The following is a 57671-nucleotide window of genomic DNA, read 5'->3' on the forward strand; positions in this document are numbered from 1 at the left end:
AACTCAGAAGTGAAACGTATTAGCGGCGATGGTAGTGTGGGGTTTCCCCATGTGAGAGTAGCACACCGCCAGACTCCTATTTAAGTAAAAAGCCACCTTCATCGGGTGGCTTTTTGCGTTTGGGAGCGGGAAACATCAACAATACATTTTACTACTGGAAGGTGGCTTGATACTTAATGAACAGCAAGCTGTTCTACCTCGCGGTCAACCTTCCCGAAGGGGGTTCCCAGCCCCTCGCAGAGCTCGGGTCGTTCCGTCGGGCAAAGCGTCGCTTCGCTGTTAACCGGCTCCACCCCCATGTGAGAGGAGCACACCGCCAGACTCCTAATTAGAGAAAGGGCTATCCGTCAGGGTAGCCCTTTTTTATTGGGTCAAACTCAACAACAGCGTCACATTTTAAGCATCACCACCTGGTAGCCCTTTTCCTGAAGCGCAATACCAAGCTCATGGGAAACACAACCCATAGTGTTGTCATCAGGCCAAGCGATACGCGACGAAATCATCTGTCACCCGTCCATGGGGCTATCTCCAGCCCGGCATCCTTGCCGGTCGTTCAGTCAACCACGCTGCTGCGCAGCTAAAAGCGGTCTCCTTCACCCCCATGTGAGAGTAGCACACCGCCAGACTCCCAATTAAAGCAAAAGCCCCAACCGGAAAACGGTTGGGGCTTTTTGCGTTAAGCGCTGCCGCGCAGTACCAATCCCAATCCCATGGGAAACCCTCCCCATCGTGCTGTCATCAGGCCAAGCGATATGCGACGAAATCATCTGTCACACATCCATGTGGCAACCTCCAGCCGTTCATCCATGAACGTCGTTCAGGCGGCAGGAACGGTGTTCCTGAAAGCCCCGCCTTCACCCCATGTGAGTCGATTAGTCTTCTTATTGGCATAAAAAAGCCCACTGGACGTGGGCTAATTATTTGTGTGAAAAATAGCTACATATCCAGCTCTTTGAGTTTTCGAGTTAGGGTATTTCTGCCCCAGCCGAGCCGTTTTGCGGCTTCTTGTTTATGTCCGCGGGTAAAGTGTAACGCCCTTTCCAACAATACTTTTTCAAAGATTTCCTGTGCTTCATCAAGAATATTTTTTTGACCGCTTGATAGTTGTTTATCCGCCCATACTGACAGCAAATCAAACCAAGTAGCATCACTACTTAAGGGCTCTTTGACCGCTATTTGTTGTTGATGTAATTCAGGTGGCAGATCGTCGGGTAATATTTCCTGTCCGCTCGCCATAACAGTTAGCCAGCGACACATGTTTTCCAGTTGGCGAACATTACCTGGCCAGGGGAGCTTTGTTAGTATGTCGATTGTTTTAGCGTGTAATGTTTTACAGTCTACGCTAAGTTCCTGACTGGCTTGATGTAAGAACCGGTTCGCTAATGCCGGAATATCTTCACGTCTTTCTGACAGCTGCGGCATGTGGATACGAATGACGTTTAGGCGGTGAAATAAATCTTCACGAAACTTACCTTCGCTAACCCGTTGTTCAAGATTTTGGTGAGTTGCCGCAATAATACGCACATCAACGGTAACCGAATTATGACCACCTACACGATAAAACTGCCCATCTGCCAGTACCCGCAGTAACCGAGTTTGGACATCTAAAGGCATATCGCCAATCTCATCCAAAAATAATGTACCGCCATTGGCTTGTTCAAAACGTCCTTGGCGAGTTGTTTGTGCCCCAGTAAACGCGCCTTTTTCGTGACCAAACAGCTCTGATTCTATTAAGTCCGCCGGTATCGCAGCCATATTAAGCGCAATAAAGGCTTCTTTGGCTCTGGGGCTATGGCGGTGCAACGCATTGGCAACTAATTCTTTACCGGTACCGGATTGACCGTTTATCAGCACGCTGATACTGGAACGTGATAAACGTCCAATTGCCCTAAATACTTCCTGCATAGCAGGGGCTTCACCGATTATGTCAGCAGTAGGTTGGCTTTCATTTTGTTGCTGGCGAGCATTTTCTCTGGCTTGATTGAGAGCCCGTTGAATTAAACTGATTGCTTCATCGATATCAAAAGGTTTGGGCAGATATTCAAAAGCCCCACCTTTAAAGGCGTTAACCGCGGAATCCAAATCGGAATGAGCCGTCATAATGATAATGGGTAAGTCCGGAAAGCGACTCTGTACTTCACTAAGCAGTTGCATACCGTCCATATGAGGCATACGAATATCCGAAATGATCACTTCCGGTTGTTGTGACGTTTCCAATTGTAATAATACATCTCTGGGATCGGCAAAACTGAAGCAATCAATGTTTTCTGCTTGTAGGGCTTTTTGCAAAACCCAACGTATCGAGTTGTCGTCATCAACGATCCAAACGGGTGCGTAATCCATTAACTGGTTTCCTTTTGCTCAATAATAGGTAAATAAATGCTAAATTCGGTATGGCCTGGCCAGCTTTCTACGTCTATTTTGCCTTTGTGGTGGTCAACAATATTTTGTGCAATTGATAAACCTAAACCGGTGCCATCTTTTTTGCCGGTAACCATCGGATAAAATAAGGTGTCTCTTAATTTAATTGGAATGCCAGGGCCGTTATCGATTATTTGTATCTTTGCGCATAATGGAAAGCGTTGACCATGGATAGTAAGTTGCCTTTCAATGCGGGTAATAAACTGTATTTCACCTTTGCCTTGTAAGGCTTGTACGCTATTGCGGGCAATGTTCAGAACAGCTTGTTGTATTTGGTCAGGATCAAGCCACAAGTCAGGAATACTGGGATCGTAATCTCGACTAATTTTAATCTGACTAATATCGTCAAGGTTAAGCAGATTACGGATTTTTTCTAGTACAGCATGAACATTATAAACTTGGAAACTGGATAACTTATTGGGTCCTAGTAAGCGATCAACCAGATTGGTTAATCTGTCTGCCTGTTCGATAATAATTTCGGTGAATTCCAGTAATTCTGGATTATCTAACTGTTTTCCCAGCAGTTGTGCAGCACCACGTAATCCGCCTAAAGGATTTTTAATTTCATGAGCAAGTCCTCTTACTAACTCTTTAGCCGCTTGTTGTTGCGCCCATTGTAAATTTTCTTTGCTAATGCGCTTTTGCTGATCAATGGGCTTTATTTCAAGAACAAGATGGGCTTTACCTTTTAATTCAATATGACTGATAGTGACATCCACTAAACTGTGGCGGCCATCTTGGAAAATAATCTGTACTTCACTATCGGAAAAACTGTTGGCTTGTTTTAGGGTTCGGTATAAACGGCCAATATGCAGGGTGCTGCTACTAAATAACTCTGGAAGAGGTAAACCCAGTAACCGGTTTATACTAATTTCCATTAGTGTTTCAGTCGCTGGATTGGCAGACAGAATAGTCAGTTCATCATCAACTAAGATAATGGCGCTGGTTAGATATTGGGTTAAATCAACTCGTTGAGATTTTTCTAGCATCTGAATACTATATCCTGCGCACTAAATTGGTGCATCAGTTATTTGATGATTATGCCAACAGCTCGAAAATCCTAATTAGGTCTAGTTAGAACTGATGCCTTATGTAGGTAAAATACCCTATCCTGACTAGATGCAATAAGCTTGCCTGATTGGCTAACTAATTTAATCGAAATGACATGTTCACCGCGGTCAATATTGTGCAGTGTAAAATTCAGACTGGCTTGCTGAATAAGCATTTTTCCGTCTAAAAAAAGCTGGGCTATTCCACTTGCTTTGGGTTCAATAGAGGCTACTACAGATAACTCTCCATTATTGTTACGAATGGTTTGCTGCTCGGTGGGGGAACTGATAATAAGTTGATGACTTACAGATGTTTTTTCCACTTTCTGGTTGCGAGTCGTGGTCGGTATTTTGCCTTGATAGGCTGGCATAACAGCGCTATTCGCAGAAGACAAATCAACGGGTTGTGCATTCCCGGTTGGTATGTCGGTATAAACAACACTGCCATCTTGCTGGATTACTTTATACAGCTGGCCTGCGTAAGTTACAGTACAAAGTAAGTAAAAACATAGTGTTAGGGCTTTCATGATTGCCACCTTCGTGTGGAGCTGGTCTTCAGTTTAGTGTGTCCTGAGCAAATAAAAAAGCCCGCAGTAACGCGGGCTTTTTACAATAGTATTAGAACTTATAAGCTGTAGTACATCTCAAACTCAACTGGGTGAGTAGTCATGTTTAGCTTTTCAACGTCGGCACGTTTTAGTTGAATATAAGCATCAATCATATCATCAGTGAATACACCGCCAGCGGTCAAAAATTCACGATCGCTATCCAATGCTTCCAAAGCCATTTCCAACGAGCTTGATACAGTCGGGATTTCTGCCGCTTCTTCTGCAGGCAAGTCATACAAGTCTTTATCCATAGCATCACCAGGGTGGATCTTGTTTTTGATACCGTCAAGACCGGCCATTAGCATTGCCGAGAAGCTTAGGTAAGGGTTACCTGTTGGATCAGGGAAACGTACTTCAATACGACGGGCTTTATCGCTGGTCACATGTGGAATACGAATAGAGGCAGAGCGGTTGCACGCAGAATAAGCTAGCATAACCGGTGCTTCAAAGTGCGGTACTAAACGCTTGTACGAGTTAGTTGAAGGGTTGGTAAAGGCGTTAATCGCGCGTGCGTGCTTAATGATACCGCCAATGTAGTACAACGCTTCTTCAGACAAGTTACCGTATTTGTCACCCGCAAAAATGTTCTTGCCACCTTTACTGATTGACTGATGCACGTGCATACCTGAACCATTGTCACCTACTAGTGGTTTAGGCATAAAAGTAGCCGTTTGACCGTAAGCGTGTGCAACGTTGTGGACAACATATTTATAAATTTGAACTTCGTCAGCTTTGTTAACTAACGTGTTGAATTGACAAGCAATTTCGTTTTGTCCTGCAGTGGCAACTTCATGGTGATGTGCTTCAACAACCAAGCCCATTTCTTCCATAACCAAACACATAGCAGCACGAATATCATGTGCAGAATCAACAGGAGGAACCGGGAAATATCCGCCTTTAACACCAGGACGGTGACCCATGTTGCCACCTTCGTACTCAGTACCTGAATTCCATTTCGCTTCAGTAGAGTCAATTTTGTAGAAACAACCAGACATGTCTGCGTTGAATTTTACGTCATCAAACAAGAAAAACTCTGGTTCAGGACCAAAAAATGCAGTATCACCGATACCGGTGGTTTTAAGATAATTTTCGGCACGACGAGCAACAGAGCGTGGATCACGTTCGTAACCTTGCATAGTGCTAGGCTCTAAAATATCACAGCGAACATTGACTTGAGTTTCTTCTGAGAAAGGGTCAATAACAACGCTTGCAGAATCTGGCATTAACACCATGTCTGATTCGTTGATACCTTTCCAACCGGAAATCGAAGAACCATCGAACATTTTTCCTTCTTCGAAGAACTCTTCATCAACTTGATGTGCAGGAATTGATACGTGCTGCTCTTTTCCTTTTGTATCAGTGAAACGCAAATCAACAAATTTCGCTTCACTTTCTTTAATTAATTCTAAAGCCTTTTCTACTGACATTATGTCCTCCGGTAAAAGTACAAAGACGTTAAAGATATTTCTGAAATATATTTTCAAAATTACTAACGTGAATCTATAGCTATAATCATGCCAATTAAGCGTATCTGATTTTATCCAGATAATATAGGCTCTAGGCTGGTGCGATGTTATGTCGCCTTATGGATTTGTCGCACCATAATGATCCAGAGTGGATCATTATGGTGCATAATGGTGCATTTGTAATAAAAAAACGTTTAATAATGACATTTGAATGGAAAAAGTTATAACCGGTCAATATGGCGTGCAGATTAAATAATCTAAAAAATAGCTTATCTTGATAAAGTATCGTCGCTAATTTGCTCATTACCCTGTACAATCCGCCGCCAGCATTATAGGGGTCGCTAATTCTAGCTGATATTTGAAGAATTAAAGCCATACTGGCTAAACCCCGGTAAGAATATTTTTTATTTAATTAATCGAGAAAAACATGACATCACAACTTCCTTCAGTCGAGCAGCTTCGCAATATTGCAATTATTGCTCACGTTGACCACGGTAAAACAACCTTGGTTGATAAGTTATTACAGCAATCAGGCACCCTCGAAGGTCGCGGTGAAGCCGAAGAGCGTGTGATGGATTCCAACGATATAGAAAAAGAGCGTGGGATTACTATCCTGGCCAAAAATACTGCCATTAAGTGGAACGAATACCGCATTAATATTGTGGACACTCCGGGACACGCTGACTTTGGTGGTGAAGTAGAACGTGTTATGTCGATGGTTGACTCGGTATTACTGCTGGTTGATGCGCAAGAAGGTCCAATGCCACAAACCCGCTTTGTAACCCAAAAAGCCTTTGCTCAAGGTCTTAAACCCATCGTAGTAATTAACAAAATTGATAAACCAGGCGCACGTCCTGACTGGGTTATGGATCAGGTATTTGATTTGTTTGATAACTTGGGAGCGACTGATGAGCAGCTTGATTTCCAAGTGGTTTACGCCTCTGCATTAAATGGTTGGGCATCTTTAGAATCGGATCAAGCCGGCACTGATATGACGCCGTTATTTGAAACTATTGTTGAACACGTGGCTCCTCCTGCTGCGGATATTGACGGCGCATTCCAAATGCAAATTTCCCAGCTGGATTACAACTCCTATGTAGGCGTTATCGGTGTGGGGCGTGTTACTCGTGGTTCAGTTAAAACCAATCAACAAGTTACCATTGTTGGTGCTGATGGCACTAAGCGCAATGGTAAAGTAGGTCAAGTATTAGGTTACTTGGGACTAGAGCGTCACGAAGTGGATAAAGCGAATGCGGGCGATATTATTGCGATTACTGGTTTAGGTGAGCTTAAAATTTCTGACACCATCTGCGATCAAAATAACGTTGAAGCCTTGCCTGCATTAACGGTTGATGAGCCTACCGTTACAATGACCTTCCAGGTAAATACTTCTCCATTTGCGGGTAAAGAAGGTAAGTACGTTACGTCACGTAATATTCTGGACCGTCTGAAAGCTGAATTAGTGCATAACGTGGCGTTGCGTGTTGAAGAAACACCGGATCCGGATAAATTCAAAGTGTCGGGACGTGGTGAATTACACTTGGGTATTCTGATTGAAAACATGCGTCGTGAAGGCTACGAATTAGCGGTATCTCGTCCTGAAGTAATTGTAAGAACGGTTGATGGTAAGCTGGAAGAACCCTTTGAAACGGTCACCATTGACTGTGAAGAAGAACATCAGGGCTCCATTATGGAACAGTTAGGTACCCGCAAAGCGGAATTAACCGACATGTCCCCAGATGGTAAAGGCCGTATCCGTATGGATTTCGTGATGCCAAGCCGTGGCTTGATTGGTTTCCAAACTGATTTTATGACCTTAACGTCAGGTTCCGGTTTGATGTACCACACTTTTGATCATTATGGTCCCCATAAAGGCGGCACTATCGGTCAACGTAAGAACGGTGTATTGATTGCCAACGCCACAGGTAAAGCGTTGACGAATGCCTTGTTTAACATGCAAGAGCGTGGACGTTTATTTATCGGTCACGGTGTCGAAGTATACGAAGGCATGATCATTGGTATTCATAGCCGTGATAATGACTTAACTGTTAATGCCCTTAAAGGTAAACAGTTAACCAACGTACGTGCATCGGGTACTGACGAAGCACAAACTTTGGTACCACCGATTAAATTATCGTTAGAACAAGCGATGGAATTTATTGATAACGATGAACTGGTCGAAGTTACTCCGGAAAGTATCCGTATCCGTAAAAAGCTATTGACTGAAACCTTGCGTAAGCAAGCTGGACGTGCACCACGTTCTTAATGGTGGATTAACAGCCGTCTAATCAGCTAGTTTGCTCGGTTAGCAACCATTTTGTAATAAATCCGATAAACCAATGTTTATCGGATTTTTTTATATGCATGGTTAACATTGATCAAACTCAAAGTTAATAACATGTTTCATTTATGTTGTCCTCTTGTGTTTTTCGATGCCAACTTTGCTTTTTTAACTGTATTAAAGTGTTTTATTCCTGGTTTTTGCCTTTATTAGTTTTGTTTTTGGTGAGGCTTTAATTTTAAAAATTATTTATAAAACAATATATTAAAATTATTTATTTTAATATTTATTGATTTATATGTGGTCAAGCTGATTAATCCAGTTAATAGCTCTTTATCCCTGTCTTTATGGTTGGTATTATAGTTGCTCAAATTTATCGTTTTTTGCCACTTGTTTATATTAAATCGACGATGTTAGCCATTAAGGTAGTTAAATTTTAATGCAGTTTTCTACGCCATTTTCCAAATTAATCTGTTCCAAACTGGAGCGGGTGGCTTGTTATGGTGTGCTGCTAGTATTATTTTTTTGTCTCGAAGTACTACTTGATATATGTGGTATCACCGACAACGCGTCTGAATTTATTGGCCAGTTTAATCAACTGCCGATTATCGAGTTTTTAACCGCAGTCTGTATTAGTGCATTAATTGTGGTGGCACAATTAACTCGCCCAGTCCTGTTTTTATTGTGTTTGTTACTCCTTGATTTACTCCACTTTTTGCGCCTGTTCGGCGCGATAGTTAATCGCAAGATCGTCACATTTGTCGATACCTCTGTCCGCAACCTGTTGCAATACGCTCATGGATGTCGGGCACCTCCATTTAGCCAGTAATGATTGTTGTTTGATTCGCTTAACTTCCTGCGGGAGTTAGTGTTTCAAGGTGCTGGTTTCATTTTCCTTTTTTCGGTCCTTGTGATCGGCCCCTGCAGTCATTTGGCTTAATACTTCCGACCGTTGTCGGAGTTCACATATCGTTCTTCGCGGACGATGACGTTGTCAATCTCTGGGTTAAAGGAAACATTGTTTTGTTTATTCGAAACCTTTGCAAACTCGCTTTATTAGCAATAGGGCTGATGCTCTGTGGCTGCTCTGGCGGCATACTTGATCCTAAAGGTCAGGTCGGCGTAGATGAGAAAAATCTGATCATCATTTCGACCATATTAATGTTGTTAGTGGTGATACCGGTCATCGTCTTGACCTTGTATTTCGCCTGGAAATATCGCGCCAGTCGTGATGTTGAAATTTACGCTCCCAAATGGGCTCATTCGACCAAGATAGAGGCAGTGGTGTGGTTAATTCCTATCATCATCGTGGTGGTGCTTGGGGTCATTACCTGGCAGTCCACACAGGAACTCGATCCCTACAAACCTCTGGAAGGCCAGGGCAAACACATGACAGTGCAAGTGGTGTCACTGGACTGGAAATGGCTGTTTATTTATCCCGATCTGGGCATTGCATCAGTGAATGAGTTGGCATTTCCTGCCGGCGTGCCAGTGGAATACAAAATTACCTCTGAAAGTGTGATGAATTCGTTTTTTATTCCACAACTGGGAAGTCAAATCTATTCCATGGCAGGGATGGAAACGCAAGTTCATTTGATTGCTGATCACCCTGGTACTTACGATGGCTACTCGGCTAATTACAGCGGTGCAGGTTTTACCGATATGCAGTTCAAAGCTATCGCTACTCAATCTCAGGCTGATTTTGATAGCTGGGTAGAAAAGGTACGTCAGCATGGTGGCAATTTAACTCAAGCTACGTACCAGAAATTGGCTGCGCCGAGTGAGAACGATCCAGTCAGCTATTTTGGTCATGTGCAACAAGGCTTGTTTCACTCCATTGTTATGCATTACATGCAGGACTACGGCGAAATGGATTATTACAGCAAACCGAAAGATTCCGCCCATATGGGGCATATGCAAATGGGGGCAGGGGAATAGTTATGTCATTGTTCGGAAAATTAACCTGGGACGCGGTGCCCTTTGATGTACCTATCGTGATGGGAACATTGGCGGTGGTGGCCATTATTGGTGTTGTCATCGCGGTGATGATGACCAAATACAATAAATGGGGAGTGTTCTGGCACGATTGGGTCACCTCTATTGATCACAAAAAACTGGGTATTATGTATATCGTGCTGGCCTTGGTCATGCTGTTACGCGGTTTTGCCGATGCGATTATGATGCGTACCCAGTTAGCGGTCGCAACGGGGGGGGCAGAAGGTTATCTCCCCCCAGAGCACTACGACCAAATCTTTACTGCTCATGGCGTGATTATGATCATCTTTATGGCGATGCCATTTATGATTGGTTTGATGAACATTGTGTTGCCACTGCAAATTGGCGCGCGCGATGTGGCCTTCCCGTTTATGAATAACCTGAGCTTCTGGTTGACCACCGGTGGCGCCATTTTGGTTAACTTGTCACTAGGTGTAGGTGAATTTGCCAAGACCGGTTGGGTGGCTTATCCCCCCTTATCTGAGCTGGGTTACAGTCCAGGGGTGGGGATGGATTACTATATTTGGGCCTTGCAAATATCGGGGCTAGGAACGCTTCTCACCGGAATTAACTTTTTGGTAACCGTATTCAAGATGCGTGCACCTGGTATGAAGTTGATGGATATGCCGGTGTTCACCTGGGCGTGTACCTGGGCCAATATTCTCATTGCTGCGTCTTTCCCAATTCTGACTGCGGTATTAGCGATGTTAACTTTGGATCGTTATTTGGGGTTCCACTTCTTCACCAATGAAGCGGGCGGAAACGCGATGATGTATATCAATCTGTTTTGGGCGTGGGGACATCCCGAGGTCTATATATTGATTTTGCCTGCATTCGGTATTTTCTCTGAGGTGATCTCCACCTTTACCGGTAAGCGTCTATTCGGCTATAAATCAATGGTATATGCCAGCGGTGCCATCTCTATTCTGGGCTTTATCGTGTGGCTACATCACTTTTTCACTATGGGATCCAGTGCCAATGTGAATGCCTTTTTTGGGGTGATGACCATGGTTATTGCGGTTCCCACAGGAGTGAAGTTGTTTAACTGGTTATTCACCATCTACCGCGGCCGATTACATTTTACTCCTCCAGTACTGTGGACGTTGGGCTTTATGGTAACCTTTACCATTGGCGGTATGACTGGCGTTCTGTTGGCGATCCCCGGTGCCGATTTTGTATTACATAACAGCCTGTTTTTAATCGCCCACTTCCATAACACCATTATCGGTGGTGCGGTATTCGGCTATATGGCCGGCTTTGCTTACTGGTTTCCCAAAGCGATTGGATTCAAACTCGATGAGCGTTGGGGGAAAATCTCTTTCTGGTGCTGGTTTATCGGTTTCTTTGTCGCTTTTATGCCGCTATATGTTCTGGGCTTTTTGGGGATGACTCGCCGTTTGAACCATACCGATAATCCTGACTGGAATATCTGGTTATATATCGCTTGTGGTGGTGCGGTCATCGTGATGTTCGGTATTTTGGCGCAAATCATTCAGTTGATTGTTAGTTACAAAAATCGTGATGCCCTGAAGGATACCACTGGCGATCCCTGGAATGGGCACACTTTGGAATGGTCAACGGCGTCCCCACCGCAATATTACAATTTTGCGGACATTCCAACCGTAAGTGATATTGATGCCTGGACGGATATGAAAGAAAAAGGCAAGGCTTATCAACCACCAGAAGTCTACCTACCTATCCACATGCCAAAAAATACATCGGCAGGTGTATTAATGAGTGCCGGCTTTACTACTTTCTGCTTTGCCATGATTTGGCATATATGGTGGCTTGCCGTTGTGGGTTTGGTATTTGGTATCGGGGTATTTTTCAAACGTTGTTATAGCACCGATGTGGATTATTACGTGATGCCGGAAGAAGTGGCAGAAATCGAGCAAGTCCACCTTCGAAACAATCATGGAGGAGCTAACGCATGACTGCTATTCCACAAAGTCTAAATCCACAAGTCACCCATGCGGTGGCTGATGGTCATGATCATGAACATCATGCTCACCCAAGTAACAATGTGTTTGGTTTTTGGCTTTACCTGATGACCGATTGCTTGTTGTTTGCTTCTTTTTTTGCCACCTATGCCGTGTTGTTTATGAATACGGCTGGCGGTGTGTCGGGTAAAGAAATCTTTGATCTGAATTATGTGGCGATTGAAACCGCCGCACTGTTGCTAAGTAGTATTACCTTTGGTTTTGCAATGATCTCGGCGCATGCCAAGAACAAACAAGCCACACTGGCCTGGTTAGCGGTGACCTTTGTCTTTGGTGCGGTGTTTATTGGTATGGAAATTAATGAATTTCATCATCTGATTGCCGAAGGAAATGGTCCGCAACGCAGTGCGTTTCTCACCGGCTTTTTCTCACTGGTCGGTCTGCACGGTATGCACGTGACTGCAGGGCTTATCTGGATGGCAACCATGATGATTGAAGTTGTACGTCATGGCTTGGGTCATAAAACGGTCACCCGCCTAAGCTGCCTGAGTTTATTCTGGCACTTTCTGGATGTGGTCTGGATCTGTGTTTTCACTGTTGTTTATCTGATGGGGGCGATGTAATGAGTCTGAGTGATATTCAAGTATTAGAACAAGCCAATGTGAGCCATGAACAGTCTCACGATGCATCCCATGGTGATATTAAATCCTATCTGATTGGGTTTGTCCTTTCGGTACTATTAACTGTGGTGCCATTCGCGATGGTGATGCAGGGGGGGTATTCTCATGCGGTGGTGCTGTGGAGTGTGGTGACTATGGCGGTTGTACAGATTTGGGTGCATCTTAAGTATTTTTTGCATCTGAATTTTGTCACCGAAGAAGGCAAAGCCAGTTCCATTGCGTTTATTTTTAGCGCGTCAATTATTGTAATGGTGGTTGGCTTGTCGGTGTGGATCATATACGAATCTAACGCGATGATGATGTACTGACCTTAGTCAGTGCCCCGTTTTTACAGGATATAGTTTATGTTTCGCCGTTATTTACAAGTCACTAAACCGGGGATTATTTTCGGCAATTTGATCTCGGTCGCAGGAGGCTTTTTTCTGGCCTCTCGTGGCCAGATTGACTGGGAATTAATGCTCACCACTGTCATTGGGTTATCTCTGGTCGTTGCCTCGGGGTGCGCGATTAATAACTGCATTGACCGTGATATTGATGCCAGAATGCAACGTACCCGAACTCGTGTAATGGTGACGGGAGAAATATCATTATTGGCTGCGTTGAGTCATGGGGTTTTGCTCGGGATTGGTGGTTTTGCGTTGTTGGCCATTTACACCACTGGCATGGCGGTATTTTTTGCGGCTTTGGGATATGTGGTATATGTGGGCATTTACAGCTTATATATGAAACGCCATTCGGTTTACGGGACGCTGGTAGGCAGTTTGTCCGGTGCGGTGCCTCCAGTGGTGGGGTACTGTGCAGTCACTGGTCAATTTGATACCGGATCAGCCATATTGCTGTTGATGTTCAGCTTGTGGCAAATGCCCCATTCCTATGCGATTACGATTTTCCGTTTTGATGATTATAACGCTGCCAATATACCGGTTCTGCCGGTGGCAGAGGGTATCGATAAAGCCAAGTTGCATATTCTGTTGTATATCGCCGTCTATGCACTGGTAACAATGTTGCTACCCATCAGTGGCTATACTGGATTGGTTTTTATGGTGGTTGCCTGTACCAGTAGCTTTTGGTGGTTACTGATGGCATTGCGGGGGTATCGACGTGATATTAATGTGGTGGGGTGGGCCCGACAAATTTTTGCTTATTCTATTCTGAATATTACGGCACTTAGCCTAACTATGGCACTGGATTACCAAAATATTGCACCGCAACTGGTTGCGTTAAGTTAGCCCCGGGTTAACCGGGGTTAGGATCGATGCGTCCATCATCACTAATACGTTGATAGGCGCGTAATTCAAATAATGGCAACATCGCCAGAAAGTGGTCAAATAAATCTGATTGTATCCCCTCGTACTCAATCCAGTTTTTATTGCTACTGAAGCAATAGATCTCCAGGGGAACTCCCAGTTCCGTCGGTGCCAATTGGCGTACCATTAGGGTCATATCCTGATTAATCTGCGGATGTTGGCGCAGGTAGTGCTCCATATAGGCACGAAACGTCCCGATATTGGTTAAACGGCGACTGTTGAGCAAGTCTTCTTCGGTGATGTCGTTGTCTTTGTTATAGGCTGACAGCTGTTCAATTTTGTCCTGAATATACTGCTTGATATAGCGAACTTTCTTAAATTTTTCGAGGCGTTCAGCGTCACAAAACCGGATAGATTTAATATCAATGTATATGGAGCGTTTGATGCGTCTACCTTGTGATTCTTGCATCCCCCGCCAGTTGCGAATTGATTCAGAAATCAAGGCATAGGTTGGGATGGTCGTGATGGTGTTGTCCCAGTTTTGTACTTTTACGGTGGTGAGCCCCACTTCCAATACATTGCCATCCGCACCGTATTTACTCATTTCTATCCAGTCACCATTGGTGACCATGCGGTTGGCGGCAATCTGGATCCCGGCGACAAAACCTAAAATGGCATCACGGAATACCAACAGCAGGACTGCAGTGACGGCACCCAAGCCTGACAGTAATAATAAAGGTGACTTATCCAGTAAATTGGCGACTACCAGCAAAATGGCAATAATCGCCAATAGCAGTTTAACCACTTGGACAAAACCGGTAATGGGCGCTTTACGGGCTAATGCCGACGCATTGTAAACATCCGACACCGTATCCAGAATGGCATTAGCCGCTAAAATTGCAGCTAACAATATATAAATCAGCGAGACTTTGGTTAGGATCGCCAGCAATAATGGCTTGTCGACAATCAATAACGGGGCGCACAAATATACGATAATTGCTGGCACCATGTGGGAAAAACGCCGGAAAAATCCATGTTTATGTAATTCGTCGTCCCAGTCATTTTTGCTATGATCAACCCATCGGGAAACGATATTACGGAGCACAAAGGATGCGATGGCGTAGCCAATCCAGGCTGCAAAAACTAAGCACACGATTGCCGCTATCAGATAATTAGTGGAGCCAGTTTCTCCAGACACTCCCACATAATCCAACAGGTTAACTATCCACTGACTAATGCCTTTAATCGGTTCCATTTATGACCTCAATTGGTTTGGCTTACGATGTCTGATTAATTTCGTCGCTTAATTTATCTTTATCATGCCATAGCTGATTAAGCCATGCCTGAAAGCGATAGCGAAATATCGAATCATTAAAATAGTCACCGATAATCGTGTCATCAATTGGTAGTACACGAGTCCGGATAACCACTTTGGTGAGTCGGCCACAGAGCATTTCATACATGACATTGGATTTGTTGTGGGGGAAAACAATAGTGATATCAACCAAATTAGAAAATAACTCCCCCATCGCTGCTAGCGTAAAAGCCACACCACCAGCCTTGGGAGGAAGCAAATTAGCGTAAGGGCTTTGTAAACGCTGGTGCTTATATGGGGTAAATCGGGTTCCTTCGACAAAGTTAACGATAGTGGTCGGGGTGAGTCTGAACTTCTTACACGCTTTATGTGTTGCTTCAATATCTTTACCTTTCAAGTGAGGATACTTAGCCACAAATTCACGGCTATAGCGTTTCATAAAGGGCATATCCAAGGCCCATGCCCCCATCCCAATAAAAGGTACCCAAAGTAATTCCTGTTTAATAAAAAATTTAGTGGCTGGCATTTTATAGGCTGCAAAACGAGCCAGTAGCATTATGTCCAGCCAACTTACATGGTTCGCCATCATTAAATACCAGCCTTTGCGGTCGAACACACCCTCAGATTGTTCATCCCATTCTATTTTATTGGTGAGCTTGATAAACGCCACACTCACGATACCAAAACCGTGCATGCAGCAATTTAATAACCAGGTTAGTAACTTACGTACAGGTGGTAATGGAATAATGAGTTTAATCAGTCCGAGTACAATAATCAGTGTTGCCCACCAGACCAAGTTGGCAATTTGCAACAACACATTGAGGGGAAACAGGATAAAAACCGGTAAAAAACTAAGCATGCTGTGTCTCTATCCTTGAGTTGTCAATTGCTTCAGGGTACGGTCTTTTTCTAACCATAATTGATTTAACCAAGCCTGGAATTTTTCACGCTGTTCGGCACAATCAAAGTAATCACCTAATAACTGAGGATTAATGGGTAACACATTCACATTAACATTGATTTGTTTAACTTTGCCGCAAACAAAATCCCAAAAACTAGGTACACCACCAGGGTAATGGATGGTTACGTCTAGTAATTTATGGAGTTGATCGCCCATACTATTGAGCACAAAAGCGACGCCGCCAGCACGAGGTTTTAATAAATGCTGGAAATTGGATTGTTGATATTTGTGTTTAGCTGCGGTCCAGCGTGTGCCTTCGACAAAGTTCATAATACTGACTGGTTTAAAACGGAACTTCTCGCAGGCCTTGCGCGTGGTTTCCAAATCTTTGCCCTTAAGGTGCGGGTTTTTAAGTAAAAATTCTTTTTTATAGCGTTTCATAAAAGGGAAATCTAATGCCCACCAAGCTAATCCGAGCACTGGTACCCAGATTAATTCTTTTTTCAGGAAAAACTTTAAAAATGGGATTTTTCGGTTAAAAATGCGTTGAAGTACCAGAATATCCACCCAGGACTGGTGATTGGCAATAACCAAATACCAGTCTTTTGAAGACAGTTTCTGCAACCCATTGACTTCCCATTGGGTGTTACTGGTAATACGTTGAATGACACTATTCACACTGACCCATGCGGTTGCACAAGCATCTAGTATATGCGTGACGCCAGTTTGCCAGAGCTTAATAGGGATTAATTTAAGTAACGAACCTAAGATAATGGGGATAGCCCAAAAAATGGTATTGGTGATGTAAAAAAGCATTGAAATGACACCAATAAAATTATTCAACATATTTATATTGCCTTGTTATCGCTAAGCATCGTATTTTATACCCAAATCACGTGGAAATGCGAGTTTCAGACATTACTTGAAACACCGCCATCAAGTCACTCGGATACTCGATTTTATCTGCCATTTAGCCTATTGAGGGCGAATAATGCGGTGGTCGTTAATAATTACCGGAACAAGCAAATGACAACACAGGAATTTAACTGGCAACGTGCCGTTATTAAAGTCGGCAGTGCGCTTATCGCCCCGCAGGGGGACGGCTGCAAAACAGAGTATTTATTGGCTTTGGCGCGTTTTATTATTCAAAGTCGTGCAAATGGTAAAGAAGTCGTGCTGGTTTCATCCGGTAGTGTCGCTGCAGGGCGTAATGCAATCGGTTTTAATGGGCATACCTCGATTGCTGAAAAGCAGGCGATGGCAGCCGTAGGACAAACCCGAATGATGGCCAATTGGGCCAGACTGTTTGATTTCCCCTGTGCGCAAATTTTACTTACCCATGATGATATTGGTCATCGTCAGCGCTTTTTGAATATCAAAAATACCCTGCGTGAATTGTTAAAAAATGACGTGTTACCCATTATCAACGAAAACGACAGTGTGGTAACCGATGAGCTGAAATTTGGTGACAACGATAACCTGGCGTCGTTAGTCGCGATGGTTGCTGATGCTGAAACCTTGATTATTTGTACTGATGTAGATGGGTTGTATGACGCGGATCCTAAAGTTAATCCACAGGCCAAGTTGATTAAAAAAGTCGAACGGATTGAACCAGCCATTCTGCAGTTGGCGGGAAGCACCCGTTCACTGGTCGGTACTGGCGGTATGCAAAGTAAGCTACAAGCTGCTAATAAAGCCTGTCAGCAGGGGATTCAGACTCTAATTGTTAATGGTCGTAATAGTGATGTTTTCACACAGCTCGGTTTAGGACAAAATCCAGGCACCTTGTTTATGCCGGTCCAATCATTCCGTAAAGCCAAAAAACACTGGTTAAAAAACAGTTTAAAGGCCAAAGGTAAAATAACCGTAGATAGAGGCGCTTATCAGGCCATTACTGGCCGTGGGGCGTCTTTATTGCCCGCTGGTATTAGCGCAGTCGAAGGACGTTTTGATGCAGGAGATGCGGTTGAAATTCGGTTTGAAGACAATCTCTTTGCTATTGGGTTGGCTCTGTATTCTGCGACCGAGTTAAAAAAAATCCGTGGTGAAAAAAGTACCGCAATCGAAACCCTTTTAGGCTATCACAGCCAGGATGTGGCCATTCACCGTGATGATTTAGTGGTGCTCTAATTGCTAGATAAATCGCGCTAATTCAAGGCTATAGCTCAATCTGGTCTGATCTGATAAGGTGGAATGAATTAATCTGAATCGGCCCGTTTTATGTCTGAAAATCGCGTTACCCTAACCATTGAGCAAGGCATAGCCCGCGTTATCCTGAATCGTCCTGAAAAACATAACGCGCTGGATTTGGCGATGTTTACCGCCATTGATAACACCATTAACCAGATTAAAGCGAATCGCACAGTACGTGTGGTGATTGTTGCTGGTGCGGGTAGCAGTTTTTGCTCCGGACTGGATACTAAGTCGGTACTAACTAATAAAACTGGTGCACTAAAATTGTTGTTTAAATGGTTACCGGGTAATGCCAATCTGGCTCAACGAGTGTGTATCGGCTGGCGTCGTTTAAATGTGCCGGTGATTATGGCCTTGCACGGAAAATGTTGGGGAGGGGGGATGCAAATCGCCTTGGGTGGCGATTTTCGTATTACTACTCCAGACTGTTCGCTATCGATCATGGAATCCCGCTGGGGCTTAATTCCGGATATGGGGGGGACGGTAGCACTGCGGGAATGCGTTGCTGCTGATCAGGCCATTAAACTGGCGATGACCAGTGAAATCATCGATCCTAACCAAGCGTTATCCATCGGACTCATTACTCAAGTCGCCACTGATCCGCAGCAAGTAGCGATAGAATTAGCCAAACAACTAGTTGAACGCTCACCGGATACCAATCGGTTAATTAAGCGGGTTTATCATCAAATCTGGTGTCCCCATGAACGGCGTATTCTGGCTAAAGAAACCTTAAATCAAATTAAAATTATTGTCGGTAAAAATCAGCGAATAGCAGTAAAAAGAGCGCAAGGTAATCATGATATTGAATTTAAACTTTGAGGCCAGTTGAGCCCATGAAAGATTGCCCCTGCGTAAATTAATCGTCATTATGCTATTCCTAGTGTGAGCCCGTAGTTTATTGTTTTTTAGCAATAAGTTATCTTGCAAAGAACAAAAAGTGAGCAAACTCCCAATTTATTGCGTACTCTGAATTAAATATAAAATAAAAAGAGTCTAAAAAACCGTGCAACGATTTCTGAGTGAGTTAAAACGGCGCAAAGTCGTGAATTCTTTAGTGGCCTATGTGGGCATTTCCTGGTTAATCCTTCAAGTTGTCGGTGTCGTTAGCAGCATGATTGAAATTAACCCACTAGTGGGGCCGGCTATTTTATTGCTGCTAAGCTGTGGTTTACCGGTGGCGATGTATCTTTCATGGCATTTTGACATTAGCCTGCAAGGCATCAAGCGTACTCCCAGCCTCGATCTGGAACAAAACCCGACAATTAAACCTTTTGGCATATGGAGCTGGATGGGCTTGATGTTTGTCGTACTGGTCAGTGGTTTTATTGGTGTACAGTATTTTAGCTCGATCAAAGATGAGCAGCTAGCCAAACAAGAAGGCTTAAGTCAGATTAAACATGCCGATTCCATTGCCGTGTTGCCCTTTATCGATCAAAGTCCGGAACAAGATCAAGCTTATTTAGCGGTGGGACTGGCAGAAGAACTCACCAGTTTGCTTGGTCGCTCGACCGGGTTCACCGTAACTGCCTCACGCTCCAGCCAAGTGTTAGCAGAAAAAGGTCTGACGCCGGTGGATATAGGTCGTCGATTAAAGGTCCAAACCGTACTTTCCGGCAGTGTGCGTGCCAGCGGAAACCGCCTAAAAATCCAGGTAGAACTGTTGGATACCGAAAACGGTCACACGCTATGGACAGAAAGTTTTTTGCGTGAACTTAAAGATGTTTTTGAATTGCAAAGTGAAATTGGCCGTGCCGTCGTCAATTTATTGCAAGACAAATACCTCGAAGCTGGCACTTTTAAAACCTTTTCATCCACTAACAGTACCGATGCCTATGTCATGTACCTTAAAGGTCGTGAGGAATACCGTAAACAAACTACCGAATCAATGAAAGCCGCTCGCAAACTGTTTGAACAGGCAGTGGCTCTGGATCCGGAATATGCTATGGGCTATGTGGGGCTGGCGGATACGTTAGTGTTGCTGGCTGAAGGAGAAACTCGATTTGGCGTATTAAAAACTGATATCGCCGCGACCTTAGCCCAACAAAATATCGATAAAGCGTTAGTACGGCAGCCGCAAATGGCTGAAGCCTATGCAGTGAATGGCTATATCGGATATATGCAGGATGATTTTGACAGAGCAATAGCTAACTATGATAAAGCCATTCAACTCAACCCCAGTTTAGCCATTGCTTATATGTGGAAGTTTCTTGCACTTAAAGATTTACGGCGTTTTGATGAATCCTTGGTAGTACTCCAGAAAGCGCAATCATTAGACCCACTTTTTTTCACTAGTACTTATAATTTAGGTCTTGCATTGTCACATCGAGGACGTTTTAAAGAGGCGGAAAAGATTTTTAAACAATTACGCTTGGATTATCCTGATTCGCCATTCTCGTATCAGGGACTGGCTGATATTTATTACAGTCAAGGAGATTACGCTGGCGCGATTCGAGAAGGTAAAAAGGCCGTTAGGCTTTCTCCTGATAATGTCGAACTTACAGACAAGTTAATAGGACCCTTATTGGCGCTAGGCTTACCGGAAATTGCTAAAACAATCACCGAGGATCCTAAGTGGGATGTAAATATTTTGATTGCGGAAAAAAAGTATGACGAGTTGTTTAAGAAAATGAATTTTGATGTGGCAGCTAATCCGGATGATTATTGGTTAGCCTTTGAAGCTGGTTGGTATTATGCCATGTTTGGCGATAAGCAAAGGGCCCTAACGCTCATAACTGAAAAAGAAAATCTTCTCCAAGAGTCAGACAAGTTTGCCATGCCGTGGTGTTCACCAGCGATTGAAATAGCGTGGGCGTATAAAGAATTGAGTCATATTAAAGATTATTTAAATTTAGAGTCTAAATGTGATGCGTTATTAGAAGAACAGCGACAGGCGTCGATAAGCTTTTTTGAGGTTGATTATTTAGCAGCGCGTATCTATGCCTTGGAAGGAAAATCTAGCCAAGCGATACAAGCGTTATCAACGTCAATTGATAAAGGTTGGCGAGAGTGGTGGACTAAATATGATCCATTACTTGAAAGTCTTAAAGATCAACCTGAATTTCAAAAACTGATCCAGTTTATTGACGACGATCTGGCACGACAAAGACAAGAAGTAAGAGTCTTATTTACCGATTAGTAATCGTTTATCAACGCTAAAAAAGAGGCGAAATAGTCGCCTCTTACGTGTTTTATATTTAAATATCTTATTTTCTAGTGGCCGCACGTCTTCTTAACATTAACGCTCCCAATCCTAACAAAAAAGTGCCTAATGATGCGGGTGCATTGACTGCATTTGAATCAGGTTCGGAACTGACGGGAAGAATACGTAGTATTTCGGGATCAGAATAAAAGAAAGTGGGTGGGTTACTGCGCTCATCATATTGGTTAATGCCGACCGTGCCACAAATTTCCATAACGGGTTCATTAGGTTGAATGGGCTCTGGGCCAATTTGGCCACCATCAAACCAGATATCCACTGCTTTTTCCCACAAAGTATATGCTCCATTAGGGCCAAAGAACGCATCCCATTCTGGATTAATTTCACAGATATTTTGTAATGTCACAGGATCTCTTGAATCGTCATTTTCCCAAAAGAAAGAACCTTTGGCAGAAGACATACCCACCTTTACGCTGATGCTATAATCACCAGCAAACAAATCAGCTGGACTCGCGGTATCCAGAAATACAGAGCCATTATTCACAGTGCCGGCAAGATTCCATAATCCGCCATTGTCGTTACTTATTTGCCAAGTTACATCGTAGTTTACATCAGGAGTGTCAAAATCCAGACTAAAGAAACCAAAAGTAAACAGGTCTTCACCCTGATTAAATTCCCAGGCACAAGGCTCACCTACGGTAAGGGCTGTTAGCTGTTGGTCAAAGTCGTTTTCTATGGCTGCTATAGCTGCATCATACTCGGCGTCAGATAAATTTTTTGTACTAGGATCGTTTTCAAAAAAAGATAACGCAGAATTTCTTTGTACTTCTAAGTCATCCAGTTGATCTTGTGTGTAGCCAACGACACATTCACTGGGCACCGAACCCAAGCCCCTGCCACCACCACCTACTCCTCTGAAGATGCTGTTAGCACTAAAATTAGCATAGGCCTCGTCGGTTATGCCTACGCTGTTAATGAGGCTATTGTCTACATAATAAAAGGCCTGATCAAAGTTGCTACTATAATCACCTCGTCCAGAGCCTCGACTAAGTACCGCGTTCACGGCTTGGATATATAACAGACTGCTTAAAAATAGTAACGTGGACAGTTTTATTTTATGTGGCATAGCGGTACCTTGGTATTCAATAAAATCAATGGGAGGCACTTGCCATTTGTATAACAAAACGACGGTAAGTGGCGGGAAACACAAGGCAATGATATGCCAAGGTAGCCAATGGAAGTATGCATAAATCAGGCTAAGTATTTTTATTGTTAAAATACAGTTTGTTAGATTGATATACGCTGGTTAGATTTTAGAGTATGTAAAAGAAACTGACAGTTTTATGCGGGTTATCTGCATAGTTTTGTTTAGTGTTATTCGCTTGGGACTATTAATTTGTAAGCCATTATTTTTATTTTGGACTCACACTGACGCCATTTTTTATTGATGCCATTGGGAAGCTCAGTGACGATGGTATTACATTGCTCATCGGTTAAATTCAGTTTCTAAAATTGTCATCCCTCCAACGCAAAAAATGAACGGAACAATTGTTTGAAAAGTGAACATTGTTCTAGTCCTTTTCTATTTAATTGTGTAATTATTGTACTGACATTTAATGGTTGTCGGTTTTCCTGAATGCCATTCGACAATAATAAAAAATGGAATGAAGTGTGAATAATAAAAGTGAATTATTGCAGCAGTTACAGATAGATCGAAGTGAAGCACCAGCCGCATCCGGAATTAAAATTTGGCAGGCCATTTTGCTGGCGCTGGTTTGTTCTGCCTTGGCGGTGTGGTTAACCCTAACCTTTGCGTCTGAGCCAGACAACGCGGCTGCGCAAACCGCTAAGGTCAGTGCTTCTAACTCGTCAGCTAATCATATCGCGACAGTAAGTAATCAACCCACATCGGCTACCGCAGTTAAAACCAATGACAATAACGCCATTTTAAATTCATCCGGTTATATCACTGCGCGGCGCATGGCAACAGTGTCGGCTGAGATTATGGGGCTGATTAAAGAGGTCGATGTCGAAGAAGGCATGGCGGTGGGCGAAGGCCAAATTCTGGCAAAACTAGACGATACACTGGCCAAAGCCAATCTGGATTTTGCCAGTGCACAAATAGGCGTGTTACAGGCGCGTCGTGAAGCGACTGAGGCAAATTTACGAGAAGCCAAACGTAACCAAACCCGCATGACCACTAATACATTTTCCAGCGAAGCGGATATCACCCGTTCACAAACTGAAGTACAAAGCCTGACCGCCAATCTGAAGAGTATCGAAGCGGATATTAAAGTGGCCCAGATTGAAGTGCGTCGCCAGCAAGAAAGACTGGATGATCACACCATTCGTGCCCCTTTTGCCGGTGTAGTAACGGTTAAAAATGCCCAGCCAGGCGAGATTGTCGCACCTGCTTCGGCGGGCGGTGGATTTACCCGAACCGGTATTTGCACCATTGTGGATATGCAGTCACTGGAAATCGAAGTGGATGTGAATGAGTCCTTTATTGGGCGAGTAAAACCCGGTCAGAAGGTGGAAGCCAATCTGGAAGCTTATCCGGACTGGACTATTCCGGCATCAGTGATTGCGATTATCCCTACTGCCGATCGTGCCAAGGCCACCGTTCAGGTCAGAATAAAAATAGAACTACAGGATGAGCGGATCCTGCCTGATATGGGCGTAAAAGTCGCCTTTCTAAAATAGTGAATCAACAGGAAAATAACATGAGTGATGAGAGTTTATTTGTACTTAAAAATGTTGCCAAGCGCTTCAATAAAGGCAAAGAGACCATCAGTATTTTTGATGATTTAAATATGACCATCAAAAAAGGCGACTTTTTGGCCATTATGGGGCCTTCTGGATCCGGTAAAACCACCTTATTAAATCTGCTTGGCGGCGTGGACCAACCTACTTCCGGTGAAATTACTTTTGACAATAGTCGGGTGGATAAACTTAAAGAAGGGCAACTGGCAAAGTGGCGTGCCAACAATATTGGCTTTATCTTCCAGTTTTACAATCTGATGCCCATGCTCAATGCGGCTCGAAATGTCGAATTGCCATTATTGTTAACCAATTTGAGCAGCAAAGATCGTAAACAGCGAGTCGAGACTGCCTTGCAGCTGGTGGGATTGGGAGACAGGGCTAAACATATGCCTGGCGAGATGTCCGGTGGCCAACAGCAGCGGGTGGCAATTGCCCGTGCGGTGGTATCCGATCCGAAGTTATTGTTGTGTGATGAACCTACCGGGGATCTGGATCGTAAAACTGCCGACGAAATTCTGGAAATGCTGCAATTGCTTAACCGTGAGTTTGGCAAAACCATCGTGATGGTCACGCACGATCCATCAGCAGCTAAATTTGCTACACATACTCTGCATTTGGATAAAGGTCAGTTTGTGCAGGAAGGGGAGCAACATGAATGATCTTTATCTTATTTTAAAAAATTTGACCCGAAAAAAAATGCGGCTGTTTTTAACCAGCTTTGCCATTTTTATCGCTTTTCTTATCTTCGGTGCGATTATGGCATTGCGTGGCGCGCTGAATTCCGGCGTTGAAATGTCAGCTGATAACCGACTGGTTGTGGTGAATAAGATCAACTTTACCCAGCCGTTGCCCTATGCCTATGTGAATAAAGTAAAAAATATCGAAGGGGTGAAAGATGTTACCCATGCCAACTGGTTTGGTGGCTATTATCAGGAGCCGGCTAATCAGGTCGTCACTATGGCGGTAGATCCTGAGACTTACTTTGATGTGTACAGTGAGCTAATCGTCGATCCGGTTCAAAAACAAGCTTGGTTAAATGACCGTAGTGGAATGCTGGTGGGAGAACGCACAGCCAAGTCAAACAACTGGAAAGTAGGCGACCGCATTCCAATCTCGTCGAATATCTTTTCTAAAAAGGATGGTGGTCACACTTGGGAGATGGTAGTGGATGGTATTTTTACCGGCGCTGATGCTCAAACCGATACCGGGTATATTTTGTTTCATTACAAATACTTCATGGAAACCCAATCCTGGGGGGGAGACTATTTGGGGTGGCTAGTGTTAACCACTACCGATCCAGCACTGAATGAGCAAGTGGCCAAAGCCATTGACGAGCGATTTGCCAACTCATCTGCTGAAACCGATACCAGTACCGAAAAGGCGTTTAACAAAGCGTTTATCGAGCAAATTGGTAATATAGGACTGATTATTTTCGGGGTGGTGTTTATGGCCTTTTTCACCATATTGATTGTGGTAGGCAACACCATGGTACTGGCCATCCGCGAGCGTACCGGCGAAATTGCGGTATTGAAAACATTGGGATTTTCGTCAATGCGTATTTTTAAAATGGTATTGCTGGAGTCCTGTTTATTATCCTTTTTAGGTGGATTATTGGGCGTGGCGGCTGCATATATCTTGATTCAATATGCCTCTGATTATGTTGCCCGCTTCCTGCCAAATCTGGTACTGGATCAGGGCATTTTTATTCAGGCATTATTTTATATGCTGTTGCTAGGGTTGGTTACCGGCATTATTCCGGCCGTTAACGCACTACGTCTGAATATTGTTACTGCGTTTAACAGGGGGTCATGATGAGTACATTAATTTCTCAAAGTGTGGCGGTGGTAGCAATGAACATTCGCAGTTTGCCACGCAGGCTATGGATGTCATTGGCAATGGTGTTAGCCAGCGCGGTCGTTGTGGCAATTTTACTTGCTTTTTTGGCCATGGCGAAAGGCTTTGAAGCGACGATGGACAGCGCGGGCTCCCCTGATGTGGCCTTTTTTATGCGGGCAGGTTCGGCAGCAGAACTCAACAGTTCTGTAATGCGAGATCAGGTAAGCTTGATTGAAACCGCTCCGGGGATTGCCAAAGACGAACAGGGGGTAATCGTATCTCCAGAGCTTTACGTTATTGTTGACGGGGTGAAAAAAAGTTCTGGCACTGAAGCTAATATTCCGTTGCGAGGGTTGGATAGTCGTGGTGTCAGTATGCGCAAAAACTTCAGTTTAGTTGAGGGCAGAATGTTTACCCCAGGCACCAACGAATTGGTGGTAGGCGAAGGTGTTTTACGGCAATTTTCAGGTTTTGAACTGGGGCAGGAAATAAACTCTGGTAAAAATAGCTGGAAAGTCGTGGGCGTATTTTCAACCGGCGGCAATGTATTCGAAAGTGAATTATGGGCAGATGCCAAGGTGATCCAAAATTTGTATAACCGTGGCAGCAGTTATCAGACCGTGCGAGCGAAAATGGATTCAAATTCTAGTCTGGAGCAGATTAAGGCTTATGTCGAAAATGATCCACGTCTTAATTTGGATGTACAAACTGAAGCAGAATATTTCTCTGCGCAGGGCTCCAGCTTAAGTTATATGGCCATTTTCGGGCGGGTGATCAGCACTATCATGGCATTAGGAGCATTGGCCGGTGCGTTAAATACCATGTATACCTCAGTGTCAGATCGTTCTAAAGAAATTGCCACATTGCGGGCTATTGGCTTTAGCCATGTGTCAGCATTTGTCGGCACCATGGTTGAGGCCATGGTATTGGCCGCTGTAGGAGGATTGGTAGGCTCATTGGCCGCGTACTTTTTCTTTGATGGACTAAATGCCTCAACTTTGGGAGGCAGCTTTACTCAAGTGGTCTTTAGCTTTCGCCTTACTGCAGAGTTGCTCTGGCAAGGTGCCATATTGGCGTTAATTATTGGTTTTATCAGTGGCGTATTTCCGGCTTGGCGAGCTGCACGAACACCGGTGATTGTGGCGTTTCAATCGGGTCATTGAAAACAATATAACGCAGTAAGTCAGGGAGCTTCGGCTCCCTTTTTAGTCATGCAGGATTACTTCAGTTACGAATACAGGTAAACTCCCGCCCCATCGTATGCGCAATTGGAGACGGAACTTGAAAAATTGGATTAACTGGAAAGGTGTTTTGCTCGGCGTTGTGGTGACCATTGCGATGTTAGTGGCGATTAATGCAACGGCACTCATGCGTTTTTATTCTGTTGTCACCTTGTACGACAAAGATAAAATTGTCGAAAACTTTCAGCATATGCCAGCACTGTTTAATGCGACCGAAGTACACCCCTCAACTCAGCCAAATCCTTTACCCAAAGCGATTAAACCCTTGCCGCAGAGTTTTGAATTTGAAGGTGAGTCGATCAATACCGCTGAGTTTTTAGCTTCCAATAACACCACCGGTTTATTGGTGTTAAAAGATGGTGTGATTGTGAGTGAGAACTATTATCTGGGGCATAGTGAAAATGGCCAGCATATTTCTTTTTCGGTTGCTAAATCTTTTATCTCAGCCTTATTGGGTATAGCCATTGATGAAGGGTATATCGATAGTATTGAACAAACGGTTACGGATTATGTTCCAGAGTTAAAAGGTTCCGGATATGACGGTGTGCGGATTAAAGATGTGCTGCAAATGTCTTCTGGCGTGCGTTTTAATGAAGACTATGGGGATTTTGATTCCGATATTAATCGTTTTTCCCGTACGGTCGCGTTAGGTCAATCGTTTGATGACTTCACCGCAACGCTGGAGCGTGAAAGAGAGCCCGGGACTTATCATCATTATGTGAGTATCGATACCCAAGTACTCGGCATGATTATCACCCGGGCTACTGGTCAGTCATTAACGCATTATTTGCAGGAAAAAATCTGGCAACCGCTGGGAATGGAGCATGCAGCGTATTGGTTGGCCGATGACACCGGCATGGAACTGGCGTTGGGCGGCTTGAACGTGTCGTTGCGCGATTATGCCCGCTTTGGTCAGTTGTATTTACATCAGGGCCAGCATCAGGGTAAACAAATTGTACCGCAGCATTGGGTGGTGGACTCAGTTACGCCGGATGCCCCCCATTTAATGCCGGGTAAAAATAATCCAGCCTCGGATACCGAGTCGGGTTATGGCTATCAATGGTGGATCCCGAATGACGGAAATGGTGAGTTTCAGGCTCAGGGCATTTATGGGCAGTATATTTTTGTCGATCCGAATAATAATACTGTGATCGTGAAAAACTCGGCCAATCATTTATATAATGATCAGTCGTACCAATGGTCAGCCAAACATCAGGCGATGTTTCGACAAATCAGTCAACACTATAGTCAATCGTTTTAATTTCCCCCTCGGTTGAGGGGAGTGCTCAGGAGTTTCAGTGATAGGTGAAATTGCCGCGTTAAGTACGGCGCTTTGTTGGGCAATCGCTGCCCGTATGTTTAGGTTATTAGGGGCGAGCTTTTCGCCATTGTCCTTAAATTTGTGGAAGGGACTAGTGGCGTTGGTCATCCTGATCCCGGTTACCACTTATATCTATCCGGATGTGAGTTTGTCGCAAACTCACATTATCTGGTTATTGGTCAGTGGTGCTATTGGTATCGGGCTGGGGGACACATTTTTCTTTCAATCGTTAAACAAGATTGGTGATAGTCAGTCTATTTTGGTGGTAGAAACCTTAGCCCCCGTATTTACCGCACTATTAGCCATGGCTTGGATTGCCGAGTGGTTAACCTGGCAGCAATGGGTTGGTATCGCGGTGGTCATTTTAGCGGTGGATATGGTGGTTAAAATACAAAAGCGTCAGCAAATCGAAGCCTTTGAATTAACCGCGTATGGTTATGCGGCATTAGCTGCGTTATGTCAGGCGTTAGGGGCGGTGATCAGTCGTGACATTTTAACCCAAACCCACGCCGATCCGGCTAATACCAGTCAGGTCAGGCTGGCAGGTGGGTTGGCTATTATTGTTTTACTGATGCTAGTTAAACGTACTCGCTGGCTACCCAAAATGGAACGGCCCAAACAAACATTAATGTTATTCGCCGGTGCCACACTAATTGGTACCTTTGCCGCGTTATACCTGCAAATGCTGGCTTTTACCTACACCAAAGCGGCTATTGTGCAAACCCTATTTGCCACCAGTGTGATTTTATCTTTGGTGGTGGCTAAAGTACTGGGCGAAAAAGTGAATGGTAAAACCGCTATCTGGTCAGTGGTGGCCTTGTTTGGTGTTGCAGTAATGGTGATCAGTTAATAGCCGCGAGCGTCGAGCAACGAGTTGCGAGCTAAAAAATTAAAAACATTCACCCTTCACCGGCTTTTAAGTCGGTATGGATTAATCTTATCTGTATTTAGCTCGCGGCTCGAAGCTCGCCACTCGACGCTTTATTTTATTTTTTTTTTGCGGTTGAACTATTTGCCGGTTTTATCGACATTATTCTTGTATCCAGTCGATATTTTATATAAACTTCGCGCCCTTAATTCAGCCTACACCCTTTTTTAGTTCCTTGTCTCAAACAGTGATGGCTGAGCTGTACGAGGCTACAACCGTAAGGAGCAACGATGCGTCATTACGAAATCGTGTTCATGGTTCACCCTGATCAGAGTGAACAAGTTCCAGGTATGATCGAGCGTTATACTGAAATCCTCAAAAAAGATGATGGAAAAATTCATCGTCTGGAAGATTGGGGCCGTCGTCAATTGGCTTACCCAATCGATAAAATTCATAAAGCGCATTACGTGCTAATCAATGCTGAAGCGACTGCTGAAGCCGTTGAAGAGCTAGAAACTGCGTTCCGTTTTAACGATGTAATCCTGCGTAATCTAGTTATGCGTACCAAAGGTGCGGTAACTGAAGCTTCTCCAATGGCTAAAGAAAACGCACGTGAAGATCGTCGTGAAAAGCGTGAAGAGAAGCCTGTAGCTGAAGAAGCTGAAGCTTCATCTGACGAATAATTTAGAGGAGAATCATAATGTCTCGTTTTTTCAGACGTCGTAAATTCTGCCGCTTCACTGCTGAAGACGTGCAAGAAATTGATTATAAAGATACTGCGGTACTTAAAAATTACATCACTGAAAGTGGTAAAATTGTACCTAGCCGTATTACTGGCACCCGTGCTAAATATCAGCGTCAGTTGTCAACTGCTATTAAGCGTGCGCGCTTCTTGGCTTTGTTGCCTTACACTGATTCACATAAATAATTGTTGGCGAATAGAGAAGAGGTAGCAAGATGAATATCATTCTACTAGACAAAGTCGCCAACTTAGGCGGTTTGGGTGATCAAGTCACTGTAAAATCTGGTTACGCACGTAACTTCCTTTTCCCACAAGGAAAAGCGGTTCCTGCAACCAAAGATAATGTTGAAAAATTTGAACAACGTCGCGCTGAATTAGAAGCAAAAATTGCTGATAAATTAGCTGCCGCTGAAGCTCGTGCTGCTAAAATTGCAGAATTGGCTGAAGTGACCATCGCTGCCCCTGCGGGTGACGAAGGTAAATTGTTCGGTTCAATCGGTACTCGCGATGTGGCTGATGCCATTAGTGCTGCCGGTGTTGAAATTGCTAAATCAGAAGTGAAAATGCCTAACGGAACTATCCGTGAAACGGGTACTCACGCTCTGGATTTACAATTGCATTCAGACGTTATCGCAACAATCAATGTTGTGGTTATCGCTGAAGCCTAATTCGACTTATCGAATCTGATTGCTAAAACCTCCTTCGGGAGGTTTTTTTATGTCTCCGGTAAATAGCGTCCTACTAATAAGGCTGATGCGCTGGTTATGGCAAAGCCGATAAAGACAGCCACAAGAGAGAAATGCGCAATAAGCGCCCCCCCTAATCCTACCAATAACAACATGACACCTATAACGGTATTGCTCACCGACACATAATCGGTGCGTTTGTTGCCTTGTGCTAAATCAACCAGATAGGTCTTGCGTCCCAGCCTGACACCTTGATGAGTAACTGAAATTAGAAAAAATAATCCCATTAAAATCCAGAGGCTATATTGGGGTTCAAAATAACGGGTGAGCGCTGCGACAAGACACAGGGCGGTGGTAAGCGCAGCGGTTAATAATAATACTCGTCGGCTGGACTGATCTGCTAACTTACCCCAGATCCCCCCGCTGATAAAACTGGCAAAGCCAGCAATACTCATAAATATTCCAAGATTTATTATGGAATTATCATGGCTAAGTTGTTGGGCCAAAATAATAAAATATGGAGTGGTGAGTCCCGAACTCATCAGTAAACAGCGCACTAATACAAAGCGCCTGAATGGGATATCATCCTTAAGTAGCGTTAAACTTTTTAGTGCATGCAAAAACGCATTGCTACCGCCATCGGTTGCTCCGGGATACTCATCTAGCCGCCAGTAGTGTGCAGCGGCAATGACCCAGCATAATGCTCCTCCAAGCAATAAAAGATGGTTACTTTGTTGCAGGTTAATATCCCACATCAACATGATACCCACAGCGATACTAATTAATCCGGCTGCACTGGCGCTGTAGCCAGTTAAACGCCCTCGCCGTTGTTTAGGGATGGTTTTACCCAATACATCTTTGGATGCAACAGAACAGACTCCACGGGCCAGACTAAAAATAATAAGCAACGCCAAGATCGATAATCCTGCCTCCATCTTGGATAAACTTAAGGTCACCCAAGCCATGCCGGCTACGCTTAGACCCTGAACAATACAGCCAAACACAAAAAAGGTTTTACGAATGGCAAATCGGCGTATGACTCCCCCCACAATTAATTGCGGGATCAGTGAGCCAGATTCGCGCACAGGAACGAGTAATCCGCTTAAAAATACTGGTGCGCCAACACTGTTCATCACCCAGGGCAACACGACTTTGGTACTCGTTAAGGCATCGCCTAATTTGGTAAAAAACTGGGTGATCAGGATCAAGAAAAAATTACCCGGTACTACATTGCATGCATCATGACTAATTTCTTTACAAATACGGGCATCTTCTTCATCGGCTAAATACTGATAGAGATGGTCAACTTTTTCGGACATAGACAGCTTGTTAAGTTCTGTTTAGAGTACCTCATTGTGCAAATTTATGCGGGAGATTGGAATGCAAAACAATAAAACCGGGGCATTTATCTTAGCGATAGGCATTTTTCTAGGATTATCGACAATGGGCTATTTACTTGCTAATGCCGCAATTGATTACAAGCTGTTTGAGCGTAGCGTGACAGTTAAAGGATTATCGGAGCGCGAATACCCGGCAGATATTGTGATTTGGCCGATTCAATTTACTGCTGCCGATAATCAGCTTTCCACGTTATATGCCACAATTGACCAGCAAACCCGTCTAATTAAAACTTTCCTGCAAGATAAAGGGATTAACAGCAGCGATATCAGTTTTTCATCCCCGGCGATTACCGATAAATCGGCACAATCTTATGGCAACAATGCCGGTATTGAATATCGTTATTCAGCGATTCAATCGGTTACCGTGTATTCCAGCGATATTGAGACCGTACGCAGTGTTATGAGTGAATTATCGGATTTGGGTAAGCAGGGCATTGTGTTTACCGGTGATAATTATCAGGCTCAAACGGAATACCTGTTTACCCGTTTGAATGATGTCAAACCGGCCATGATAGAAGAAGCCACCCGCCAAGCAAGAGAGGTGGCCGAAAAATTTGCTGCTGATTCACAAAGCAAATTGGGTAAAATTAAACGCGCCTCACAGGGGCAATTTAGTATCAGTGCGCGGGATAAGAACAACCCCCATATTAAGAAAATACGCGTGGTATCAACGGTGGAATATTACTTATCTGATTGATGAATAAGCCGTTATGCCATGTACTTGGAGCATTATTTGAATAAATCGCGAGCACTGCTAGTCAGTTGCATCGCGATTTTAAACCGTTGTAAAGCCTGTGTTTACAACGCTGCTTTAATAATCAGCTCTGCATCTTTTGGGGTCATATCACCCCGCTCACCGAGCTTCATGACACCATTTTCCATCAGTTTTCTGGGCACCAGACGAATCGCCGAGTCGTCGATATTATGTTCGTGCAAATAGGTTTTCATGCCCATTTGCTGGAAGAACGCTTCGGTTTTTGCAATGGCTTGATCAATGGCCTTATCGGCATCGCTGGTATCCAAATGCCAGACCCGCTCAGCAAACTGGATCAGTTTGTCTCGCTTGGCGTTGCGCTGATGGCGGATTAATTGGGGGAATACAATCGCCAACGTCACGGCATGATCCAGTCCATATAGCGCGGTCAGTTCATGGCCTATCTGGTGGGTGGCCCAATCCTGCGGCACCCCGGCACCAATTAACCCGCTAAGTGCCTGGGTGGCGTTCCACATTAAATTGGCGCGGACTTCATAATTTTCAGGCTCGAACACTTTGGGGCCCAATTCGATCAGGTTTTGTAAAATCCCTTCTGCAAAACGGTCTTGAACGGTGGCATTGATCGGATAGGTTAAATACTGTTCCATCACATGCACAAAGGCATCCACGACACCATTTGCTAACTGACGGTCAGGCAACGAGTAAGTTACTTGTGGATCGAGTACGGCAAATTGAGGGCGGACATGATCGGACAAAAAAGCCAGCTTTTTGCCCATTTCGCTGCGATTCACCACTGACGCGGTATTGGTTTCGCTGCCAGTGGCAGGCAAAGTCAACACACATCCCATCGGCACGGCTTGGTTAACTGGTGCACCTTTAGCCAGAATATCCCAGGGATCGCCGTCAAACTTTGCGGCAGCAGCGATAAATTTGGCACCATCAACTACCGAACCACCACCGACTGCCAGTAAGTAATCGATATTCTGTTGTTTAACAATTTCAACGGCTTTCATCAGGGTAGTGAATTCGGGATTGGCTTCGATACCGGAAAATTCACTCCATTGATGTTCGTTTAGTTGTTCGGTGACTTGTTGATAAACACCATTACTTTTGATGCTACCGCCACCATACAGCAGCAGAATATTGCTGTTGGCGGGTAACAAGGTATTTAATTGCTGGATACTATCTTTACCAAAAGCGACTTTGGTTGGATTGTGAAAAATAAAGTTCTGCATAACAACACCTGATTGTTGGAAAGTGAAAGCGCTAATTACGTTAGATGTTAACTTTTACATCATTATTCTTATGGTGAATATTCGGCATAAGTTGGAACAAACTGTGTTGAAAATAAATTATGTTAGGCTTGGAAGATAAAAAACTAATCTAATTCATTTTCAGGAGCAGATTGATGTCATTCCATTCTTTTATTCCGCCACATCGTACTTTAATGGGACCGGGTCCCTCAGATATCAACCCTCGAGTCTTATCTGCATTGGCACGGCCTACCATTGGTCACCTTGATCCGTTGTTTGTCGCCATGATGGATGAACTCAAACAATTATTACAGTATGCCTTTCAAACTGAAAACACCTTTACCATTGCGGTTTCGGCGCCCGGCTCGGCCGGTATGGAAGCCTGTTTTGTCAATCTGCTAGAACCGGGTGATAAAGTCATTGTGTGCATTAATGGCGTGTTTGGCACCCGCATGCGTGAAAATGTCGTGCGTTGTGGTGCCGAGGCGATTGTCGTCGAAGATGACTGGGGCAGGGCTGTCACTCCTGAAAAACTGGAAACCGCACTAAAAGCTCACCCCGATGCCAAGTTTGTTGCTTTTGTGCATGCCGAAACGTCTACTGGCGCCTTGTCCGACGCCAAAACATTATGTGCACTCGCCAAGCAACACGGCTGTTTAACGATTGTAGATGCAGTTACATCATTAGGGGGCGTGGAACTGCGGGTTGATGACTGGGGGATTGATGCCATTTATTCAGGTAGTCAGAAATGTTTGTCTTGCGTACCGGGACTATCACCGGTCAGTTTTAGTCCATCCGCTGTTAATATCATTCAAAATCGTAAAACGCCTATTCAAAGCTGGTTTCTCGATCAATCACTGGTGATGGGGTATTGGTCTGGTGAAGGTAAACGCAGTTATCACCATACCGCGCCGGTTAATTCGCTGTATGCCTTACATGAATCATTAGTTATTTTGCACAACGAAGGGCTGGAAAATAGTTGGGCCAGGCATCAACAACAGCACCAGCAACTGGCTAACGGTTTTGCCGAATTAGAGCTGGACTTTATTGTGCCTAAAGCCGAACGGCTGCCGCAATTAAACGCTGTTAAAATCCCACAGGGTATTGATGATGCCAAGGTACGTCGCTATTTACTCAATCATTACAATCTGGAAATCGGAGCAGGTCTAGGGGATTTTGCTGGAAAAACCTGGCGAGTGGGGTTGATGGGATATGCTGCGCGCAATGAAAATGTCGCATTATGTTTGGCGGCTCTTAAAGATGCGCTATACCGAAATTAGTATTACAACCATGATATTAAAAAGCCGCCATTAGGCGGCTTTACAGTTATTAAATTCAACAAGTTTTATCTATTAGTGTAAATATTTGTCTAAAAAATCGGTCAGTTTTTTGTAATAAATTTGTTGGCTTTGGGGATTATCGAAAAAATGGGTACCATTTTTAATTTCGACATACTCTATATCTTTTCTATGCTTTGCTTTGTCATATAAGTTTTCTGATTGACTGTAATGCACGCGAGTATCATTTGTTCCATGAAACAATAACATTGGGCTTTGTATTTTATCTGTGTAATTGATGGCGGAAACCTGCGCTAATGCTTTTACTTCATCGGGATTGCTTAGATTAACAATATGTCCGGTGTACATGCCGTGATAGTCTTCATTTAGCACCATATCTTCTAAATCTGATATACCTGCCACACTGACTATACAATCAAACCTTTCCGGTTGCTGAAAACTGGCGGTCATGGCGACATAACCACCATAACTTTTACCTAATATACAGGCTTTGTTTTTTGATACTTTACCGGTCTGGATCGCCCAGTCCATCGCATCGTAGACATCTTGTTGCATAGCCTTACCCCATTGGAAATAGCCGGCATTTTCAAATGCGCTACCAAAACCTGATGACCCGCGAAAGTTGACTTGTAAAACCGCATAGCCATTTGCCACTAAATACTGCAATTCCGGATTAAAATACTTATAGTCTCGACTATGAGGGCCTCCATGGGGTACAACAATTAGAGGGGGACTTTGTACTTCGTCAGGTAAGGTTAAATAGCCACTAATCGTTTTACCATCTGATGCTTTAAAGCTGTAATTTTGTACATGAGGAAAAGCTATTCTAGTTAGGCTTGGATATTCTGAAATCCAGAGTCCGCCTTTTTTGTTTGCTAAATCAAAATAGAAATATGTTGAGGGGTGATTATCTTCTTGTTTGATTACCAAAATTTTGGTTTTATCTTCACTGCGGCTGACAATCGACACATGTTCACTTTTTAACAGTTGAGCGAGCGACGTTTCCTGTGCGCTGTCTTTTGGGTCGAAATAGTATTTGCGAGAGAAGTCATCACTGTAATAAACACCAATAATTTCTCCCTGACTGTTGACTAATCCACCGCCAACATCATAATCTGGATTATTGTATAGTAACTTCTCAAATTCACCACTAACAATATCAAACAACCATAAAGACTCTTTTCCGGTTTCGCGGTCTGATAGAATATATGCTTTGTCGCCCGCTTCAGTTATACCAATAACATTAAACGTGACCCCTTTACCCAAGGTACGGGTATAAAGTTTTTTGAGTTCATTTTGTGCCTTATCTCGATACCAGATAGTGCGAGTGATTAATTCATCTTTTTTATCGTACGCAACTCCTAGTCTTACAACGCCTTGCTTATCTGCACTCCAATATGAGATGTCATGTTCGTTGTTTTGGATTTTATTATATTTACCCGTAGGTATATTCACTTTAAATACTGAATATCCGCGATCCATATCGTCATAGGTCGATACCAAAATATGCTCTTCATCATTTTTCAGAATAGAGACAATGTTAAAGGTTTGATATTCATACCAACTCTTTTGGGTGAATTTACGTTGGGTTAATTCTTTGCCTTCTTTCTTTTCTACGTCAAACGCATAAAGACGACTTACTCGAAAAAACTCTCCATCGAGCCACTGTGGAGAGCTGGCAGAAATAATGATGTAACGATTACCTGACCAACTTACTGAGTCAACCCGGTCACGACCAAGTTTTAGCGTTGCCAGTATGCTGAAATCTAAACTCGGAAACGGAGCAACACTGACGGTTGGTCCTTCTGGAGTATTGTAAATGACAGCTATCTTTGTGCCATCAGGTGATATTTGAGGCTGCTCAACCGTGGGGAGTTGAGCAAAGTCGTGCCAGTTAACTTCACTGGCAAAACAATTTAAACAGATAAAAGCACAACAAAAAGCGAATAAACGCATCATTCCTCCATGAATATATGATTTTAAAATCAGAAGGTTACCTGCGTTTAATGGCGTTGTATAGATTGAACAGCCATTAACTTGTCAGTGATATTATTAGTTATGCCGTGAAAGATGCAATTGTGTAGATATTTGTCTGCACTCAACGCATATGAAATATATATTATCAACCATAGCCTGGTAGTCGACCAAAGCGATAGATTAACCTTAGCCAGTCGGGCTATAAATCAGGACAAAATTTATTTTTAAGTTGTTGGATAAACAACAAAGTATCCTGATCTTTAATTGAATAAAACAGAGTTTGTGCCTGTTTACGAAACTGGATTAAGTCTTGTTCGCGCAGCACCGCTAAATGCTGAGAGAATGAAGACGGGCTAAGTGTTGAGTGTGCCAGTAATTCACCGACGTTTTTCTCGCCACCGGCCAGCTGACAGAGTATTTGTAGTCGATGTTCATTAGCCAGACCGCGCAAAAATAGCGCGGCCTGTTGAGCGTGTTCCACTGGAATGGTTGTTAGTTCAGTCATCAGCGACTCTTTAGGATAATCGCTTGCTTAGCAACATACCGACCAGCATGGCAGCAACAAATATAAGCAATTCTTGCGATGCATACGCCAGTGAGGCTAGCGCGGGACCTGGACATAATCCCACTAATCCCCAACCGATACCAAACATCAGCGCACCCAGTATCAGACTACGATCTATCTTGATTTTTTTGGGGGGATTAAAACCATTGGCAAACCAAGGTTTACGTCTATTTTTAGTTAAGCTAAAGCCGATACCGGCAATGATTAGTGCGCCCCCCATGACGAGAGCCAAGCTAGGATCCCAGTTACCGCTTATATCCAAAAAATCCAGTACTTTCTGCGGGTTGGTCATTTGTGCCACGGTAAGGCCGATACCAAATAAAATTCCAGCCAGTAATGCTGATAAGTCACGCATAATGAATTACCTCATTAAATAAACGGTGAGCATAGCGATAGCCATGAAAAGACAGGTAGCGGTAATTGAACGCTTGGATAAACGGCTCATTCCACATACACCGTGACCACTAGTACAACCGCTTCCAATGACGGTGCCTGCCCCGACCAATAATCCTGCGATGATCAGCAGGGAAGTCGATCCTTGTGGAACCACAGGTTTGACGGCACCAAAATGAACAGCAATAAAACAGCCTGCGATTAACCCACCGACAAATAAAATCCGCCAACGGATTTCACTTGAAAGTGACAGTTTAATCCCTGAAACAATACCAGATATACCGGCAATACGGCCAATCAACAGCCATAATAACAGCGCCGCTAAGCCGATAAATCCACCACCGATAAGCGCGGAAACAGGTGTGAAATTATGCATCATCAATGCTCCTTTTTCATTAAGGGGTAGCCTTTTTCTTGCCATGCCAGAGTGCCGCCGGCAACAGAATACACATTACTCAGTCCCATTTCTTGCAGGGATTTGGCCGCTAATGCCGAGCGGGCACCACTGCGACAGTACAAATATATAGGATATTCAGATAAGGCCGCCAGTGGTTCTGGCTGATCTTTTACCGCTCCAATATTAACCAGATTAGCTTCTAATACCCCGCGTGATATGCACACAGCGTTGTCAATAATGCCATCATCCCACTCAGTCGACTCACGAATATCAATAATAATGGCATGTTGCAGATCTTGCAGCTGATACAGGCTATCCACGTCGATCTCTTGTATCTGTTGCTTGGTTTGTTGAACCAGTTGCTGATAGTTTTTGAGTGAATTCGACATAACTATTTACCTTAACGAATGATTGAGGGAAGGGTTTGATAGATAACAAAGCTGGCCATGCCTAATAAAAACAAGGCAAAGCCTTTTTGCAATAATCGGCGTGGCAATAATGGAACCAGTTTTTGTCCCACTAAACTTCCGGCAATACCACAACCGGATAGAATACCGAGTATTGTCCAATTTAAATGAGCAGATTGTTGGCTAAGTAGATGTTGGTAATGGATAAAGCCAATGCTCGAATTAATGACGATGATGACTAGGCTAGTAGCGGCCGCCTGATGAAATGCCAACCGCCCCATCAAAACCAGTGCTGGCACAATTAAAAATCCACCTCCGACACCGACAAAACCGGTGGCCACCCCAATTATTGCCCCTTGTAGTATTAATAGCGGCAAATTGGGTGGCCGGTTTTCAGTTTGGCGAGAGGACTGATTGCGCCACATAAATACCACGGCTAATAACATTAATACCGCAAATACCAAGAGTTGTACTGCACCACTCACAAAACTGGCTAAGGCTGAACCACCCACCGTGCCAGCAATGCCCGGCAAACCTAACCAGATAACATGACGCCAACTAATATGACGCTTGGGCAAATTAAATAGGCTGGCTACAAAACTGATACTTGCGACCACTAATAACGAGCCCGCAATGGCTACTTTGGGATCCTGTCCTGCCAGGTACACCAAAACAGGCACTGTCAGGATCGAGCCACCGGAGCCAAAAATTCCCAAACTTAAGCCAATAAACAGCGCACCTAAAACGACAGAAAACATTTAAATTCCAAAAATGAATAACATATAACAATTAGTTGTATGTTAATTCGTATTTTGCTAAATTACAAGTCGCTTTTATTGAGGGGGATTTATGGCTATTCAGGTTGAAGCATTTTTTCATCAAGACACATCCACGTTGTCATACATTGTTTATGATCAAGACAGTAAAGAGGCGGCAATTATCGATCCGGTGCTGGACTTTGATTATGCATCAGGCCAAACCGCCACAAATTTTGCCCAGCAGTTATTGGACTTTGTGAGCAAACAACACTTGAGTTTGAAGTGGATATTAGAAACTCACGCTCATGCCGATCACCTGACCGCAGCACAATACATTAAACAACAGGTGGGAGGGCAGATTGCTATTGGCGGCGGGATTACCAAAGTGCAGGATACCTTCCAAAAAATTTATAACTTAGCTGGCAGCATAAAAACTGATGGCAGCGATTTTGACCGACTATTTAGTGAAGGTGATACCTTTAATTTAGGTGTTTACACGGGACAAGTGTTAGCGACCCCCGGGCATACTAACGATAGTCTGAGTTATGTAATTGATGGTCACGCCTTTGTCGGCGATAGCCTGTTTATGCCCGATGCAGGGACGGCGCGTTGTGATTTTCCCGGTGGCAGTGCGGCGATTTTGTTTCAGTCGGTGCAGAAATTGTACGCGTTGCCAGAAGACACGCTAATTTATGTCAGTCATGATTATCAGCCTAATGGCCGTGAACTCGCCTATGTAGCCAGGGTTGCGGAGCATAAAAGTACCAATGTCCATATCAATACCAATACGCAGGAAGCCGAGTTTATTCAGGTTCGTCAAACGCGTGACGCCACGTTGGGGATGCCCCATTTAATTCTGCCCAGTATTCAAGTCAATATTCGTGCCGGGCATTTTCCAGACGCAGAAGATAATGGGGTCAGTTATCTCAAGTTGCCAGTTAATCTGGTCGGCACAAAACCGCAGTGAGCTGACCAGTCTAAGCTATAGCAAAATGGCACTTGTAAGTTGGCGGCTGGCTGCTAGAATCGCCGCCAATACTTTCCGTTAAAGGGAAGTAGACACCAAGGGGTGCTGAAGTTGTCAGTAGACAGCTATCGGCTGAGATCCAGCAATGGGAACCCTGATACCTGATCCGGATAATACCGGCGTAGGAATGGGCTGATGTTTTTGACTCAATACATCCACTATTATACCTGCCGTAAAGCCGGATCTTTTCTAACTGAAGAGATCCTATGAAACAATTTAAACCAACATTACTTGCCAGTTTGATGGCACTTTCTTTGAATTCTATTGCCGCTCAGGCAGAACAGATAGACAACGATTCCCTCGAAACCATTGTGGTGCAAGGCACCTTAACCAGCACACCCTTATCTGAGATGGCCAGTAGTATTACCGTTTGGGATGATGTCAGCATCGAACAACGTCATGCACAACATCTTGAACAGATGCTCAATCGTGCCGCCAATGTGAATTTTGCCAGTGGGGCCAGCCGTGGCCGTTTTATTCAAATTCGTGGTATCGGTGAACGTAGTCAATTTGTCGATCCAATTAATCCGTCCGTCGGTTTTATTGTGGATGGTATTAACTATTCCGGTTTAGGAGCCGGTGCCAGCATGTTTGATGTGGCGCAAGTAGAAGTGTTTAAAGGGCCGAACAGTACCCGTTTCGGTGCCGATGGTTTGGCGGGCATGATTAACGTGATCAGCAAAGAAGCCGATGCTCGCAGTACCGTTGATTTACAAGCCGGAGTGGCAAATTACAATAGTTGGCATCTGGGCGCTGCCGCTGGGGGCGCGTTAACTGATTCAACAAATTTTCGCGTATCGGTATATCAAAATCGCAGTGACGGCTTTATCGAAAATACCTTTTTAGATCGTGATGATACGCAAAATATCGATGAATTTTCAGCCAGAGCCAAGCTGGACTGGCAGGCCAGTTCAGAGTTAAACATCAAAACGGTATTGCATTTTATTGATGTGGATAATGGTTACGATGCATTCTCGCTAGATAGAGATCGTACTACATTATCTGATGAGCCGGGCTTTGATCGGCAAAAAAGCCAAGCCATTGCAATTAAAGGGGCTTATCAAGGCTATAGCTGGGCAGACTTGCAGTTGCAAGTGACCCATTTACACGCCGACTTGGGTTATGCCTTTGATGAAGACTGGAGTTACGTGGGAATAGCACCGGGGTGGGAATACTCCTCCACCGATGAATATTTACGGGATCGTAACGAGCAGTCTGTTGAGTTCAAATTCACCAGTAAGCCCGGAATCCAGAACAGTTGGACTGTCGGGGTCTATTACGCCGATAAAGATGAAGAATTACAGCGTAATTTCTTTGATTGGGATGCTTATACTGACGCGCAATTTTTTAGTGATGTGACCCGCAAAGATGCGGCGATATTTGGCGAATATCAATATCACCTGTCTGAGCGTAGCTGGCTGACCAGCAGTTTACGGTTAAGCTCGCAGCAATTGGATTATCAGGATTCCAATCAAGTGGTTACCAGTGTGGATGATAGCGACTGGGGTGCACAATTCAGTTATCACTATCAAGTTGATGCACAAACCATGTTATACGCCAGCGCGCTGCGCAGTTTTAAAATGGGTGGCGTTAATGGTGAAGCGTTAAGTAAAGTCGATAGTGCCGGTTTCGAAGAGTTTCGCGATATTCTGTTAGCTCATAAAGCCTTTAAACCAGAATCCTTGCTAGGCGTGGAACTTGGCGCTAAAGGCAGTAATAACGCCGGTGATTTAACCTATGACGCTAATCTGTTTTATCAGTGGCGGGATGATATCCAGTATAAAAACTGGTTCGTCAAAGATCAGTCTTTTGCCGGATTTTATAACAATGCCGCCGATGGTACGAACTACGGAATAGAAGTGCAGTTGGGCTATCAGCTAAGCGAGCAAGTCAGCAGTTTTGTTAATCTAGGCTGGTTAAAAACTGACATTAGTGGCATTAGTCGTCAGGATGGCATTCCTATCAATCACCGCGAACAAGCACATGCTCCGGAATATCAAGTTAATGCCGGTGTCAATTGGCAAATTAACTCGGCATTTAGCTGGCTGCTGGAACTGGATGCGAAAGACGACTTCTACTATTCCTATAGCCATGATTCTCGTTCCGATAAGGTCGTACTGGTGCACACGAGTCTGGATTATCAAATGGATAACTGGAAAATCAGTTTATATGCCCGCAATCTGTTTGATCGTGAATACGCCAACCGTGGTTTCTTCTTCGGCAATGATCCCCGAGACGAATATCTGGAACATACCTATGAGCAGTTTGGTGAACCACGTCGATTCGGTATCGATGTTAATTATCACTTTTAAGATAGCACCTACATTATTTAAGGAATTAACATGAAATTAATTGCAGAAATATCACTTTATCCGTTAAACCAAAAATACATTGCACCAATTCAAGCGTTTATCGACCGTTTAAATAGTTATCCCGAGCTAAGTGTGGATACCGGCAGAACCAGCACGGTGGTAGAAGGCGAATACCTGCCTACCATGCAGATTTTGGCTGAAGAAATGCAACGAAGCCATCAGGAAATAGGTCAGGCTATATTTGTGTGTAAATTTCTTAATGGTGACAAAGTCGGTAGTGGCGAATGACCTTTTTTGAGATTGTCGTCCAGCAATGGACACAACAATCGGTTTGGGAGATCGTAGGCGTGGTATTAGCCATTGCCTACGTATGGCTGGCCGCCAGACAAAGTGTCTGGTGCTGGCCAAGCGCCTTAATTGGCACTGGGATCTATACTTGGCTGCTATGGGAACATAGTTTGCCAATGCAGTCTTTTTTGCATTTTTATTATTTGCTGATGGCGGTTTATGGCTGGTGGCATTGGCAAGCTAACCGTGAACAAGAACCGCTGCAAGTAATCGAAAAAAGTTGGCGTTATCACTTAGGTGTAATTAGCGGCCTATTGCTACTGAGCTTATTGTTGATCCAACTGCTTGCCAGCAGTTTCTCGGCAGAACACCTGTACCTGGATGTTTTGACTACCGTATTCAGTTTGTTCACGACCTGGATGGTGACGCAGAAAATTCTGGAGAACTGGCTGTACTGGATGGTCATTAATTCCGTATCGGCTTACTTATACTGGCAAACCGGTTTGTATCTGACTACCTTACTATTTGTCAGCTATTTTGGTTTTGCAGTATATGGCTATATTCAGTGGAGAAAGACATTGCTGACTTCCGATGAGGTTTTTGCATGAAATCCATTGATAGGCTAACCGGATATTTGCGCCAACTAAGCTGGTTATCAGCCGATTTTCGGTTAAGCCCATTGAAGGGCGGCACTATCAATAATAATTATAAATTACAGTCCGGTGACGACAGTTATTTGGTTAAAAATTTTGTGGGTGAGGAATTTGTATTACTCACTCGCAATGACTGCTTTGAATTACAGCGTAAATTAGGTGAGTTGGGACTGGCTCCCCAACCTGTACATATTTCCGAAGATGGCTTAATTCATATCGAAAAATGGTGTGAGATAGAAACCCTTAAAGATCGAATGTTCCAGCCAGATTTGCATCTTCCATTACTGGCTGAAAGTTTATCAAAAGTACATCAACTGGACGTTAAGGTGGACGAGTTGCCGTTATTGGCGCAATGGCACCGCTATTTACAACGCATTGAAACGAATAAACCCAACTGGCAGCAGCGCATTAATAATACTGCTCATTTGTGGATGCAATCGGCACGAGACGTATTTTGTCATCATGATTTGGCCTATGAACATATTTGCTTGTCACCACAGGGAATATTGCTTGATTGGGAATATGCCGCTCGATCGAATCGTTATTTTGATATTGCCAATGCCGTGTTAGTCAATCAGTTGAGCAACAAAAATACCAAATTGTTATGTGGGTATTACGCCCGCATTAATGGGGTCACTGAAGCCTCGGTATTCAAGCAAGTGGTTGGCATGTTACCCGTCGCACAACTGACGGCCGACCTATGGTATGCGGCTGCCGAGCAGCAAACTGATTAAAAAAAAAGCGGACAGTTAAAAATTACCATTTGCTGATGGCTTTTTGCTTTACCTTTAAAGCCGCATAAGTATAATGCGCGATTCATCTGCAGGGGTGTAGTTCCAATTGGTAGAACAGCGGTCTCCAAAACCGATGGTTGGGGGTTCGAGTCCCTCCACCCCTGCCACTTTTCTTTAGTGTTTGAAAATCCCTCACACTTTGTCGTAAGCCTAATTGATTGAGTGACTAAGTTTTATGGTTTGCACCTCGAATGAGATATTTTCATTTCTCATCAGGGAAGAAGATGAAAGATAAACAACCCCTCGTGTTATCATCGCTATTTTATATGCTAATCTGTTTGCCATGAATGCCTTATCTGAATATCAACAAGCGGTGTTAGGTCAACTGGGTATTATCCAGTGGCGTTTACGCGATCCTGCTGTTAATGCACAGACTCAGTCTGAACCTGTAGCGGAATCTCCTGTAGTATCCACACCTCTGTCAGAAATAGTAAAGAATGTGGCACAGCCAGAAGATCTTGTAACAGCGACTCCAGCAGAAAATACCGTACAACAGATGAAGCTGGATCCGTTGTTTGCACAAGACGTACTACTGGCACTGGAACAGTTACAGCCAACCGTATCAGTAACCTTGGATTGGCAAGTGGGCGAGCAAATTCAACTCAACGAAAACCTATTAATCACACCACCTCTTGAGCAATTGCAGGCTCAACCTCAGCTTAAAAAGCAACTCTGGAATATTTTGCAACAGTGGCAGAAATAGTCTTTAGTCGGATTACTCCGCAGAATTATCAACCTGCTTTTCAGCTTCATTGTGCATGTCAGGCTTTTCCCTCATCAGAACAAACGTTTTTATCTTGCCTCGGTAATAAGTATTTTGCTTATCACGCCATACTTGATGATCAAGTGATTGGTTTCTATGTGGGGCATCAGGTGTTGGATGAGCTGACGTTAATTGATATTGGGGTGAGCTCAAACATGCGCGGTAAAGGATTTGGGCGGAACTTAATGACGCATTTTGAGCAACAATGCCAACAGCGTGGTGCCCAGCAAATCTGGCTGGAAGTCCGTGAATCAAACAGCGTTGCGATTAATCTGTACCAAGCGTTTGATTTTGCCGAGATTGAACATCGCAAAAATTACTATCCTACCGACAAAGGCTGGGAAGACGCCATCGTCATGAGTAAGATGTTTTTCTAGAGTATGAACAGAACATTAGCTCAGCAATTGAAAACAAACTTTCACGCAGAGACGCCAAGTCGCAAAGGGAAGTCATTTATTGCTCTGTCTGGATTTTTGCTCTTCGCGGCGTAAACACCGACCTGCATTTGAATGAATACCGTAGGACGGGGTTTAGCTCGTCACTGAATTACCTTGCCGATTGACGCTCGTGTCATTTTACCTGAGACTAATAGACCGTCTAAATCAGGAAAAAAATGATCAATGAAGACACTTTCACCAACGGATGTTAGCGCCTTGATGGCAGAAGCTGAGCAAGTTATCGGCAAGGCTTATGAACCCTATTCTCATTATCCGGTAGGGGCCGCAGTATTATTGGACAATGGCGAGGTGATCAGTGGCGTCAATATCGAGAATGCTGCGTACCCGTCGGGTATCTGTGCCGAAAGAGTGGCGTTGGGGAACGCGATTAGCCAGGGTTATAAAAATATTGTTGCCGTGGCTGTGTATTCACCCAAGGGGGATATTAGTCCTTGCGGCATGTGTCGTCAGTTTATCTCTGAATTTGGCGCCGATATTTTATTGGTATTCCAATGGCAAGGTGAGATCAAACAAGTCACGATTAAGGAATTGCTGCCCTTTTCATTTGACCAGGCAATGGTGAATTCATAACTGAAAATGCATTAACGGTGGGAAATTGATGACAGCTGAAAAAGCCAATATTGCTAACGAGTTTGTGGTGTTAGGGCCGGATAAAATGGCCACCAAAGTGCCAGTGACGCCCACCATCTATCAGCAACTGGACGATAACTTTAATCATTTTAAAGGACACGAACTGATTGCCAGTTATGATTTCGATTCTGACTGGGGCAGTTGGGAAATGCATCCTCAAGGGGATGAAGTTGTGATCCTGTTATCCGGCGAAGCTACTTTTGTTATTGATGACGGGCAACAACTGCATTCGTTAACGCTACAGCAGTCCGGTGAATATGTGATTGTGCCCAAAGGCTTATGGCATACCGCTAAAACTAGCGTTGCCACCCGTATGCTGTTTATTACTCCCGGTGAAGGTACGCAACATAAGGCCGATGAAAAATAATGTCCAATCCCGAACAGATGATGGCCGCGGTCGCCTCAACTTTGCAACAGCGCACTGGTAAAACCTTGCACCAGTGGATTGAGTTGGTTGAGCACAGTGGCATTGATCCACTCAATCAGAATGACGTCAGGCGCTGGTTAAAACAGCAACATGGTATAGCGCAAAATTCTCAATGGGCGATTGCTGATGCTGCGGCGCGGGCTGCCGGTTGGCAACCACCGACGCTGGAAGAATATATCTCCCAACAATATGCTGGTGCCAAAAGTGAGTTGTTACCTATTTTTGAACGTTTACAACAATTGATTTTGGCGCTGGGGGCGGATGTACAAGTTGAAGGACGCGCCAGTTATATTCCCTTTATGCGCAAACGTCAGTTTATTGCTATTGCCGCCGCGACAAAAAAGCGGGTGGATGTGGGGCTGCGTTTTACTGATCCTCCTGTATCAGCTTTGCTACAACCGGCCAATGCGCCCGGTCAGGCCACCCATAAAATCAGTTTAACCAGCATCAATGCGATCACCACCGAAGTGGAAACATTGCTGGTCGCTGCCTATCAACAAAATGGCTAGCAGATATGCAGCAACCGATTCAAGGCTATCATCTGGATGAAGAACAACATTGGGTGGCCGAGCTGGTGTGTGGACATTTTCAACATGTGCGGCACAACCCGCCCTGGACAAATCGCCCGTGGGTCATCACCGAACAGGGCAGGCAATCGATGTTGGGTCACCAACTTAATTGCAAAAAATGTGATGAAGGTGCACCGAGGGATGTTAAACATTTAGTTTAGATCTGAGATATGAACAACTGTTACTAATCCAGCTTTAAAATATCATTTAAAAACTTACGTTCCAATTTTGTAAGTTCATCATTTGATTGTCCATATTGTTTCAAAAGCCCCGGTGATTCCGATTCAATCAACTTCGATTGAACAATATCCATAGAGGAAGAAAATATTCTGGCACCATGCTCAAGCAATATTTTTATATTGCTTATAAGCCTGGAGGTTTCATCAGGATTTTGATTGTTTTCATTTTTAAGCTTGGAAAGCAGCATATATAAAGCATAGCTATTATCTCCAACATGTCGTTCAAGCATAATTTCCAACTCTTTATTGTCTCCAAACGCTGCTGTCTTGGAAAGAATATCCCAAGGTAAACTTGTTGTGCCTGGCTCTGTCCACATCAGCCGTATTTCATCACTGTCCAATTGAGCAACCAATAACTCGATCAACTTATAATCTTTGGTTTTCCCATAGCCGATATATAACAAATCTAATGGAACAATATCAACTCCGCGATCAATAAGATCTTTAGCTAATGTGAATGGTATCCGCCCACGTTCATTCATTAATAAAAGACCGATCAATGATACGTTTTGATTTTCATATATTGAAAAATTCTCATTTACTGAAATCTTGCCATTATCTATAGCTGCAATTAGGCCATCTGAACCCATCCTAAAGTACGTTAATACTAATTCTACTTTGGGTAACATTTGAGTCAATGTTTCGCGGGAAATAGGTTCTAAAGGTTCATAGTAAGTATTGGATAAACATTCTATAACAGCTTCATCTGTCTTCGTATGTTCCTTCATCAACCATAACAAACGATAAACTGATTGACTGCTGGAGGCGTAAGATACGAGAGCCTTATTGATTTTACGAGATTTCTGCTGAGTTTTATTTACATCATCTACTTGTACATAACTACAATCTGGCAATATATCATCTTGAGAATCGGTGACTGCAATTGTTGAGCTTAAAGGACAAATCATTAACATCACAGTAATGAAAGTTTTTGTAATTGTCTTCATGACATCCAACCTCCAAGTTTATAAATATAACTTGTTAACTTGCCGCAAGTTTCATCAAAAGATGACCACCAAGCAGCGCAATTTGCCTCTGTCTGGTTTGTGTAATAAGCCCCTATAGCACCTATTACCACTCCACTATAGTAAGTTCCGGATGCGGAGTAACACTGCTTCTGCTTAGCACTTTGAACTATAACATCGCAAACCTCGTCCATCTCTAGGCTAAACTTCCCATCACAAAAAGATTTGCTTGCTGTTATATTGTCATAACACACGTCATGATTATTACACGCACCTTCAAATGATGTTTTCCAACTTTCATATGGGTAACCTCCCGGAATTGAGCACCCATTTGTGCGTGGAGTAGCAAGAGCCGTTGGTTTCCCGTAACACCCGTTTGGTTTTTTCGCTAGAACTGCCTGGCATGCCGTTCTTAGTGCTTGTTGCTCATCTACGTTAACGTAATCATCCAAGAAGTTTTGATATCGATACAGCGATTCAAACTCTAACTTTAACCACATTATGTCCATTGGATAATAGGTTCCGTAAACAACAATATGTTCAATATCATTGCCAATATCTTCAACTGCTTTGGAATTGAGTGATGCAATTACAATCCAAATTGTAAGAATAAATGAAAGTATAGGAGGGAAATTTTTTTGCATGTTCCTATTCCTTTAGTAATTTTACCTGTAGTTGTGATCGCGTATATCAATGATTATTAATTACTTTATTTCGTCAATTGCTTGCATTCAAATGGTCAAATAATAACCACTATAAGAATATATGAGCTAGATAATTAAGTTAGTCAAGAAAATTTTAAAGAATGTTAAACCCTGTTTTTCCTATATACTTTCCATATTCTTGAAGTATATCTAGTCATGCTCGCCAAGAAAGGTTCTTCCATTATCCGCAAGATGGTGTCAAGGGTATTACTATTCTAAAGTTGAGTGTCGTTGTATATCAAAAATCGTGAATGTAATTCTAAAATTCATTTAGACGTCTAGACGTAAAGATGTTGATTTGTTCTATGGTAATTGGCAAGATACGCGCATGGTCTGCTAAATTACATCAGGAATCGTTATGCCAATCCGGATCCCCGTTGATTTACCCGCATTAAATGTATTAAGCGAAGAAAACATCTTTGTGATGGATACCGAGCGAGCGATTAATCAGGATATTCGCCCGATGGAAGTGGGAATTTTAAACCTGATGCCAAATAAAATAGAGACGGAAGTGCAAATCCTGCGCTTATTATCTAATACGCCGCTACAAATTAATGTGGATTTGATTCGCATCGATAATCAGGCACCCAAAAATACGCCTAAAGCACACATGGATAATTTTTATTATCAGTTTGAACAGGTGGTCAACAAAAAATACGATGGCTTGATCGTGACGGGTGCACCGCTGGCGATGCTGGATTATCAGGATGTGAAATACTGGGACAAAATGCAGATAGTGATGGATTGGGCGCGTCGTCATGTCCAGTCCACCATGTTTTTATGCTGGGCGGCTCATGCTGCCTTGTATCATTATTTTGGCTTAAACCGTAAACTGAATGAACAGAAGTTGTGCGGGGTTTTTCCCCATCAGGTCAATTTTGAACATGATGAGTTAATGCGTGGTTTTGATCCGGTTTTTTACGCCCCCCATTCCCGGTACGGGGAAATCAGTATGGCGGATTACCAATCGGTGCCGGAGTTAAATATATTGGCCAGTTCGACTCGTACTGGCGCCCATATTGTGGCTTCCCAAGACAAGCGACTGGTATTTGTGACCGGACATCCGGAATACGATCCTGAGACATTGGATCAAGAATATCAGCGGGATATACGTGAAGGGCTTAATCCAAGTGTGCCTGAAAACTATTATCCAAATGATGATCCGAGCCAACCACCCAGCGTAACATGGCGTTCACATGGCACTTTATTGTATGCCAACTGGTTAAATTACTATGTCTATCAGATCACGCCTTATGATTTATCTGATATTAAATAAATTTGATTTGTAGAGGTTTATCTTGCAGCAAACTGAACATTTACTAAAACAAGCATTGGCAGAGCGTATTTTGATCCTTGATGGTGCTATGGGTACCATGATCCAGCGCCATAAGCTGGAAGAAGCCGATTATCGCGGGACACGATATGCTGACTGGCATACCGATATTAAAGGCAATAACGATTTGCTGGTGCTGACTCAACCAGATATTATTTTTGATATTCATTGCCAGTATCTGGCGGCCGGTGCGGATATTATTGAAACCAACACCTTTAATGCCACAACCATCTCGATGGCTGATTATGAAATGCAGTCATTGTCTAAAGAGATCAATATTGAAGCGGCCAAATTGGCGCGTAAGGCCGCGGATAAATACAGTACACCGGACAAACCCCGTTTTGTTGCGGGCGTATTAGGCCCGACGAGTAAAACCGCCTCGATCTCACCGGATGTCAACGATCCCGGTTTCCGTAACATATACTTCGATCAATTGGTTGAGGCTTATATGGAGTCTACCCATGCGTTGATTGAAGGGGGCGCGGACCTGATTTTGATCGAAACCATTTTTGATACCCTCAATGCCAAGGCTGCGGCCTTTGCGGTAGAGCAGGTATTTGAAGATTTGGGCGCACAATTGCCGGTGATGATTTCCGGTACTATTACCGATGCGTCAGGACGCACTCTTTCCGGTCAAACCACCGAAGCGTTTTATTATTCCTTACGTCATATCCAGCCAGTGTCTTTTGGTTTGAACTGTGCCTTGGGGCCGGATTTGTTGCGCCAGTATGTGCAGGAGCTATCGGATGTGAGTGAATGTTTTGTTTCGGCTCATCCGAACGCCGGTTTGCCGAATGAATTTGGTGAATACGATATGGAAGGTGATGAAATGGCGGTGCACATTAAAGAATGGGCACAATCCGGATTGCTGAATATTGTTGGAGGGTGTTGCGGCACCTCACCGGAACATATTCAAGCCATTGCCAATGCCGTTGAGGGCGTGGCACCTCGTCAAATCCCTGAGCGCGAAATTAAAATGCGTTTATCTGGCCTTGAGCCGTTCGTCGCATAGGAAGTTTTATGACTCAACAAACAGCCAGTTTTATTAATGTCGGAGAACGCACTAACGTCACCGGCTCCGCTATGTTCAAACGCCTGATTATGGAAGGCGATTTTGATACCGCCTTAGATGTGGCCCGCCAGCAAGTGGAAAATGGCGCACAAATTATCGACATCAACATGGATGAAGCCATGTTGGATTCTGAAGCCGCGATGCAGCGCTTTTTACATTTAATTGCCTCGGAGCCGGATATTTCGCGGGTACCAATTATGCTCGACTCCTCCAAATGGAGTGTTATCGAAGCCGGGCTTAAATGTGTACAAGGTAAGGCGATTGTAAATTCCATCAGCTTAAAAGAAGGCGAAGAAGCCTTTTTGCATCATGCCAAGCTGGTTAAACGCTATGGTGCCGCTGCGGTCGTTATGGCCTTCGATGAAACAGGTCAGGCCGACACCGAAGATCGCAAATATGAAATCTGTGAACGCAGTTATAAATTGCTGACCGAGAAAATCGGCTTTCCAGCGGAAGATATTATCTTTGATCCGAATATTTTTGCCGTGGCTACCGGTATTGAAGAACACAACAATTATGCAGTGGACTTTATTAACGCCACGCGCCGAATTAAACAAAACTTACCTCATTGCCACGTGTCCGGCGGTTTATCCAATGTATCGTTTTCATTCCGGGGCAATAATCCTGTGCGCGAAGCCATGCACTCGGTGTTTTTATACCACGCGATAAAAGCCGGCATGGATATGGGCATTGTGAATGCCGGACAACTGGCGGTGTATACCGATATTCCCGAAGAGCTCAAAGAAGCGGTAGAAGATGTCATTCTTAATCGTCGTGATGATGCCACTGATCGCTTGTTAGAAATGGCACCGCGCTATTTAGGTGATGGTAAAGAAATTGCCAAGGCCACCCTGGAATGGCGTGAATGGCCAGTTAATAAGCGCCTTGAACATGCGTTAGTCAAAGGCATTACCGATTTTATCGAAGAAGATACCGAAGCTGCCCGACTGGAAGCCGACAAACCCCTGCATGTGATTGAAGGGCCATTGATGGACGGCATGAACGTGGTGGGTGATTTATTTGGTGAAGGCAAAATGTTTCTGCCGCAGGTGGTCAAATCGGCCCGGGTAATGAAACGCGCCGTAGCTTATTTGGAACCTTTTATCGAGCTGGAAAAAGATGCTGGTAGCAGCAATGGTAAAATCCTGCTGGCGACGGTAAAAGGTGATGTACATGATATCGGTAAAAATATTGTGGGTGTGGTACTGCAATGTAATAACTTCGAGATCATCGATTTGGGTGTGATGGTATCTTGCGAGAAAATTCTGCAAACCGCTCGCGATGAAAAGGTCGATATGATTGGTTTATCGGGCTTGATCACCCCATCTCTGGATGAAATGGTGCATGTGGCCAAAGAAATGCAGCGCCAGAATTTTGAGTTGCCGTTATTAATTGGTGGCGCCACCACCTCCAAAGCGCATACCGCCGTCAAGATTGAACAGAATTATCAACATCCGGTGGCGTATGTACCAAATGCGTCACGGGCAGTGGGGGTCTGTCAGCGCCTGATTACCGCCGAAAATCGCGCCACTTATGCCGCAGAATTAACTAAAGAATACGACAAGGTTCGTGAACAGCATGCGCGCAAACAGCCGCGCAGCAAGCCAGTCGGTTTAATGCAGGCACGGGCCAATAAATTCCCGCTGGACTTTAGTGATTATCAGCCTACTGTTCCCAAGCAGTTAGGGGTTCAGCCTATTGAAGTCAGCTTACAAGCATTACGCGAGTTTATTGATTGGACACCGTTCTTTTTAACCTGGTCATTGGCAGGAAAATATCCACGTATTCTGGATGATGAAGTGGTAGGCGAAGAAGCGAAAAAATTATTTGTCGATGCTAATGCACTGATGGATCAAGTGATTGAATCTGGTGAGCTCAAAGCCAAAGGGGTGATGGGATTGTTCCCGGCCAATGCGGTCGGCGATGATATTGAAATTTACACCGACGAGACCCGTAAAGAAATAAGGTTGGTTAGCCATCACTTACGTCAACAGACCGAGAAACCAAAAGGCGCTAACTACTGTTTAAGTGACTTTGTGGCAGAGAAAAGCTCGGGTATAGCCGATTATGTCGGTGCGTTTGCCGTGACAGCGGGTATTGGTGAAGATGAGCTGGCCGAGCGTTATAAGGAACAGATGGATGACTATAATGCGATTATGGTAAAAGCCATTGCGGATCGTTTAGCTGAGGCTTTTGCCGAATATTTGCATCAAAAAGTCCGTAAGGAAATCTGGGGCTTTGCCGCTGATGAGCAACTGGATAATGATGATTTGATCCGCGAAAAATATCAGGGTATTCGTCCTGCTCCTGGGTATGCGGCGTGTCCGGAACATACCGAGAAACAGGCTATTTGGGATTTACTTGATGCGGAAAAACATACCGGAATGCAACTGACTTCCAGCTACGCTATGTGGCCGGGAGCGGCAGTATCCGGTTGGTATTTTGCTCACCCGGATTGCCGTTATTTTGCGGTGGCACAGATCCAAAAAGATCAGGTGGAAGACTACGCCAAGCGCAAAGGCTGGGATGTAGAAACCGCAGAACGCTGGCTGGCACCGAATCTGAATATGTAACTTGTATTTGGGGTATAAGGACGATTTATGTCAATCTTTGACATAAATCGTCAATTGGCGAATAATTCAGCTACGTTCGGTAGTGGGTAATGATTAATATGAATTTGAATATTACACCAGAGCTGGAGCAGTTTGTGCGGGAATGCGCGGCCTCTGGTGATTATAATAATGCTAGTGAAGTGGTGCGCGAAGCCTTACGTTTGTTAAAACGACGAGAAGCTCATTATGCCTTGAGCATGCAAAATTTACGCGAAGCATGCGCTGCGGGCGATAGTGCTATTGCCAATGGTGATTATGTTGATCTGGCAAACGCAACAGAATTGGACGCGTTTTTTGCCAAGCTCTAAAGCCTTACGAATATCGACACCCGCCGAACAAGATCTAGCTAAAATTGCCAATTATACACTTGAACAGTGGGGCAACGCTCAACAACAACACTATTTAAGCAAACTACAGCAGGCATTATGGCTATTATGTTCCGAGCCTGAGGTTGGCAACAGTAGAGATGATATATTGCCTGGAGTTTGCGTGTATACCGTAGGAAAATACAGGGTTTTGTACCGCGTGACCGCACAACATTTGGTTATTTTGCGTGTATTACATCAGAGTATGTTAGTACAAAGGCACTTACCAAATGACGATTAAATTATTTGATAAAACTGTATTTGAGTCGCTTGAAAAGGCGGCTCAAACTAGTCCCCGTTTGCGCAGTAATCACAATGTACATGATGATTTAGCCGATCCGGTGCAGCGCTTGTTTATTACTCTTGAGCCGGGGTCTTATGTTCGCCCTCATCGCCATAGCCAACCAGAAAAATGGGAATTTTTCTTAATGGTCAGTGGTGAGGTGTCATTTTTGATTTTCGATCAGCAAGGCACTTTGCTAGAACGCCATCGATTAAGCGCTGAGGGAGATCTCAAAGGCTTGGAAATTCCCCATAACACTTGGCATGCGGTGGTGCCGGGTGATAAACCAGCCACTTTTTTTGAAGTCAAGCAAGGGCCTTATTTGCCTATGGATGATAAGGATTTTGCTGATTGGGCGCCGCAGGAAGGTGAGCCCGGCGTTGATGTGTTTCTGGCAAAATTGCAAACATTAGCTATTGGCGAGCGAGTATAAAATGAACCATCGTCCCTTCAGTCAAGCCTGTGAAAATAACAAACAACCGATACTGGATAAGTTGCAATTGCATTTTGCCAACGTGAGTCAAGTATTGGAAATTGGTTCCGGTACTGGTCAACATGCAGTATTTTTCGCAGCCAATTTGCCCCATTTGCACTGGCATACCAGTGATATGCCGAGCAATCATGGTGGGATCAATCAATGGCTGAGCGCGTACCCTGCTGATAATTTACATCCTCCGGTTGATTTTACGGTGGGGAGCGATAGTTGGCCCTGCCCACAAGCCGATGCGGTATTTACTGCGAATACCACCCATATTATGCAGCCGGATGAAACCCGATTAATGTTGCAGTTGATCGCCGAAAATTTGCCTGAATCCGGCTTTTTTTGCCAGTACGGACCGTTTAACGTTGACGGTCAATACACCAGTGACAGTAATCGGGAATTTGACCGCTATCTGCATTTACAAGGGTGTGGCGGGATTTGGGATATAGCCGACTTGCAGGCGGTGAGTACTGAACTAACGTTAATCGAACAATATCAATTGCCGGCTAATAATATGTTATTAGTTTGGCAGAAACAGAGTATCTAATGAGCTGGCAACAATGGATGGTCGGCTTTGCCGGGGCATCACTTGTTGAGTGGCTCGCCACTGTCAGTGGTTTTATCTGCGTTTTTTTATTGATCAAACGTAATATCTGGAGTTTTGCCTTCGGTTTTGTGCAGGTGAGTTTATATGCCTGGATCTTCTTTGGGGTCAAACTCTATTCAGATATGTTGCTGCATATTTTCTATATGGGATTTCAACTTTACGGATGGTGGATTTGGTCTAGATCCACAGATGAACAAGGCCATATCAGCCCCAATCCAGGCAAATTGAGCGAATATTTGCTGTGGATAGTGGTGGCAATGATAACCACTATTGGATTGGGCAGTGTTATGGCGCATGGCACTGACGCCAGTTTTCCTTATGCCGATGCCTTTACCACCTGCGCCAGTCTGGTGGCACAATGGCTGTTATCCCATAAAAAACTGTTTAACTGGTTGTTCTGGATAGTGGTCGATGTGGTCGCCATTGTCATTTACTGGCAAAAAGGTTTATATCCTACTTCGGTATTATATTTATGCTTTCTGATTATGTCAGCGGTGGGGCAATGGCAATGGTGGTTAAGTTATTCTCGGGTGACTAAACCTGTTGTTATAGCTAAATAAGCAGGGTTTAATCATCGATTAAACCCTGCTTGATGTTATGCCTCTTCATCCTGAAAAATATCTTCAATCGACAATTTAAACAATCTGGCTGCTTTAAAAGCCAGTGGTAAACTGGGATCAAATTTACCTTTCTCGATGGCATTAATGGTCTGACGTGATACTTCCAGCGCGTTGGCTAAATCGGCTTGAGTCCAGTCTCGCTCGGCGCGTAATACCTTTAATCGGTTTTTCATTGGTACTTTCTCCGGCCAATGAATACACCAATTAGGTAGGTAATACCAATGATAAACATCAGGTTCGACAATGTATTTTTTACATTAAGTAGCTGATCACCCTGAATGGTGCCGTAAGCCATACCAACGATAACCACCACGCCTAATGTCAGCGCCATGGCCTCTAACTGAATTTTCTGTTGTAACTCATCCTGTACCTGCAAATGTTTGTGATTAGCGACCAACATACCAATACCAACCAGTAAATTAACTATGGTGGCTGCATGGCTTAACATTGTTTGCTGCCATAAAAAAATAGGGCCGAAGGTGGCTAGTGCCAGTGTAACTAACCATGCACCTGTCCAGTACGCCATTTTTAAGGTGTTGCTTTTCACTTGGTTGTGCCAATTATCTTGCTTGGACTGTGTCATTTGTCTATCTCCT

The 57671-nt window shown here is 43.9% G+C and carries 61 protein-coding genes, 1 tRNA gene, 1 rRNA gene and 1 riboswitch; of the genes, 43 read left to right on the forward strand and 20 right to left on the reverse strand.

Annotated elements, in window-relative coordinates:
• Together rrf and ACTD55_RS13190 are read left to right on the forward strand one after the other, a co-directional pair.
• A 5S ribosomal RNA gene (gene rrf, locus ACTD55_RS13185) occupies positions 1–74 on the forward strand; the annotation flags it as partial.
• A gap of 678 nt (positions 75–752) precedes the next feature.
• A complete protein-coding gene (locus ACTD55_RS13190; protein ID WP_438864804.1) occupies positions 753–893 on the forward strand; it encodes a hypothetical protein in 141 nt (46 codons plus the stop codon).
• A gap of 43 nt (positions 894–936) precedes the next feature.
• Here the strand turns inward: ACTD55_RS13190 and glnG are convergent, their stop codons facing one another.
• The 4 genes from glnG to glnA all read right to left on the reverse strand — a co-directional run bounded on the left by glnG (position 937) and on the right by glnA (position 5505).
• On the reverse strand, positions 937–2343 hold the full coding sequence (glnG, locus tag ACTD55_RS13195) for a nitrogen regulation protein NR(I) (protein WP_438864805.1): 1407 nt from the start codon (positions 2341–2343) through the stop codon (positions 937–939).
• Positions 2343–3410 (reverse strand): nitrogen regulation protein NR(II), encoded by a 1068-nt coding sequence (gene glnL, locus ACTD55_RS13200; RefSeq protein WP_438864806.1) that lies wholly within the window; start codon positions 3408–3410, stop codon positions 2343–2345. Before glnL ends, glnG begins: the two co-directional genes overlap by 1 nt.
• A gap of 71 nt (positions 3411–3481) precedes the next feature.
• Complete coding sequence (locus ACTD55_RS13205) at positions 3482–3997, reverse strand: DUF4124 domain-containing protein (RefSeq protein WP_438864807.1); 516 nt, start codon at positions 3995–3997, stop codon at positions 3482–3484.
• A gap of 98 nt (positions 3998–4095) precedes the next feature.
• Positions 4096–5505, reverse strand: coding sequence for a glutamate--ammonia ligase (glnA, locus tag ACTD55_RS13210; RefSeq protein WP_438864808.1), 1410 nt, complete (start codon positions 5503–5505; stop codon positions 4096–4098).
• A 466-nt stretch (positions 5506–5971) separates the two neighbouring features.
• Here glnA and typA point away from each other — a divergent pair, with 466 nt between their 5' ends.
• The 7 genes from typA (at position 5972) to cyoE (ending at position 13669) form a co-directional block, all read left to right on the forward strand.
• Positions 5972–7810, forward strand: coding sequence for a translational GTPase TypA (typA, locus tag ACTD55_RS13215; protein WP_438864809.1), 1839 nt, complete (start codon positions 5972–5974; stop codon positions 7808–7810).
• A 454-nt stretch (positions 7811–8264) separates the two neighbouring features.
• Complete coding sequence (locus ACTD55_RS13220) at positions 8265–8654, forward strand: hypothetical protein (protein ID WP_438864810.1); 390 nt, start codon at positions 8265–8267, stop codon at positions 8652–8654.
• Positions 8655–8848: 194 nt separating this feature from the next.
• Positions 8849–9763 (forward strand): ubiquinol oxidase subunit II, encoded by a 915-nt coding sequence (cyoA, locus tag ACTD55_RS13225; RefSeq protein ID WP_438864811.1) that lies wholly within the window; start codon positions 8849–8851, stop codon positions 9761–9763.
• A 2-nt stretch (positions 9764–9765) separates the two neighbouring features.
• Entirely contained in the window at positions 9766–11754 is a 1989-nt protein-coding gene (gene cyoB / locus ACTD55_RS13230; RefSeq protein WP_438864812.1) for a cytochrome o ubiquinol oxidase subunit I, read from the forward strand.
• On the forward strand, positions 11751–12383 hold the full coding sequence (gene cyoC / locus ACTD55_RS13235) for a cytochrome o ubiquinol oxidase subunit III (RefSeq protein ID WP_438864813.1): 633 nt from the start codon (positions 11751–11753) through the stop codon (positions 12381–12383). Before cyoB ends, cyoC begins: the two co-directional genes overlap by 4 nt.
• Positions 12383–12748, forward strand: a complete 366-nt coding sequence (cyoD, locus tag ACTD55_RS13240; protein WP_438864814.1) for a cytochrome o ubiquinol oxidase subunit IV — start codon at positions 12383–12385, stop codon at positions 12746–12748. The genes cyoC and cyoD overlap by 1 nt, the downstream gene beginning before the upstream one ends.
• A 36-nt stretch (positions 12749–12784) precedes the next feature.
• Complete coding sequence (cyoE, locus tag ACTD55_RS13245; RefSeq protein WP_438864815.1) at positions 12785–13669, forward strand: heme o synthase; 885 nt, start codon at positions 12785–12787, stop codon at positions 13667–13669.
• Between the two features lie 7 nt (positions 13670–13676).
• Here cyoE and ACTD55_RS13250 read toward each other — a convergent pair whose 3' ends face one another.
• The 3 genes from ACTD55_RS13250 to ACTD55_RS13260 are packed head-to-tail and all read right to left on the reverse strand — an operon-like array spanning position 13677 to position 16749.
• Entirely contained in the window at positions 13677–14942 is a 1266-nt protein-coding gene (locus ACTD55_RS13250; protein WP_438864816.1) for a mechanosensitive ion channel family protein, read from the reverse strand.
• A gap of 22 nt (positions 14943–14964) precedes the next feature.
• On the reverse strand, positions 14965–15861 hold the full coding sequence (locus tag ACTD55_RS13255) for an acyltransferase (RefSeq protein ID WP_438864817.1): 897 nt from the start codon (positions 15859–15861) through the stop codon (positions 14965–14967).
• 9 nt (positions 15862–15870) lie between these two features.
• A complete protein-coding gene (locus tag ACTD55_RS13260) occupies positions 15871–16749 on the reverse strand; it encodes an acyltransferase (protein ID WP_438864818.1) in 879 nt (292 codons plus the stop codon).
• A 180-nt stretch (positions 16750–16929) separates the two neighbouring features.
• On the opposite strand from ACTD55_RS13260, the gene proB reads away from it, so the two are divergent.
• From proB to ACTD55_RS13275, 3 genes are all read left to right on the forward strand, one after another.
• Entirely contained in the window at positions 16930–18033 is a 1104-nt protein-coding gene (proB, locus tag ACTD55_RS13265) for a glutamate 5-kinase (protein WP_438864819.1), read from the forward strand.
• Between the two features lie 90 nt (positions 18034–18123).
• Complete coding sequence (locus ACTD55_RS13270) at positions 18124–18915, forward strand: crotonase/enoyl-CoA hydratase family protein (protein WP_438864820.1); 792 nt, start codon at positions 18124–18126, stop codon at positions 18913–18915.
• Positions 18916–19099: 184 nt separating this feature from the next.
• Positions 19100–21232 carry a tetratricopeptide repeat protein gene (locus ACTD55_RS13275; RefSeq protein WP_438864821.1) on the forward strand — a complete coding sequence of 711 codons (2133 nt, stop codon included), beginning with the start codon at positions 19100–19102 and terminating at the stop codon, positions 21230–21232.
• A gap of 67 nt (positions 21233–21299) precedes the next feature.
• On the opposite strand, the gene ACTD55_RS13280 is transcribed toward ACTD55_RS13275, so the two are convergent.
• Positions 21300–22379: a hypothetical protein gene (locus ACTD55_RS13280; protein WP_438864822.1), complete on the reverse strand. Its 1080-nt coding sequence runs from the start codon at positions 22377–22379 to the stop codon at positions 21300–21302.
• Between the two features lie 545 nt (positions 22380–22924).
• Here ACTD55_RS13280 and ACTD55_RS13285 point away from each other — a divergent pair.
• The 9 genes from ACTD55_RS13285 to rplI all read left to right on the forward strand — a co-directional run bounded on the left by ACTD55_RS13285 (position 22925) and on the right by rplI (position 30692).
• Complete coding sequence (locus ACTD55_RS13285) at positions 22925–23956, forward strand: efflux RND transporter periplasmic adaptor subunit (protein ID WP_438864823.1); 1032 nt, start codon at positions 22925–22927, stop codon at positions 23954–23956.
• A gap of 20 nt (positions 23957–23976) precedes the next feature.
• Positions 23977–24675, forward strand: a complete 699-nt coding sequence (locus tag ACTD55_RS13290; RefSeq protein ID WP_438864824.1) for an ABC transporter ATP-binding protein — start codon at positions 23977–23979, stop codon at positions 24673–24675.
• Entirely contained in the window at positions 24668–25828 is a 1161-nt protein-coding gene (locus ACTD55_RS13295) for an ABC transporter permease (RefSeq protein WP_438864825.1), read from the forward strand. The genes ACTD55_RS13290 and ACTD55_RS13295 overlap by 8 nt, the downstream gene beginning before the upstream one ends.
• Complete coding sequence (locus ACTD55_RS13300; protein ID WP_438864826.1) at positions 25828–27015, forward strand: ABC transporter permease; 1188 nt, start codon at positions 25828–25830, stop codon at positions 27013–27015. The genes ACTD55_RS13295 and ACTD55_RS13300 overlap by 1 nt, the downstream gene beginning before the upstream one ends.
• 118 nt (positions 27016–27133) lie before the next feature.
• The gene (locus ACTD55_RS13305; RefSeq protein WP_438864827.1) at positions 27134–28354 is read left to right on the forward strand and encodes a serine hydrolase domain-containing protein; all 1221 of its coding nucleotides are present in this window, start codon (positions 27134–27136) and stop codon (positions 28352–28354) included.
• 37 nt (positions 28355–28391) lie between these two features.
• Complete coding sequence (locus ACTD55_RS13310) at positions 28392–29264, forward strand: EamA family transporter (protein ID WP_438864828.1); 873 nt, start codon at positions 28392–28394, stop codon at positions 29262–29264.
• A gap of 308 nt (positions 29265–29572) precedes the next feature.
• Positions 29573–29965 carry a 30S ribosomal protein S6 gene (gene rpsF, locus ACTD55_RS13315; protein ID WP_438864829.1) on the forward strand — a complete coding sequence of 131 codons (393 nt, stop codon included), beginning with the start codon at positions 29573–29575 and terminating at the stop codon, positions 29963–29965.
• A gap of 17 nt (positions 29966–29982) precedes the next feature.
• A complete protein-coding gene (gene rpsR, locus ACTD55_RS13320) occupies positions 29983–30210 on the forward strand; it encodes a 30S ribosomal protein S18 (protein WP_186507365.1) in 228 nt (75 codons plus the stop codon).
• 29 nt (positions 30211–30239) lie between these two features.
• Entirely contained in the window at positions 30240–30692 is a 453-nt protein-coding gene (gene rplI / locus ACTD55_RS13325) for a 50S ribosomal protein L9 (protein WP_438864830.1), read from the forward strand.
• Between the two features lie 47 nt (positions 30693–30739).
• On the opposite strand, the gene ACTD55_RS13330 is transcribed toward rplI, so the two are convergent.
• The gene (locus ACTD55_RS13330) at positions 30740–32029 is read right to left on the reverse strand and encodes an MFS transporter (RefSeq protein ID WP_438864831.1); all 1290 of its coding nucleotides are present in this window, start codon (positions 32027–32029) and stop codon (positions 30740–30742) included.
• Positions 32030–32090: 61 nt separating this feature from the next.
• Here ACTD55_RS13330 and ACTD55_RS13335 point away from each other — a divergent pair, with 61 nt between their 5' ends.
• Positions 32091–32807: an SIMPL domain-containing protein gene (locus tag ACTD55_RS13335; protein ID WP_438864832.1), complete on the forward strand. Its 717-nt coding sequence runs from the start codon at positions 32091–32093 to the stop codon at positions 32805–32807.
• Positions 32808–32908: 101 nt separating this feature from the next.
• Here the strand turns inward: ACTD55_RS13335 and ACTD55_RS13340 are convergent, their stop codons facing one another.
• On the reverse strand, positions 32909–34060 hold the full coding sequence (locus ACTD55_RS13340; protein ID WP_438864833.1) for an iron-containing alcohol dehydrogenase: 1152 nt from the start codon (positions 34058–34060) through the stop codon (positions 32909–32911).
• 173 nt (positions 34061–34233) lie between these two features.
• Between ACTD55_RS13340 and ACTD55_RS13345 the strand changes: the two genes are divergently transcribed.
• Complete coding sequence (locus ACTD55_RS13345; RefSeq protein ID WP_438864834.1) at positions 34234–35358, forward strand: pyridoxal-phosphate-dependent aminotransferase family protein; 1125 nt, start codon at positions 34234–34236, stop codon at positions 35356–35358.
• Positions 35359–35430: 72 nt separating this feature from the next.
• Here ACTD55_RS13345 and ACTD55_RS13350 read toward each other — a convergent pair whose 3' ends face one another.
• The 6 genes from ACTD55_RS13350 to ACTD55_RS13375 form a co-directional block, all read right to left on the reverse strand.
• Positions 35431–37335 carry an alpha/beta hydrolase family protein gene (locus ACTD55_RS13350; RefSeq protein WP_438864835.1) on the reverse strand — a complete coding sequence of 635 codons (1905 nt, stop codon included), beginning with the start codon at positions 37333–37335 and terminating at the stop codon, positions 35431–35433.
• Positions 37336–37552: 217 nt separating this feature from the next.
• A complete protein-coding gene (locus tag ACTD55_RS13355) occupies positions 37553–37858 on the reverse strand; it encodes an ArsR/SmtB family transcription factor (RefSeq protein WP_438864836.1) in 306 nt (101 codons plus the stop codon).
• Positions 37859–37868: 10 nt separating this feature from the next.
• The gene (locus tag ACTD55_RS13360; RefSeq protein WP_438864837.1) at positions 37869–38273 is read right to left on the reverse strand and encodes a DUF6691 family protein; all 405 of its coding nucleotides are present in this window, start codon (positions 38271–38273) and stop codon (positions 37869–37871) included.
• A 6-nt stretch (positions 38274–38279) separates the two neighbouring features.
• A complete protein-coding gene (locus ACTD55_RS13365; RefSeq protein WP_438864838.1) occupies positions 38280–38690 on the reverse strand; it encodes a YeeE/YedE family protein in 411 nt (136 codons plus the stop codon).
• On the reverse strand, positions 38690–39097 hold the full coding sequence (locus tag ACTD55_RS13370) for a rhodanese-like domain-containing protein (RefSeq protein WP_438864839.1): 408 nt from the start codon (positions 39095–39097) through the stop codon (positions 38690–38692). Before ACTD55_RS13370 ends, ACTD55_RS13365 begins: the two co-directional genes overlap by 1 nt.
• An 11-nt stretch (positions 39098–39108) precedes the next feature.
• The gene (locus ACTD55_RS13375) at positions 39109–39873 is read right to left on the reverse strand and encodes a sulfite exporter TauE/SafE family protein (RefSeq protein WP_438864840.1); all 765 of its coding nucleotides are present in this window, start codon (positions 39871–39873) and stop codon (positions 39109–39111) included.
• 91 nt (positions 39874–39964) lie between these two features.
• On the opposite strand from ACTD55_RS13375, the gene ACTD55_RS13380 reads away from it, so the two are divergent.
• The 12 genes from ACTD55_RS13380 (at position 39965) to ACTD55_RS13435 (ending at position 47955) form a co-directional block, all read left to right on the forward strand.
• Positions 39965–40840, forward strand: a complete 876-nt coding sequence (locus ACTD55_RS13380; RefSeq protein WP_438864841.1) for an MBL fold metallo-hydrolase — start codon at positions 39965–39967, stop codon at positions 40838–40840.
• 88 nt (positions 40841–40928) lie between these two features.
• Positions 40929–41045, forward strand: a riboswitch (TPP riboswitch).
• A 61-nt stretch (positions 41046–41106) separates the two neighbouring features.
• Entirely contained in the window at positions 41107–43212 is a 2106-nt protein-coding gene (locus tag ACTD55_RS13385) for a TonB-dependent receptor (RefSeq protein WP_438864842.1), read from the forward strand.
• Between the two features lie 30 nt (positions 43213–43242).
• Entirely contained in the window at positions 43243–43500 is a 258-nt protein-coding gene (locus ACTD55_RS13390) for a hypothetical protein (RefSeq protein ID WP_438864843.1), read from the forward strand.
• On the forward strand, positions 43497–44108 hold the full coding sequence (gene pnuC / locus ACTD55_RS13395) for a nicotinamide riboside transporter PnuC (protein WP_438864844.1): 612 nt from the start codon (positions 43497–43499) through the stop codon (positions 44106–44108). Before ACTD55_RS13390 ends, pnuC (ACTD55_RS13395) begins: the two co-directional genes overlap by 4 nt.
• Positions 44105–44887 (forward strand): phosphotransferase, encoded by a 783-nt coding sequence (locus ACTD55_RS13400; protein ID WP_438864845.1) that lies wholly within the window; start codon positions 44105–44107, stop codon positions 44885–44887. Before pnuC (ACTD55_RS13395) ends, ACTD55_RS13400 begins: the two co-directional genes overlap by 4 nt.
• 90 nt (positions 44888–44977) lie before the next feature.
• Positions 44978–45054 (forward strand) — tRNA-Trp (locus tag ACTD55_RS13405).
• Positions 45055–45230: 176 nt separating this feature from the next.
• A complete protein-coding gene (locus ACTD55_RS13410) occupies positions 45231–45650 on the forward strand; it encodes a DNA polymerase III subunit psi (protein ID WP_438864846.1) in 420 nt (139 codons plus the stop codon).
• Positions 45638–46087 (forward strand): ribosomal protein S18-alanine N-acetyltransferase, encoded by a 450-nt coding sequence (gene rimI, locus ACTD55_RS13415; RefSeq protein WP_438864847.1) that lies wholly within the window; start codon positions 45638–45640, stop codon positions 46085–46087. The genes ACTD55_RS13410 and rimI overlap by 13 nt, the downstream gene beginning before the upstream one ends.
• A 243-nt stretch (positions 46088–46330) precedes the next feature.
• Positions 46331–46738 carry a cytidine deaminase gene (gene cdd, locus ACTD55_RS13420; RefSeq protein WP_438864848.1) on the forward strand — a complete coding sequence of 136 codons (408 nt, stop codon included), beginning with the start codon at positions 46331–46333 and terminating at the stop codon, positions 46736–46738.
• 28 nt (positions 46739–46766) lie between these two features.
• Positions 46767–47165, forward strand: coding sequence for a cupin domain-containing protein (locus ACTD55_RS13425; RefSeq protein ID WP_438864849.1), 399 nt, complete (start codon positions 46767–46769; stop codon positions 47163–47165).
• The gene (locus tag ACTD55_RS13430; protein WP_438864850.1) at positions 47165–47734 is read left to right on the forward strand and encodes a DUF5655 domain-containing protein; all 570 of its coding nucleotides are present in this window, start codon (positions 47165–47167) and stop codon (positions 47732–47734) included. The genes ACTD55_RS13425 and ACTD55_RS13430 overlap by 1 nt, the downstream gene beginning before the upstream one ends.
• Positions 47735–47739: 5 nt before the next feature.
• A complete protein-coding gene (locus ACTD55_RS13435; protein WP_438864851.1) occupies positions 47740–47955 on the forward strand; it encodes a DUF3565 domain-containing protein in 216 nt (71 codons plus the stop codon).
• A 23-nt stretch (positions 47956–47978) separates the two neighbouring features.
• Here ACTD55_RS13435 and ACTD55_RS13440 read toward each other — a convergent pair whose 3' ends face one another.
• Complete coding sequence (locus ACTD55_RS13440) at positions 47979–48980, reverse strand: hypothetical protein (protein WP_438864852.1); 1002 nt, start codon at positions 48978–48980, stop codon at positions 47979–47981.
• Positions 48977–49642, reverse strand: a complete 666-nt coding sequence (locus ACTD55_RS13445; protein WP_438864853.1) for a hypothetical protein — start codon at positions 49640–49642, stop codon at positions 48977–48979. The genes ACTD55_RS13440 and ACTD55_RS13445 overlap by 4 nt, the downstream gene beginning before the upstream one ends.
• 418 nt (positions 49643–50060) lie before the next feature.
• On the opposite strand from ACTD55_RS13445, the gene metA reads away from it, so the two are divergent.
• The 8 genes from metA to pnuC (ACTD55_RS13485) all read left to right on the forward strand — a co-directional run bounded on the left by metA (position 50061) and on the right by pnuC (ACTD55_RS13485) (position 57015).
• The gene (gene metA, locus ACTD55_RS13450) at positions 50061–50978 is read left to right on the forward strand and encodes a homoserine O-succinyltransferase MetA (protein WP_438864854.1); all 918 of its coding nucleotides are present in this window, start codon (positions 50061–50063) and stop codon (positions 50976–50978) included.
• A gap of 22 nt (positions 50979–51000) precedes the next feature.
• The gene (locus tag ACTD55_RS13455; protein ID WP_438864855.1) at positions 51001–52047 is read left to right on the forward strand and encodes a homocysteine S-methyltransferase family protein; all 1047 of its coding nucleotides are present in this window, start codon (positions 51001–51003) and stop codon (positions 52045–52047) included.
• An 8-nt stretch (positions 52048–52055) separates the two neighbouring features.
• Positions 52056–54680 carry a methionine synthase gene (metH, locus tag ACTD55_RS13460; protein WP_438864856.1) on the forward strand — a complete coding sequence of 875 codons (2625 nt, stop codon included), beginning with the start codon at positions 52056–52058 and terminating at the stop codon, positions 54678–54680.
• A 98-nt stretch (positions 54681–54778) separates the two neighbouring features.
• Positions 54779–55027: a type II toxin-antitoxin system ParD family antitoxin gene (locus tag ACTD55_RS13465; RefSeq protein WP_438864857.1), complete on the forward strand. Its 249-nt coding sequence runs from the start codon at positions 54779–54781 to the stop codon at positions 55025–55027.
• Entirely contained in the window at positions 55014–55325 is a 312-nt protein-coding gene (locus ACTD55_RS13470) for a type II toxin-antitoxin system RelE/ParE family toxin (RefSeq protein WP_438864858.1), read from the forward strand. The genes ACTD55_RS13465 and ACTD55_RS13470 overlap by 14 nt, the downstream gene beginning before the upstream one ends.
• A complete protein-coding gene (locus ACTD55_RS13475; RefSeq protein ID WP_438864859.1) occupies positions 55315–55800 on the forward strand; it encodes a WbuC family cupin fold metalloprotein in 486 nt (161 codons plus the stop codon). Before ACTD55_RS13470 ends, ACTD55_RS13475 begins: the two co-directional genes overlap by 11 nt.
• Position 55801: 1 nt before the next feature.
• A complete protein-coding gene (locus ACTD55_RS13480) occupies positions 55802–56395 on the forward strand; it encodes a DUF938 domain-containing protein (protein WP_438864860.1) in 594 nt (197 codons plus the stop codon).
• Complete coding sequence (pnuC, locus tag ACTD55_RS13485; RefSeq protein ID WP_438864861.1) at positions 56395–57015, forward strand: nicotinamide riboside transporter PnuC; 621 nt, start codon at positions 56395–56397, stop codon at positions 57013–57015. The genes ACTD55_RS13480 and pnuC (ACTD55_RS13485) overlap by 1 nt, the downstream gene beginning before the upstream one ends.
• A gap of 35 nt (positions 57016–57050) precedes the next feature.
• Here pnuC (ACTD55_RS13485) and ACTD55_RS13490 read toward each other — a convergent pair whose 3' ends face one another.
• Positions 57051–57248, reverse strand: a complete 198-nt coding sequence (locus tag ACTD55_RS13490; protein WP_438864862.1) for a helix-turn-helix transcriptional regulator — start codon at positions 57246–57248, stop codon at positions 57051–57053.
• Entirely contained in the window at positions 57245–57658 is a 414-nt protein-coding gene (locus ACTD55_RS13495) for a hypothetical protein (protein ID WP_438864863.1), read from the reverse strand. The genes ACTD55_RS13490 and ACTD55_RS13495 overlap by 4 nt, the downstream gene beginning before the upstream one ends.
• Positions 57659–57671: the final 13 nt, after the last annotated feature.

Origin of the sequence: Neptunicella sp., assembly GCF_048268085.1 — a bacterium.
Classification (GTDB): domain Bacteria; phylum Pseudomonadota; class Gammaproteobacteria; order Enterobacterales; family Alteromonadaceae; genus Neptunicella.

Coding starts and splice junctions, on each gene's coding strand:
- ACTD55_RS13465 (WP_438864857.1), top strand. CDS start 54,779: ATGAATTTGAATATTACACCAGAGCTGGAGCAGTTTGTGCGGGAATGC.
- pnuC (WP_438864844.1), top strand. CDS start 43,497: ATGACCTTTTTTGAGATTGTCGTCCAGCAATGGACACAACAATCGGTT.
- ACTD55_RS13365 (WP_438864838.1), bottom strand. CDS start 38,690: ATGATGCATAATTTCACACCTGTTTCCGCGCTTATCGGTGGTGGATTT.
- ACTD55_RS13375 (WP_438864840.1), bottom strand. CDS start 39,873: ATGTTTTCTGTCGTTTTAGGTGCGCTGTTTATTGGCTTAAGTTTGGGA.
- ACTD55_RS13270 (WP_438864820.1), top strand. CDS start 18,124: ATGTCTGAAAATCGCGTTACCCTAACCATTGAGCAAGGCATAGCCCGC.
- ACTD55_RS13435 (WP_438864851.1), top strand. CDS start 47,740: ATGCAGCAACCGATTCAAGGCTATCATCTGGATGAAGAACAACATTGG.
- ACTD55_RS13475 (WP_438864859.1), top strand. CDS start 55,315: ATGACGATTAAATTATTTGATAAAACTGTATTTGAGTCGCTTGAAAAG.
- ACTD55_RS13400 (WP_438864845.1), top strand. CDS start 44,105: ATGAAATCCATTGATAGGCTAACCGGATATTTGCGCCAACTAAGCTGG.
- rpsF (WP_438864829.1), top strand. CDS start 29,573: ATGCGTCATTACGAAATCGTGTTCATGGTTCACCCTGATCAGAGTGAA.
- cyoE (WP_438864815.1), top strand. CDS start 12,785: ATGTTTCGCCGTTATTTACAAGTCACTAAACCGGGGATTATTTTCGGC.
- ACTD55_RS13380 (WP_438864841.1), top strand. CDS start 39,965: ATGGCTATTCAGGTTGAAGCATTTTTTCATCAAGACACATCCACGTTG.
- ACTD55_RS13295 (WP_438864825.1), top strand. CDS start 24,668: ATGAATGATCTTTATCTTATTTTAAAAAATTTGACCCGAAAAAAAATG.
- cdd (WP_438864848.1), top strand. CDS start 46,331: ATGAAGACACTTTCACCAACGGATGTTAGCGCCTTGATGGCAGAAGCT.
- glnA (WP_438864808.1), bottom strand. CDS start 5,505: ATGTCAGTAGAAAAGGCTTTAGAATTAATTAAAGAAAGTGAAGCGAAA.
- ACTD55_RS13220 (WP_438864810.1), top strand. CDS start 8,265: ATGCAGTTTTCTACGCCATTTTCCAAATTAATCTGTTCCAAACTGGAG.
- cyoC (WP_438864813.1), top strand. CDS start 11,751: ATGACTGCTATTCCACAAAGTCTAAATCCACAAGTCACCCATGCGGTG.
- ACTD55_RS13340 (WP_438864833.1), bottom strand. CDS start 34,060: ATGCAGAACTTTATTTTTCACAATCCAACCAAAGTCGCTTTTGGTAAA.
- ACTD55_RS13280 (WP_438864822.1), bottom strand. CDS start 22,379: ATGCCACATAAAATAAAACTGTCCACGTTACTATTTTTAAGCAGTCTG.
- ACTD55_RS13440 (WP_438864852.1), bottom strand. CDS start 48,980: ATGAAGACAATTACAAAAACTTTCATTACTGTGATGTTAATGATTTGT.
- ACTD55_RS13355 (WP_438864836.1), bottom strand. CDS start 37,858: ATGACTGAACTAACAACCATTCCAGTGGAACACGCTCAACAGGCCGCG.
- ACTD55_RS13250 (WP_438864816.1), bottom strand. CDS start 14,942: ATGGAACCGATTAAAGGCATTAGTCAGTGGATAGTTAACCTGTTGGAT.
- pnuC (WP_438864861.1), top strand. CDS start 56,395: ATGAGCTGGCAACAATGGATGGTCGGCTTTGCCGGGGCATCACTTGTT.
- ACTD55_RS13495 (WP_438864863.1), bottom strand. CDS start 57,658: ATGACACAGTCCAAGCAAGATAATTGGCACAACCAAGTGAAAAGCAAC.
- cyoB (WP_438864812.1), top strand. CDS start 9,766: ATGTCATTGTTCGGAAAATTAACCTGGGACGCGGTGCCCTTTGATGTA.
- glnL (WP_438864806.1), bottom strand. CDS start 3,410: ATGCTAGAAAAATCTCAACGAGTTGATTTAACCCAATATCTAACCAGC.
- ACTD55_RS13205 (WP_438864807.1), bottom strand. CDS start 3,997: ATGAAAGCCCTAACACTATGTTTTTACTTACTTTGTACTGTAACTTAC.
- ACTD55_RS13430 (WP_438864850.1), top strand. CDS start 47,165: ATGTCCAATCCCGAACAGATGATGGCCGCGGTCGCCTCAACTTTGCAA.
- ACTD55_RS13385 (WP_438864842.1), top strand. CDS start 41,107: ATGAAACAATTTAAACCAACATTACTTGCCAGTTTGATGGCACTTTCT.
- glnG (WP_438864805.1), bottom strand. CDS start 2,343: ATGGATTACGCACCCGTTTGGATCGTTGATGACGACAACTCGATACGT.
- metH (WP_438864856.1), top strand. CDS start 52,056: ATGACTCAACAAACAGCCAGTTTTATTAATGTCGGAGAACGCACTAAC.
- rplI (WP_438864830.1), top strand. CDS start 30,240: ATGAATATCATTCTACTAGACAAAGTCGCCAACTTAGGCGGTTTGGGT.
- metA (WP_438864854.1), top strand. CDS start 50,061: ATGCCAATCCGGATCCCCGTTGATTTACCCGCATTAAATGTATTAAGC.
- proB (WP_438864819.1), top strand. CDS start 16,930: ATGACAACACAGGAATTTAACTGGCAACGTGCCGTTATTAAAGTCGGC.
- ACTD55_RS13490 (WP_438864862.1), bottom strand. CDS start 57,248: ATGAAAAACCGATTAAAGGTATTACGCGCCGAGCGAGACTGGACTCAA.
- ACTD55_RS13350 (WP_438864835.1), bottom strand. CDS start 37,335: ATGATGCGTTTATTCGCTTTTTGTTGTGCTTTTATCTGTTTAAATTGT.
- ACTD55_RS13290 (WP_438864824.1), top strand. CDS start 23,977: ATGAGTGATGAGAGTTTATTTGTACTTAAAAATGTTGCCAAGCGCTTC.
- ACTD55_RS13260 (WP_438864818.1), bottom strand. CDS start 16,749: ATGTTGAATAATTTTATTGGTGTCATTTCAATGCTTTTTTACATCACC.
- cyoD (WP_438864814.1), top strand. CDS start 12,383: ATGAGTCTGAGTGATATTCAAGTATTAGAACAAGCCAATGTGAGCCAT.
- ACTD55_RS13410 (WP_438864846.1), top strand. CDS start 45,231: ATGAATGCCTTATCTGAATATCAACAAGCGGTGTTAGGTCAACTGGGT.
- ACTD55_RS13330 (WP_438864831.1), bottom strand. CDS start 32,029: ATGTCCGAAAAAGTTGACCATCTCTATCAGTATTTAGCCGATGAAGAA.
- ACTD55_RS13445 (WP_438864853.1), bottom strand. CDS start 49,642: ATGCAAAAAAATTTCCCTCCTATACTTTCATTTATTCTTACAATTTGG.
- ACTD55_RS13345 (WP_438864834.1), top strand. CDS start 34,234: ATGTCATTCCATTCTTTTATTCCGCCACATCGTACTTTAATGGGACCG.
- ACTD55_RS13390 (WP_438864843.1), top strand. CDS start 43,243: ATGAAATTAATTGCAGAAATATCACTTTATCCGTTAAACCAAAAATAC.
- rpsR (WP_186507365.1), top strand. CDS start 29,983: ATGTCTCGTTTTTTCAGACGTCGTAAATTCTGCCGCTTCACTGCTGAA.
- ACTD55_RS13360 (WP_438864837.1), bottom strand. CDS start 38,273: ATGCGTGACTTATCAGCATTACTGGCTGGAATTTTATTTGGTATCGGC.
- ACTD55_RS13300 (WP_438864826.1), top strand. CDS start 25,828: ATGAGTACATTAATTTCTCAAAGTGTGGCGGTGGTAGCAATGAACATT.
- ACTD55_RS13480 (WP_438864860.1), top strand. CDS start 55,802: ATGAACCATCGTCCCTTCAGTCAAGCCTGTGAAAATAACAAACAACCG.
- ACTD55_RS13425 (WP_438864849.1), top strand. CDS start 46,767: ATGACAGCTGAAAAAGCCAATATTGCTAACGAGTTTGTGGTGTTAGGG.
- ACTD55_RS13190 (WP_438864804.1), top strand. CDS start 753: ATGCGACGAAATCATCTGTCACACATCCATGTGGCAACCTCCAGCCGT.
- ACTD55_RS13370 (WP_438864839.1), bottom strand. CDS start 39,097: ATGTCGAATTCACTCAAAAACTATCAGCAACTGGTTCAACAAACCAAG.
- ACTD55_RS13255 (WP_438864817.1), bottom strand. CDS start 15,861: ATGCTTAGTTTTTTACCGGTTTTTATCCTGTTTCCCCTCAATGTGTTG.
- typA (WP_438864809.1), top strand. CDS start 5,972: ATGACATCACAACTTCCTTCAGTCGAGCAGCTTCGCAATATTGCAATT.
- ACTD55_RS13335 (WP_438864832.1), top strand. CDS start 32,091: ATGCAAAACAATAAAACCGGGGCATTTATCTTAGCGATAGGCATTTTT.